Here is a 56,526-nt window from a genome sequence, read left to right as displayed (position 1 = left end):
GTCATCGGCGGCGGCTTCACGGGCATCGAAGCGGCGGCGACGTTGCGCGAGCTCGGCCTGGCGGTCACGCTCGTCGAGCAATCCGAGCGACTACTGCCGCAACTGCATTCCGCACGGCTGTCGGATCATTTCGGCGGTTTGTGCGCGTCGCGCGGCATCGACGTTCGCACCGGAGCAACGGTCGAACGCTTCGAAGGAGAGGAAGCGGTCGAGGCGGCCGTGCTTGCCGACGGTCGCGTCATCGCATGCGATCTCGTCGTCGTGGCCATCGGCGTCGAGCCGAATTGCGGGTTTCTGGCGGGCAGCGGTATCGCGACGGCCGACGGCGTGCTCGTCGACGAATGCCTGCAGTCTTCCGACCCGGATATCCATGCGGCCGGCGATGTGGCGCGATTCCGCGATCCCGTATTCTGCGCGCAACGGCGCGTCGAGCACTGGGACAATGCGGTGCGTCAGGGACGCCTGGCGGCCCGAAACATGCGTGGCGCGCGGCTGCCTTATCACGATGTGTCGATTTTCTACGGGAGCGTGTTCGACGTGCCGTACAACTTCCTCGGCGATGCTTCCGATGCGACCGAAATCGTCGAGCAAGGCAATTTTCCGCAACGCCCGTACTCGCTGCTCTACCTGCGGCATCATGTCCCGCGCGCGATGTTCTCGATCGGCGTGCCAGCGGACGAAATGACCGCTGCCGAGGAAGCGATCCGCCACCGGCTCAACCTCGGCGCACACCTCGCGGCCGCGGCGCACACCGACTTGCGGCTCCGCGAACTGCCCGCGCAGACTGTTTTGATCCTGCAGGGCGGCGGTGCGCTCGGCGCGTTCGAGAGCGGGGCGATCGCCGCGTTGGAAGCGAAGCGCGTCCGGCCGGATATCGTATCGGCCGTGTCGATCGGCGCGTTCAACGGTGCGATAGCCGCCAGCCATCCGGGGCATGCGGCCGAAGCGCTCGATGCGTTCTGGCGCGAACTGTCGATCCGGATTCCGGCGGGCATTCAATCGCCCGCCTATATGGAACGCGCGATGCTCGCCTGGCATATTGCGCTGTTCGGCGTGCCGAATTTCCTGCGGCCGCACTGGTGGCCGGACGGGATTGGCCCGCATGGCGCGGCGCCGTGGTGGACGAGTTGCTACGACACGCAACCGATGCTCGCGCTGTTGCGCCGCCATGTCGATTTCGACATGCTGGCGACCAGCCCGACGCGCCTGCTGCTCGGCGCGGTGGACGTCGAAAGCGGAGAACGGCGCATCTTCGACAGCTATGTAGACCGCCTGACGCCCGAGCACCTGCTCGCCAGCGGCAGCCTGCCGCCTGCGATGCCGTGGACGCGTATCGATGGCCGCGCGTACTGGGACGGCGGAATCATCAGCAATTCGCCGCTCGACCTTGTGATCGAGCGTTGCGGGCGCATCACCGGGCGCGTGTTCGTCGTCGACCTGTTTTCAGGATCGCGGCCGCTGCCGTCCAACTTGCTTGAAGTCATGCTGCGGCGCGACGAGATCGTCTATGCGGACCGGGTGCGCAACGATCTGCGATTCGAGGAAAGCGCAAACGATTTCCGGGATCTTGTCGAGCGTATCACCAGCCGGCTCAATCCGGCTACGGCGGCCAGCGTGCGCCAATTGCCGGAATACATCCGGCTGATGGGAAACCGCGCGCCGGTGCAGATCTTCCGCATCGCGCTCGACCGTACCACCGCGGTCAGGGAGACTTTCGCGCGCGACTTCGATTTCTCGGCCGCATCGATTTCGTCCCTGCGCGAACGCGGCCATGCCGCGACGCTCAGCGTGCTGGCACACGATGCGCCGAAATCATGCGGTGCCGGAGTACGTGCGCCTCGTCGAGGTCGGACCGTCCCTTGAGTGCTGCCCACTCCGCGGCCGGATTGAAGTCGCCGATCGCGCGGCCCATCGCCCGCATGCAGGCTGATTGCCCCCCCTGAGCGCGATGTCGGACATTTGCTGGGTCACCGACAGTACGCGTGGCGCACCGCATGCGCGAATTTGCGCACGGTCACGTGTGCGAACATCGGATTCAGCAGCGTAGCGGCTGCGAGGAGCGGCTGGGCAATTGGCAGCGAGCCGATCTCAAAGTCGCTCGAGCAATGTGAGGATTTCATCGGTCCGGCGTAGCAGCGTCTTGTTCTGTTCGGCCGTCTCCCTGACGGCATGCAGCCTTGCGCGCCAGTATGCGGGATCGCTTACCGACGTCTTTTTGTGGAAGTAGGCCCGGGTCTGTTCAAGCAGACGAATGGATCCTTCGATATGGGTCAGCTCGAGTTCGACTTCGCAGTACCGGTTCATGCACGACTCCCTCTCGAGCTGGACGGTTCATGTTGGCTTTCCTGCACCGAGCGCACATTGATTTCACTCAATCCATCGCATGCTGTCCGCTTTCGTAAGACGACATTTCGATTCGTACTACAGATTTTATTGGTGATGGCACACGAGCCCGCTCGCCAGCAGGGTCACCCGATCGACATGACACGGTTCCGACCTGAGCTTCCATCGGTTCTTGCGAAGGCGCTTCGTCTGAAGATTTGGCGCATCTTGAACACCTTCGATCGATTGCTCACCTGCATCAAGAACGACTGGCCGACAAGCGCGAACATTCAGTGTTCTGCGTGTCGGTCGAGACCGACATCGACACGGTTTTGTCCCGTTTGCGTCTTCACGTTAACGATGCGGATCACATCATGCCTCGATTATCAAGGATACGGTCAATCACCCGATCATTTCCTGCTCGGAATCCGTCGCGCCCGATTGCGAACGGCCGGTCGATACGAATGCGGACAGGCTGCTGAGCCCCCATGAAATCGCGATCATGATGGTTCTCGCGAGCGAGCCGCGGTGCCGACCGGGCGACCCTGCCGATCTTCACTGCCTGGCCGAGCGCGGTCTCGTTCGGCTGGATACGACGTCGATAGCGGACGCGTACGCCAGCCTGTCGACACACGGACGCCGGATCGTCCTGCGCCTCATCGAACCGGGCCGGACGGATCAAACCGCACCGGGGCCGTAACGGCCGCGCGTCGGGCGACGCCGGTCGCGACATGTAGCGCGCGCTCGCATGGGCTTTCGCACTGACCTGCATCAATTCTTGCCGGCGGTACTGCGCCTACCGTTGTTTTACCGGATGCGAAAAGGAGCCGACGATCATGATTCGCTGAGCGAATGGCAGCTTGTGTTCGATGCCGCCTGGCCGGTGCCGGGTGTGCGCGAAGTCGCCGATCAACTGTCGGGTGCCTGATGGGTTCGGAGCAGGACAGACGTTGATCGACGGTCAAGGATGCCCGAACCGCGGTGACGATTCGCGTCACCCGGGACAACCAGGAGATGCCATGAATGCTGCGATGCTCTGCACTCGCGATGTCGCCACGTGTTTCGCAACGATCACGGTCGTCGAGGCAGCCGAACGGATGCGCGATGCGCACGCTGGCGATCTGGTCGTGGTGCATGAACGGGAGGGGCGCCTTCTGCCGGTCGGCATGGTGACCGACCGCGACATCGTGCTCGCCGCGGTGCGCCCGGACGCGGAGGCGGGCGCGCTATTCGTCGGGGACATCATGTCGGAACCCGTCGCGATCGCAAGCGGTGACGAAGATGTCTGGCTGCTCGCAAAGCGTATGCGGCAGCATGGCATACGCAGGCTTCCGGTCGTCGGCGACGACGGCCAACTGGTCGGCATCGTCACGCTCGACGATCCGTTGCGTGCTGCCGCGGCGTTGCTCGACGAGTTGCGTCTCGTCGCGGCACGTCAGCCGTATTTCGAGGAGAAGCAGCGTGGGTAGCGCGCCCCGGCACGCTTTCCGCTTTCCGATGCCGCGCCGCTGGCTTGCCGGCATCGGTCTTTGCGTACTGCTGTCGAGTGCCGCTACGTGGATCGGCGCGATTTACGACCACCCGATCAGCACGGCAATCGTTGACGGAATGAATACGGCGGAATGCGCGGCTGTGGGACAACTGCGGGCAGGATCATTGCTGACTTCACCGATACCCGAGCACGACGTGTGCATGCCGCTTTTCGTTTATCGCACGTCGTATGCCGATGCAGCGAGCAACGTGACGTCTTATCGCGCATGGATACTGGAGCAGCGCGTCGCCGAATTCTGGCGACTGATCGGATACGTGTTGCTGCTATCTGCAGCAATCTCGGCCGTCGTCGCGGTCTCGATGCTGATCGTCCGGCGGCTGAGGTGATGGAGCGTGAAGGGCGGGGCATGGGCGCGGGGAAACCGTCAGGTCGGCACGCGGCAATGAACGGAGAATGGCGATGGCGCTCTCGGGCGAGCTTCATGACGCAGACTGGACCGTTGCGATCGAGACGATCGCCGTCGAGACAGGGGGCTACCAATGCCGCATCCATGTGACGGTCCGGTCGCCGGACAGTACGTGCGAACGCGAGTTTCCCCACCACAGGGTGTTCGCGACCGAGCGCGAAGCGGCGCTGGAGGGCTTGCGAAGCGGCATGACATGGATCGAAATGAGGAAATCTCAGACGTTCACGGTCTGACGGGCCGCTCGGCGGCGGTCGCCCGTCACCCGTCAGCGCACGATATGCGGATAGAGCCGCGCGCTCACGGCTAACCAGTAACACGAGCGCACCGGCGAGCACGAACGGCAGGGATTTTCGTCGCTTTGCGGATTGACCTCGGTCAAGGGGGCTTGGCGTAAGTGCCGCTTGGCCCCCATGATCTCGCGCAATTCCTGCACCGGACGGCGATCTATGCTGAATTGTGCAGGCATGGCCGCCCGCAATGGGGCGGTGTGCCGGCATCCCGCGCGGGGGCGGCTGAACGACGGCCGCACGATCGCGCACGGGCGACATGAAAGGATGCATGATGGCCAGATCCTTGCCCGACACGGGTGGTGATGACGTGCTGCTCGCGGATTTGTACGAACTGACGATGATGCAGGCCGGCTTCGATGCGGGAATGAACGACGTGGCCAGCTTCGAATTTTTCGTGCGTGCGCTGCCGCGGTCGCGCGGTTTCCTGATGGCGGCGGGGCTGGAACCCGTGCTCGACTATCTGGAGGGGGTGCGCTTCGGTGCGCGTGGCATCGAGCGGCTGGCCGCAACAGGGCGCTTTCGCGCGAATTTCCTGGCATCGCTCGCCGACTTTCGCTTCACCGGCACGGTCGACGCGATGCCGGAAGGCACGGTGTTCTTCGCCGACGAACCGATTCTGCGCATCACGGCGCCGCTTCGAGAGGCGCAGTTCGTCGAAAGCCGCGTGATGAACCTGCTCCACTACGCGACGCTGGTCGCCAGCAAGGCTGCGCGCGCCACACTCGTCGCGCATGGCAGATTGCTCGTCGACTTCGGCCTGCGGCGCGCGCATGGCGCGGAAGCGGCCATGCTGGCCGCGCGATCCAGCTATCTGGCGGGATTCTCCGGGACGGCGACACTACTCGCCGGCTTGCGCTACGGCGTTCCCACTTACGGCACGATGGCGCATTCGTTCGTCCAGGTGCATGACGACGAATCGCTGGCATTCGAGCACTTTGCGAGATCCCAGCCGGATAACGCGTTGCTGCTGATCGACACGTACGATACCGCGCACGCGGCGCACAAGGTGGTCGAACTTGCGCGCCGGCTGGCGCCCGAGCGCCTGCGCATCAAGGGCGTGCGGATCGATAGCGGCGACCTGGCTACCCATGCGCGCAGCGTTCGGACGATTCTCGACCAGGGCGGGCTGACCGACGCGACCATCTTCGCGAGCGGCGATCTCGACGAATACCGGCTGCAGGATCTCGTTCGCCAGCATGCACCGATCGACGGCTTCGGGATCGGCACGCGGATGAGCACGTCGGTGGACGCACCGTATCTCGACTGCGCGTACAAGCTCGTCGCGTATGCGGGCGCGCCGCGCCGCAAGCGCTCGGAAGGCAAGATGACCCTGCCCGGTCGCAAGCAGGTGTTCCGGCGGTACGAACCGGACGGTCGGATCGCGGCCGATTGCCTCGCGCTGGACGGCGAGCGTCTCGATGGCGAGCCGCTGCTGCAGCCGGCGATGATCGAGGGCGTGCGGCTCCCTGCCCCGTCGTTCGAAGAGAGCCGCCTGCATGCGATGCGCGAGCTAGGGACGCTGCCCCACCACGCTCGCATGCTGGAGCCGGGCGCGCCCCTCGACGTCGGGATATCGCCGGCGCTGGCAGCACTCGTTGAACGGATGGAGCAAGTGTGGTCGGCGCAGTCGGGGCAGAGGGTAGCATGATCGACGCGGATACCGCGAGGCTACGCGCGATTGCCTTGAAGGAGAAGGTCGCGCAGCTACGAGAGCCCGCGGCGTGGCCGGACTGCACGCGATCGGTGACGGCAATCGAGACGCACATGTCCTGGGTGTTCCTCACCGACCACCACGCGTGGAAGCTCAAGAAACCGGTGCGTGCGCCGCAGCTCGATTTCCGCTCGCTTGCCGCGCGTCGGCGCTTTTGCCACGAGGAAGTGCGCCTGAACCGTCGGCTTGCGGCGGACGTCTATCTCGACGCCGTCCCGCTCGCGATCGATCCCGAAGGGCGCATGCACCCGGATGGCGCTGGCGAGGTCGTCGACTGGCTGGTCAAGATGAGGCGACTGCCAGTCGAGCGGATGCTCGACTGGGCGCTGCTGCACCGGAGCGCGACGTGCGACGATGCGCGCCGCATCGGGGCGCGACTGGGCGCGTTCCACCGGTCGCTCGGCCCCGCGCGGATCGCGGCCACGTCATACCGGACCGCGTTGCTCGGCACGATCGATTGCAATGAGCGCGCCTTGTGCAAGCCGATGTTCGATCAGCCTACCGACGTCGTGCGGTCGATCTGCGCATTGCAGCGTGCGCTACTCGAAGGCGAGGCCGCGCGCTTCGACGCGCGCGTGCGGCAGGGGCGCATCGTGGAAGGGCATGGCGACCTACGGCCCGAGCATGTCTCGATCGACCCACCGTTCGCGATCATCGATTGCCTCGAATTTTCCGAACGGCTGCGCACACAGGATACTGCCGACGAGATCGGTTTTCTCACGCTGGAGTGCGAGCGGCTCAGCGCGCCCGACTTCGCGCTGACGCTGCTGGACGCGTACCGCGTGGCCAGCGGCGACGACATCGACGACGCGCTCGTGCATTTCTATCAGAGCTGCCGGGCGATGACGCGCGCGCGGCTCGCCGTATGGCATCTGCGCGAGAAGGCATTCCGCGCAACTCCGGTATGGCGCGATCGCGCTCGTACCTATGTCGCGCTCGCGCACCGGCATGTCGTCGGCTGCGAGCGCATATGGATGGCGGCACGTGTCAGTGCAACAGTAGGTCAGTGAGCGAGCCGCCGCTATGGATACGTGCAATCGACTCGGCAAACAGCGAGGCGCTGTCGAGGACCGTGAGCTTGTCCCTGAGCGCGCCCGGCGGCACGCGCCACGGCGGTATGGTGTCGGTCACCGCGACGGCGTCGAGTGCGTCGCCGCCGAGCAGTTCGGCGGCATCGTCGAAGAACATCCCGTGCGTGGCGACTGCATAGACAGATTGCGCGCCCAGCGCGCGGCAGTCTGCGGCGGTGTGGGCGAGCGTCGTGCCGGAGCCAATCAGGTCGTCGACGATCACGGCGCACCGGCCCGCGACGTCGCCGCTGCGCAGCTTGCCTGCGAATGCCGCATTGACCGGCCGCCCGAGCCGCGTCGCGAGCCTCGCGCGGAAATCCTCCGCACGGTGCACGCCGCCTGCGTCCGGAGACACGACAACGACAGGCCGATCGCCCGCCTGCGCGGCAAACCAGTCGACCAGCAGGCCGTTGGCTTCGAGGTGTTCGGTCTGGCAGCGGAACGTGTTCTGGTACGCGGCGACGTTGTGCACGTCGATCGTGACGACGCGATCGACGACGACGGCTTCGAGCACCGCCGCCACGTAGCGTGTGGACACCGGATCGCGCGGCTGCGACCGGCGATCCTGCGCGAATAGCACAGGTAAGGCATGACTGCGCACACGCGCGCGGCGGACGCATCCTCGAGCGCGCCGATGAAGAGCAGCAGTCTGCACAGTTTGTCGGTGACGGAGTTGCCCAGTTCGCCGTGTAGCGATTGCACGACATAGACGTCGTGTGCGCGCACGCTGACGAGGGGGCGCGTCTTGTGCTCCCAATCCTCGAACGCCCGTACTTCGTGCGGCGTGAGCACGACGCCGAGATGTGCCGCGATCCGCTCGCCGAACGGCTGGCTGGTCGAGAACGCAAAGAGGCTGAGGGAATTGTGTGTCATGGCTGGGAGTCCTCGATCCAGGTGAAGTCCGGAAGCGACAACCGATGAGACGCTTCGACGCATACGGTTCGCCATGCCGGCTGAGTCGATCCTCGTGACCGGACCGAAACGCGACATCGCGTGTCCTGCCGCGTGAACGTGTTGCGGCATCGGCTTCAGTGCGGCGGCGGGGCAACGGCGGGGTCGTCATCGACGGTGTCCGGCACGGCGGCAAGGTCGGCGAGCCAGGCTTGCGCGCTCGCGTCGCTCGGCGCGCGGTAGTCGCCACGCGGCGACAGCGAGCCCCCGAGCCGACCTTCGGTCCGTTCGGCAGGCAACTGCGCTTGAACTGCATGTCTTCGAAAAAGCGCGTCACGAACACCTCGAGCCAGTGCCGGATCTCGCCGATCGAGTATGCGTGCCGCTTTTCGGCGGGCACGTCGGGCCACGCGCCGCGCGCGGCGTCGTGCCACGCATTCCAAGCGAGATACGCGACTTTCGACGGCCGGTATCCGAACCGCAGCAGGTAATAGAGATTGAAGTCCTGAAGCTCGAACGGGCCGACCGCCGCTTCCGATTGTTGCGCCGGTTCGGCGTAGGCGTCGCCCGGAATCAGTTCCGGGCTGATCGCCGTCTCGAGCACGTCGTGGAGCACTGGTCCGGCCGCGCCCGCGAACGGCCCCTGTTCGGCAGCCCAGCGCACGAGGTAGCGCACGAGCGTCTTCGGAATGCTCGCGTTGACTGCGTAGTGGGACATCTGGTCGCCGACGCCGTACGTGCACCAGCCGAGTGCAAGCTCGCTCAGGTCGCCGGTGCCGACCACGAGCGCTGCATGCTGGTTTGCGAGCCGGAACAGGTAGTCGGTGCGCATCCCCGCTTGGACGTTTTCGAAGGTGACGTCGTAGCGCGCCTCGCCGTGCGAAAACGGGTGGTCGAGATCGCGGAGCATCTGCATGCAGGCGGGCCGGATGTCCAGATCGATGTGCCGGCAGCCGAGCGCGTCGATCAGCCGGACCGCCTGGCCCGACGTGCGTTCGCTGGTCGCGAAGCCCGGCAGCGTGCAGGCGAACACGTGATCGCGCGGCAAATGAAGTGCGTCCGTTGCACGCGCGCAGGTCAGCAGCGCGAGCGCCGAATCGAGCCCGCCCGATACGCCGACCACCAGCTGCTCGACGCCGGCCGCCTTCATGCGCGTCACGAGCCCCTGCACCTGGATCGCGCTGATTTCCTCGCAACGGTCGTGACGCAGTGCCGGATCGGCCGGGACGTACGGAAACCGCTCGCAGACGCGCGCAAGCGGCAGCGAGCCGCTGTCGTCGAGCTCGGCGCGGACGGGGATTGTGCGGAATGCCGCGCACGCGTCCCGGTGCCGCAACGCCGCCTGCGCGAAGCTCGTCTGCCGCATCCGTTCGCTGGCGAGACGCTCGAGATCAATATCGGCGAATACGAGCTGCGGCGCTTGCGCGAAGCGGCGCGCCTCGGCAAGCAGCATGCCGTTCTCGAACAGCATGCCGTGGCCGTCCCACGCGAGGTCGGTGGTCGATTCGCCCGCGCCGGCGCAACTGTACGCATAGGCGGCCAGGCAGCGGGCCGACTGGTTGCCGGCGAGCGCACGCCGGTATTCCGCCTTCGCCACGGTCGCGTTCGATGCGGAAAGATTGACCAGCACCGTTGCACCCGCGAGGGCGGCGTACGAAGACGGCGGCACCGGCACCCAAAGGTCCTCGCAAATCTCGACGTGGAACGTCAGCAACGGCTGGGCACTGACCTGGAACAGCAGGCGGCTTCCGCATGGAATGCCGGCCTGCATCGGAAGATCGACCGTCTCCTGCGCAAGCGCGTCCCCGGACACGAACTGCCGGGTCTCGTAAAACTCCCGGTAATTTGGCAGATAGGTCTTCGGCACGATCCCGCAGATCCGGCCCCGATGCACGACCACCCCGCAGTTGTAGAGTGTCGTGCCGAACCGCAGCGGCACTCCGACGAATGCGATCGGCGCGAGCTCGCCCGACGCGGCCACCACGTCGCCCAGCGCGGCGACGCAGGCGTCAAGCAGCGCCTGCTGCTGGAACAGGTCGTCGCAGGTATAGGCCGACAGGCCGAGTTCCGGGCAGACGACGGCCAACGCGTGCTCTCGCGCAGCGTCGCGAATTGCGTCGATCGTGCGGGCCGCGTTGAAGGCCGGGTCCGCGACGCGCACGGGCGGCACCGCGACGGCAATCCGGACAAAGCCATGCCGATATGGATTGAAGAAGCGTTGCGCCGATGTGTCGCCGGGCACCGGGTGCCGGGAGCGGGCGGGTGTCGTCATGGCTGGTTCCGGATGTCGCGCCATGTGTCGGCGTGCGGGGTGGCGTGGACGGCGGCGGCACGATCGGCGTGAGGCCTGTCGGACGGGCCGGCGCTTCAACTCCGAATCTAGAAACGAAGAGGTGACGATGCGTTGACGGACGTCAAATACACGCTAATAGGCGGCGCTTGACGCGTGTCAAGGGGCCCGCCCCGGGCGCCCCGCGAAGATGAATCGCCGCAATCGGCGAGGGGCGCGTCGTGGAGCGTCATGAGCAAGTGTTGCGGGGAGGGCGGTCGGCGCTACCCGCGCCGGGCTGGCGGGACGTCGTCGCGACACGCCAGGGGCCGGGCCGACGATCGCGCATCAGTCCGCCATCTCGCTGTCGCCTGCGGCGTAGTTCTGACCGATGGTGGCGTGGGCAGACCGGTTTCGCTACGGCGACGCGGTCGTGCAGGTTGCGCCGCGTAGCTAGATGCTCGAACTGTTCCCGCATTCATCATGGACCGCGTCCCGTCCGCGCGGCGCTGCATCGGGCGACACGCGCGCGGTTGACGACCGGCGCGCTCGCATAGATGGCTGCCGCAACGGCCTGCCCGTCGAGGCGGCCGTTCTTCACCGGAGCGGATACTCGCACCCGATGCATTGACGTGCGTCAACGCCTGCCGGGCGGCCACGCCTAACCTGATCGCGAGGCACTACGTGTCAAGCAACTCGCGCGCTTCGTTGCCGTATGGTGCATGCGCGCCACTCGCGGCCATCGGAACAGGAGTAAAGCATGCAAATCGGAAGAATCAGCACGCAGCCCGTCGAATCCTGTACGGTCGATTGCAGTGCACTTCAACTGGCCGACCGCATGCGCCACGCGCACGTTGGCGACGTCGTCGTGATCGAATATCGTAACGGCGAGCCTGTGCCGATCGGCTTGGTCACGGACCGCGATCTCGTCGTCGAAGTGATGGCGCGCGGTGAAGACCCCGACCAGGTCACGGCCGGCCAGATCATGTCGCGCGGCCTGATCGTCGTATCGGAGACAGATGAGATTAGCGTCGCGCTCGAGGAGATGCGCCGCTCGGGCATCCGCCGACTGCCGGTCATCGACGATGCGGGTCGGCTCGCCGGCATTGTCACGCTTGATGACATCGTCGAATATCTGGCGGCGCTGCTCGGAGGAATCGTGGAAGTCGGCAAGCTTCAACAGATCGAGGAACAACGTTTTCGCGCATAGCGGATGATGCCGCCACCGCGCTTCGGGAGCCCGATCGTGACGAACCCGTTCCTCGACCGCGCTGACGCTGGGCGGCAGCTCGCGCAAGCGTTGTACGCGTATGCGGGTCGCGCCGACGTCGTCGTGCTGGCGCTGCCGCGCGGCGGGGTGCCGGTTGCGTATCAGGTCGCCCGCGCGCTGCGTGCGCCGCTCGACGTGCTCGTCGTGCGCAAGCTCGGTGTGCCCGTCAACCCCGAACTCGCGATGGGCGCGATCGCCAGCGGCCACATGGTCTACCTGCAGCGTTCGGTGATCCGGGAGATGTGCGTGACCGAGGCGCAGCTTGCGGACGTGATCGCGCACGAGACCGCCGAGCTGAAGCGCCGTGAAGCGCTTTACCGCGGCGCGTGGCCGCCGGTTCCCGTCAAAGGGCGCACGGTCATTGTCGTCGATGATGGCATCGCGACCGGCGCATCGATGCGCGTCGCGTTGCAGGCACTGCGCGAACGCCGCCCGGCCTGTGTGGTGGTGGCAGCGCCGGTTGCCCCGGCCGGTGTCGAACGCGAGTTCGACGATCTGATCGACAGATTCGTCGCCGTGTTGCATCCCGTGTCGTTTTTCGGCATCAGCCAGTTCTACGTGAACTTCGAGCAGACCGAAGACGACGAGGTGCGCAGGCTACTCGACGAGGCGCGCAGCACTCCGGAGGGCGGCGTCAGCCCGCCGTGACGCGGGATCGCGGTCGGGCTGCGTGCCGTCTTGGCCCATCGGCTTTAGCCGATGCGAAAGGGGCCTGCAGCCCCGGATGCACGTCAATGCGCCAGCGCTTGTCCATGAACGGGCCGTAATGACCGCACCCGTCGACGTCGAGGCGCTGCCGATCGGCCGGCGCAAGGCGGATGCACATCTCCAGCGCGGCGTGCTTCTGTCCGGCCCCGTCACGGCGTCGCGTGAGCCCTCGACGGTCGGCAGAGCATGGCCACGCAGCGCAGCCGGCTCGACGAGAGTGCGCTTCAGCGCAATTTTTTGTAATAATTTCGAAAGCTGCTTGAGGCAGGTTGGTACGACTCTATTACGCACGCCATACGCCGCCACGTTTGACTCGCGTCAATTGCGACGTGACGTTTGTGGCCGGTCAGGGTGGGGAGTTGCCGCGCACGGCGCATGCCACTGCGTGTGAAGCTGGCATTCGCCGCCCCGTGCGACGGTTGCTAGGACCGCGGTAATCGTGTACCCGCGTCGACAAGATAGTGGACGACATCGTCGAGCGTGACCAGACGACCGTAATCGCGCTCCGGGATCTCGACCTTGAGTCGTGTATAGAGCCCCGTCAGAAAATTAAGCCAGTCCATCGAATCGAGATCGACCTGGCTGCGCAGCGGGCGATCCGCACGCAGCGCCGATACGTCGATTTCCGGTGCGATGGATGTGAGCGTCGCCAGTACGACGGAAAGGATGTCCGTTTCGTTCATCGATTCAACTCCCCGGGATGCTGCAGCAACTCGCCCAGTTCGACGAGGAACAGCGCTCCGCGATGGCCGTCGGATACACGGTGATCGGCCGACACGCTGGCGGTCGTCAGCGGCATGATGCCGAGCGCACCATCTTCGGCCCACGGCCGTTCGGCGATCCGCCCGAACCCCACGAGCGCGACCTGGGGCGGATAGATGACGCCGAACACCTCGGTGGCGCCTCGATCGCCGAGATTTGTGACGGTAATCGTCGATTCCGACAGTTCCGAGCTACGCAACGAGCCTGTGCGGCATCGTTGTGTCAGGTCGAGCAGTTCGCGCATCAGTTGGGTCAGAGGCTTGGTGCCGACATCGAGCAGCGCGGGCGCGACCAGACCGCCCTGGCGCAACGAGATCGCAACGCCCAGATGCACGTTGCGGGCTGGTTCGAAGACGCCCCGGCGATAGAAACCGTTGAGTTCGGGAAACCGTGCGAGCGTAACGGCGACGGCCTTGAGCAGGAGCGCAGCGGGAAGCAGCCGGTCGGTAATGGAACGCTTCGCGTTCTCGTCCGCGAGCCAGGCCAATGCCTTTCCCAACGGGATCGTCTCGGACACGTAATAGTGCGGAATTTCGCGCTTCGATCGCTCCATCGCGGCGGCGATCACCCGTCTCATCTCGGCAACGCGTTCGCCGGGTGCGCCGGCCGAGACCGGACCCGCCGCCGCGGCAATCGTCCGCTCGACATCCGCAAGCGTCACTGCGCCCTCCGGGCCGGTACCCGGGATACCGCCGGGATCGATCCCGAATTGTTGCGCCCGTTTGCGCGCGGCCGGCGAGATCTTGCGGCGCGACGCGCATGCTGCGGCCGCGGCAGGCCTCGCCGCCCGGCGCGCATGCCTCACGGCCGGCGGCGCTTCGCCGGGTTCGAGCAGCGTGGCCATCGGCTCGCCTACCGGAATTTTTTCGCCCGGTTCGACGAGCAGTTCGTCGACCGTTCCATCGTGCCAGCTCTCGACGTCCACGGCCGCCTTGCTCGTGTCGACGATCGCGACCACCTGGCCCTTCCTGACCACGTCGCCAGGTTTGACCAGCCATTCCAGGAGCGTTCCCTCGTCCATGTCCGCCCCCATGGAAGGCAGTGTGAATTCGATCATGCCCTCTCTCCCAGAGTGCATCAGCAATCACGAGAACAATTGTTTCACCGTGGCGACGATCTTGTCGACTTGGGGTAACGCCGCGTCTTCCAGATGGCGGGCGTAGGGAATCGGGACATCCTCGGCACATACACGTGCCGGCGGCGCGTCGAGCTCGTAGAACGCCTGCTCGACGATGCGCGCCATGATCTCGGCCGCGACGCTCGCACTGCGCCAGCATTCGTCGACGACGACCACCCGCCGGCACTTCGTCGCCGATGCGATGATCGTCGCGTCGTCGAGCGGCCGTAGCACGCGCAGGTCGGTCACTTCGGCCGAGATGCCGTCGCCGGCGAGCGCATCGGCAGCCTGGAGCGCCTTCGGCAGCGAGCCGCCGTACGCGAATATCGCGACGTCGTTGCCCTCGCGGCAGACCTTCGCAGTGCGAATGTCGACGCCGTCGACCTCCGTCAGCTCGCCTTCCATGTTGTAGAGCCCGGCGTGCTCGAAAATTAGCACAGGGTCGGGGTCGGCCAATGCAGGCTTCAGCATGTGGCGGGCGTCTTCGATGGTGGCCGGGGCGAGTACCTTGATGCCAGGAATGCCTGCGTACCAGCCTTCGAAACTGTGCGAGTGCTGCGCGGCGACCTGGCGCCCGGCGCCCGTAGCCATGCGGACGACCAGCGGCACCGAGAATTGTCCGCCGGACATATGGTGGTAGAGCGCGGCGGTATTGACGATCTGGTCGAGGGCAAGCAGGCTGAAGTTCACCGTCATGATCTCGACGATCGGCCGCATGCCACCCAGCGCGGCGCCGATGCCCGCGCCGGTGAAAGCGAGCTCCGACAACGGTGTGTCGCGGATGCGCTCGGCCCCGAATGCATCGAGCAATCCGGCCGACACTGCATAGCTGCCGCCATAGCGCCCGACGTCCTCGCCCATCAGAAAGACGCGGGAATCGTTCAACAGTGCGTCGTGCAGGGCCTCGCGCAGCGCGTCGCGATAACTGAGCCGCCGACTCATCGCGGGCCCCCCGTCGTCGTATAGACGTCGTTCAGGAGGTCGGCGGCCGGTTCCCAGGCGCCGGCTTCGGCGAACGCGACCGCACGGTCGACTTCGGCACTTACGCCGGCATCGAGTGCGATGAACGCGTCTTCCGTCAGCTTGCCTTCGGCCTTGAGGCGCGCGGTGAACGTGTGGATCGGACCGCGTGTTCTCCATGCGTCGACTTCGGCCTTGTCCCGGTAGAGTTCGGCGTCATACATCGAATGCGCGCGAAAACGATAGGTGCGAAGTTCCAGGAACATCGGCCCCGCGCCGCGCCTCACGTATTCGACCGCGTCCTTCCCTGCTTCGTACACGGCCACGACGTCCATGCCGTCCGCCGAGCTCGCCCGCATGTCGTACGCGGCGGCCTTCCTGCACAGGTCGGTCTGCGATTCGCTGCGCTCGATGGCCGTGCCCATCGCGTACAGATTGTTCTCGCAGCAGAACAGCACCGGCAGCTTCCAGAGGGCCGCGAGATTCATCGATTCGTGAAATGCGCCTTCGGCAACGGCTCCGTCGCCGAAGAAACAGGCCGTGACGCGCTGGCTGGCCTGCATCTTCTCGGCAAGCGCGAGCCCGACTGCCAGCGGCAAGCCGCCGCCTACAATCGCGTTTCCGCCGAACAGCCGCGTGTTCCGGTCGAACAGGTGCATCGAGCCGCCTCGACCGCGCGCGCAGCCGTCGCGCTTGCCATACATTTCGCTCATCAGCACACCCATCTCCATGCCGCGCACGAGTGCATGCGCGTGTTCCCGATAGGTCGCGACGATGTTGTCGTCGGGCGTCAGCGCATGCAGTGCGCCGATGCCGGTGGCTTCCTCGCCGATATACAAATGAAGGAAGCCCCGTATTTTTCCCGCGCCGTACAACTCGGCACATTTCTCTTCGAGGCGGCGCACGCGCAGCATGTCGCGCAACAGCGCGAGCGCGAAATCTGCAGGGTAGGGAACCGGGCCGGAGGGCGGGGGTGGGGGCGCATGGTCCAGGGGTGTCATGAGCCGCTCTCCAGTGTCGACGTGTCGCCTTCCGACAACCCCAGTTCGCGGGCTTTCAGCAGGCGGCGCATGATCTTGCCGCTGCGCGTGTGCGGGAGCTGCTCGACGAACGCGATCTCCTTGGGTGCGACGGCCGCGCCGAGGCGCTTTCGCGCGTGGGCGAGGAGTGCCATCCGGAGCGCTTCGTCGGCGCGCTGCCCCTGGTTCAGCGCGACGAATGCCTTGACCGATTCGCCCACCACCGGGTCCGGCTTGCCGATCACCGCCGCCTCCGCAACCGCCGGATGCGCCATCAGCACGCTTTCCACCTCGAACGGGCCGATCAAGTGACCGGCCGACTTGATGACGTCGTCGGCGCGCCCAACGAACCAGTAATAGCCGTCCGCATCGCGCCGCGCCAGATCGCCCGTCAGATACCACTCGCCGGAAAAGCACTTCCGATAGCGCGCGTCTTCGTTCAGATAGCCGCGGAACATGGATGGCCAGCCGCGTCTGAGCGCGAGTTCGCCTTCGACGTCCGGTCCGTCCAGGAATTGCACGCCGCCGTTCGCGTCGCGATTCACGATCGCCGCATCCACGCCCGGCAGCGGCCTTCCCATCGAACCAGGCTTGATGTCGAATGCGGGTGTGTTAGCGATCATGATTCCGCCGGTTTCCGTCTGCCACCAATTGTCGTGGATCGGCAGTCCCAGCGCGTTCTTTCCCCACCAGACGGCTTCCGCGTTCAACGGCTCGCCGACGCTGGCGACGAAGCGCAGGTTCGGGAACGCGTGCCGCCTTGCGATCTCGACGCCGGCCCGCATCAGCATGCGAACGGCGGTCGGGGCCGTGTACCAGACGGATACGCGCTCGTCCTCGAGCAGGCCATACCAGCGCTCGGCATCGAATTCCTCGCGGTCGACGATCGAGGTGACGCCATGCAGCAGCGGCGCGATGATCCCGTACGACGTGCCCGTGACCCAGCCGGGGTCGGCGGTGCACCAGTACGTGTCGTCGTCATGCAGATCGAGCGCATAGCGTCCGGTGATCCAGTGCGTGACCGCTGCCGCATGTACGTGTATCGCGCCCTTCGGCGTGCCTGTGGTGCCGCTCGTGAAATGCAGCAGGGCCATGTCCTCCGGCGAAGTCGCTTCATAGCGACACGTATCCGTCGCGCGGGCCATCAGCGACGCCAGGTCGTGGGTGCCGGCAATGGTGGTCGTGGTACCGGGCTCGTCCGCGACGAGCAGAACGTGCTTGAGATCCGGCATGCGTTCGCGCCATGACGCGATCTTGCGCTCGAAGAGCGTGTCGGTCGTGAGCAGCACCGTCCCCGCGCCGAGATTGACTCGCGTCACGATCGGCTCCGGCCCGAACGCGGAAAAGAGCGGCGAGACGACCGTGCCGTTCTTGAGTGCACCGAGCATGCCGACATACATTTCGGGGATCCGTCCGGCGACGATGAAGAGACGGTCGCCCTTGCCGACGCCCAGGCTGCGCAGCACGTTGCAGAAACGGTTGGTGAGCGTCGCGAGCTCGGCATAGCTGACGGCGCGGCGCGCGGCATTGCGGCTGAGAAAGCGCAGGGCGATCTTGTCGCGGCGAGGGCCGGCGCAATGACGGTCGACCGCCAGCCAGCCGATGTTCATGCCGCCGGCAGGTTCGACGGCGAGTTCCCGGGCGACGGATGCCCACGAGAAGTGGCGCCGCTCGTCATCGTAGTCGAGAAGATTCGGCGCGACGCGCAAGTCGGCGGGTGTTTTGGCGATGATCGCAGGGACGTTCATATAGACATCTGGCGGTCGGTCAGACGGTTTCAATTTAAGTAACCACCACCGATCTTCCCTTGACATGCGTCAATGCCGGGTCGTTGCGCAAGCCATGCACGGCGCGTTCGATACCATTGAATGAATCGCCGCGGCATCGGTCGTCGGCCATCAGATTTCGGGAAGATACGCGGCGGTGGCCGGCAGGGCCGCATGCGTGTCTTCGGGCGCCGGCGTGGTCGCAACGACGATCGGCGCGCAAAGCGGCCGCTGTAACGCCGCCTCTGTCTTGGAATGGACATTCGCGCCCCGATCGCGTCACCCGCCCCCGATTTTCCTCCCGCAAACCGTCAGTTGACTCAAGTCAATCGGTCATATGAGCCGACATCTAACCTGATGCTAGCCAGTCGTAACGCTTTGCCCCGGTATCCGATGCGTCGGCAAGCATTGCGAGGCTTGCTTCGCATCTAGAAGACGCACGCGGCTCGTCGCGATACGTGCCAAGTGTGTCCGCCGCCGAGGCAACGTCGCGGCATCCGCTGTATACAAAGTTTTTACGCTTTCGCGAGAGCCCTTACCGCAAAGTTTACTGTGGTCTACATACGCTGGATCTAGTGGAAGTCCAACCGGAGGCACGCTCATGGATCTCCTTTACCTGATCGGCATCGGCGCCTTTGCCGGCCTGATCGCCACGATGGTTGCCGGTTGCGACAAACTCCGCCGCGTAAAGGGAGGCCGGCCATGATCCCGTGGATGATGTGGCTCGCTGGAGCATCGACGTTCATTCTCTTCGCCTATCTCCTTTATGCGCTGCTGCGCGCGGAGGATCTCGAATGAACCTCAACAATCTGTTCCAGACCGCACTCTACATTGTCATTTTGACTGCGCTCGCACTGCCGCTCGGCCGTTACATCGCGAACGTGCTCGATGGCTCGTCCGTCGTCGTCCGGCGTATCGGCCGCCCTGTCGAATCGTTGCTGTTCAGGCTCGCGGGTGTCGATCCCAGCGCCGAGATGTCATGGAAACAATATGCGCTCGCGGTGCTCGTCTTCAACGCGCTCGGCGTGCTCGTCGTCTATGGCGTGCTGCGCTTGCAGCAATGGTTGCCGGGCAATCCGCAGGGATTCGGTCCGATGACGCCCGATGCCGCATTCAACACGGCAGTCAGCTTCGTGACCAACACCAACTGGCAGGATTACACGCCTGAGCAGGCCGTCAGTTACTTGACGCAAATGACGGGCCTGACCGTACAGAACTTCTTTTCCGCCGCGACCGGCATTGCAGTCGTGATCGCGCTGATCCGGGGTTTCGCGCGTCATTCGGCGAAGACGATCGGCAATTTCTGGGTGGACCTGACACGCATCACGCTGTATATCCTGATGCCGATCGCGACCGTCGTCGCGCTGGTGCTCGTGAGTCAGGGTGCGATTCAGAACTACCTTGCTTATGTCGACGTCCCGACGCTGCAGGTCACGACCTATCAGGTGCCGAAAACGGATGCACAGGGTAACCCGGTGAAGGATGCGAAGGGCAACCCGGTGATGGTCGAGCAGAAGGCCGACAAGCAGACGATCGCGATGGGACCGGCGGCCTCGCAGGAAGCGATCAAGATGCTCGGCACCAACGGCGGCGGTTTCTTCAATGCGAACTCTGCGCATCCGTATGAGAACCCGACACCGTTTGCCAACTTCGTGCAAATGATCGCGATGTTGGTGATCCCCGCCGCGCTATGCATCGTCTTCGGCAGGGTGGTCGGTGACGCTCGCCAGGGCTATGCGATCCTCGCGGCGATGACGATTGCGTTCGCGGTCGCCTGCTGGGGCGAGATTTCCGCCGAGCAGGCCGGCAACCCCGTGTTCACGACGCTGCTCGTCGATCAGAGTGCGACTGCCAGCCAGGACGGCGGCAACATGGAGGGCAAGGAAACGCGCTTCGGTATCGCGCAGTCGGGGATCTTCACCGTCGCGACGACTTCCGCCTCCTGTGGCGCGGTCAACAACATGCATGACTCATTGACGCCGATGGGCGGACTCGTGCCGCTGTTGCTTATCGAGTTGGGCGAAGTGATCTACGGTGGCGTCGGCTCCGGCCTGTACGGGATGCTCGTGTTCGCGCTGCTCGCGGTGTTCGTCGCCGGGCTGATGATCGGGCGCACCCCAGAATACGTGGGCAAGAAGATCGAGTCGTATGAGATGAAGATGGTGTCGATTGCGGTTCTGCTGACGCCCCTTCTCGTGCTAGTCGGCGCGTCGGTCGCGGTGCTGTCGGCGGCAGGCGTGGCGGGCATTGCGAACCCCGGGCCGCACGGCTTTTCGGAGATCCTGTACGCATACAGCTCCGCTGCGAATAACAACGGTAGCGCTTTCGCTGGTCTGTCAGTCAATACACCGTTCTACAACGTAACGCTTGCGATCGTCATGTGGCTCGGCCGGCTCGGCACGATCGTGCCAGTGCTCGCGATCGCGGGATCACTTGCAGATAAGAAGCGCCTTGCCGTAACGGCCGGTACGTTGCCGACCCACGGGCCGTTGTTTGTGGTGTTGCTGCTCGGGACCGTGGTGCTGGTTGGCGCGTTGACCTATGTGCCTGCACTGGCGCTCGGGCCGATGGTCGAGCACTTGATGATGATTGCAGGTCACTGATGTCCTTGATGGTGAGGCAAGCATGACTTCCCATACCGAACCTCCGATGCATCGTCCGGACAATCTTGGTCATACGCGTATTGCGGCACGGTCGATGTTCGATCCGTCCATCGTGCGGCCGGCGCTGATTGATTCATTCCGCAAGCTCGCGCCTCGCACGCAACTGCGTAATCCAGTGATGTTCTGCGTGTACGTCGGCAGCATCCTGACGACGATCCTCTGGTTTGCCGCGTTGCGCGGCGAGGCGGAGGCGCCTGCAGGCTTCATTGTCGCGATCGCGCTGTGGCTGTGGTTCACCGTGCTGTTCGCGAATTTCGCGGAGGCGCTCGCCGAAGGGCGCTCGAAGGCGCAAGCCGCGTCGCTGCGCGCGGCGCGTCACGATGTAATGGCGAAGAAACTGGAGGATGCACATCCGAAATCGCCGGTTCGCATCATGACGGCGAGCGACCTTCGTCGGGATGACATCGTTCTGGTCGAAACCGGAGACACGATCCCGGCTGACGGCGAGGTGATCGAAGGCGTCGCGTCGGTTGACGAGTCGGCGATCACGGGCGAATCCGCGCCGGTGATTCGCGAATCGGGCGGCGACTTTTCGTCGGTGACAGGCGGCACGCGCGTGCTGTCCGACTGGATCGTCGTCCGAGTCACGGCGAACCCCGGCGAAGCGTTCCTGGACCGGATGATCGCGATGGTCGAGGGCGCGAAGCGTCAGAAGACACCGAACGAGATTGCACTGACAATCCTGCTCGTCGCACTGACGATCGTACTGTTGCTGGCGACCGCAACATTGCTGCCGTTCTCGATCTTCTCCGTCGCGGCTGTGAAGGCTGGGCATGCCGTCACGATCACCGCGCTCGTTGCGCTGCTCGTGTGCCTGATCCCGACGACAATCGGTGGCCTGCTGTCGGCAATCGGTGTCGCCGGGATGAGCAGGATGATGCAGGCAAACGTGATTGCGACATCAGGCCGCGCGGTGGAGGCGGCCGGCGACGTCGATGTGCTGCTGCTCGACAAGACCGGCACGATTACGCTCGGCAACCGCCAGGCTTCCGCTTTCTTCCCGGTGATGAACGTGACTGAAGATGCTCTTGCCGATGCGGCACAACTGGCGTCGCTGTCTGACGAGACGCCGGAAGGTCGGAGCATTGTTGTCCTGGCGAAACAACGATTCAATATTCGCGAACGCGACATGGCTGCTCTTCATCCAACCTTTCTCGCGTTCAGTGCGCAATCCCGCATGAGTGGAGTTGATCTGCCGGATCGAGAAATTCGCAAGGGCGCGGCCGATGCGATCAAGCACCACGTCGAGTCGCGCGGTGGTCGCTTTCCGGCAGAAATGGACCAGATCGTCAATGACATTGCGAGACGCGGCAGCACTCCGCTCGTTGTGTCGGAACTGCACAACGGCCTCGCGCGCGTGCTCGGGGCGATCGAGCTGAAGGACATTGTGAAAGGCAACATCAAGGAACGCTTTGCCGAGCTTCGCAAGATGGGCATCAAGACCATCATGGTGACCGGCGATAATCGCCTGACTGCGGCGACGATTGCCGCGGAGGCCGGCGTTGACGACTTTCTTGCCGAAGCGACGCCCGAGACGAAACTGACGACGATTCGGACGCATCAGGCCGAGGGGCGACTGGTCGCGATGACTGGCGACGGCACGAACGACGCACCCGCACTCGCACAAGCCGACGTCGCGGTGGCGATGAACACCGGCACACAGGCAGCGAAGGAAGCGGGCAACATGGTCGACCTCGATTCGAATCCGACCAAGCTGATCGAGGTGGTCGAGATCGGCAAGCAGATGTTGATGACGCGAGGCTCGCTGACGACCTTCTCGATCGCCAACGACGTCGCGAAGTATTTCGCGATCATTCCGGCGGCCTTCGCGACGACATACCCGCAGTTGCGGGTGCTCGACGTGATGCACCTGACGTCGCCGTCTTCGGCGATTTTGTCGGCCGTCATTTTCAATGCGCTGATCATCGTTGCGCTGATTCCGCTCGCGCTCAAGGGCGTGAAGTATCGTCCGCTCGGCGCGGCGGCGCTGCTGCGCCGTAACTTGTTGGTCTATGGGTTGGGCGGGATCCTGTTGCCGTTTCCGTTCATCAAGCTGATCGACATGACCCTGAGTGCATTTGGCTGGGCATGACTGTAGAGGTTCATCGTGAAAACAGTGCTTCGTCCCGTGCTTGCGTTGTTTATCGCCTTGACCGTGATCACTGGCGGGATCTATCCGCTGATCGTGACCGCGATCGGTCAAGCCGTATTTCCGTGGCAGGCTAATGGGAGTCTGCTGATGAAGGGTGGTAAGGCCATCGGTTCGGCGGTGATCGGGCAGCAATTCGATGCGCCGCATTATTTCTGGGGACGGCTATCTGCCACGTCGCCGAATCCCTACAACGCGCAGGGGTCCGGCGGATCGAACCTCGGCCCGACGAATCCTGCACTTGCGGATGAGGTGAAAGGCCGCATCGACGCGCTGAAAGCCGCCGGCACCGACCTGTCGAAGCCCGTGCCAGTCGATCTCGTGACGTCGTCTGGCAGTGGCCTCGATCCGGAGATCACCCCGGCTGCTGCGGCTTACCAAGCAGAGCGGGTCGCCAAAGCGCGCGGTCTGGCCGTCGAGCAGGTGAACCAACTGATCGCCGCAAACACGTCTGGGCGCCAGCTCGGTGTCTTGGGTCAAGCTCGTGTCAACGTACTCAGGCTGAACCTCGCACTCGACGAGATGAAGCCGATGCATTGATGACCCAGCAACCGCCGCGGAGCACACTTGAATGTAACTCGCGGGGGCGACATCCTGTAGGCAACCCACAGCCATTCTGTCTCACGCCCATGACGCGACGTGAGCAGCGCCGTCGCTCACGTATGGTGTATGGGGCCGCTCGCCCCGGCTGCCGCTGCGGCAGACATTACATCATGTTGCCGCGCCGGACTGGGCCGGTACGACGACATAGCGGCGAGCACTGCGGATGTGCGTCGTCGTCCGCCTGCATGAAACGATCGATTCGGTAAAAATGCGCAGCCCCAATACCACTGTTGTGCTCATCGACGACGATGCATGCATCCGCCATTTTGTGCGCGCGTCACTCACGGACGATGGCATGGCTGTCTTCGAAGCCGCTACGGGTATGCAAGGATTGTCGGAGGCCGCGACCCGGCGCCCCGATTTGCTGATCGTCGACGTTCGCTTGCCGGACATCGATGGCGTAGATTTGATTCGGGAGATTCGTCGCTGGTCCACCTCGCCACTGATTGTTCTGTCGTCCATGGACCGGGAAGCGGATAAAGTTGCTGCGTTGAATGCCGGCGCTGACGACTTTCTCACTAAGCCGTTTGGACTGCCCGAGTTGATGGCACGTATCCATGCCCACTTGCGAAGGCAGGCGCGGGACAGCGCTACCGGGGCTACGACGATTTGTGTTGGCAGCATCGCGGTGGACCTTGGCGAGAGAAAAGCGACACGCGAAGGCCGGCCGGTTCATTTGAGCCGAATCGAATATCGTCTACTGGCTGAACTTGCTCGGCATGCAAATCAATTGATGACGCACGACGAGTTGCTTCGGGCGGTGTGGGGGCCGGCGCATACCAGGGATCAGCACTATTTGCGAGTTTATGTTGGGCATTTGCGGCAAAAGCTGGAACGTGACCCAACTCATCCCGAACACATCATAACGGAGGCCGGTACGGGATATCGTCTCGTCGGAACGCGTTAGGCACGTAGCGCGTTGCAGCCCTTCGCACGGTGAATCACTCGATCCACTTTGGGCACGAGTTGAAGATATGGTCACCCCCTCGCGAGTGATCCAATCTTTGTGTGACGCGCCGAGTGAGATTTTCAATAAGCCGGCGGCTACTTCATTGGAGTGCCTGATGAATCGTTAAACATATTGCGTGACACGCCTAACGTAACCTCGGACGCCCCCGCTGTAGCGAGTCAACGCCGCTTCCACCTCGCCGTCAGCCTCATCGATATAGCCGCGAAAGATTGCGGACCCAATGCGAATGTTCATTGCCGGATCAGACCAATCGCTGACCGATCTACACGGCGTCAGACACTGATACATGAAAATGCTACCGGAACGTCATGATGATGTCGATCAATTCTGGCGTGGCCGCGCCGGTGATGGCCCTGCCGGCGATCACGACGGGTGGCGCCGTTTGCGCATGAGCGTCGTGGATAGTCTCGGCCGCTGAAACCGCTAGCCATCTGCATCGGGAAGTAGTAGATGGGGCACAGTGTGCGGACGTCCACCCTGTAGCGAAACCCGCTTCCGTTGGCATCAAGCATTGAATGTCAGGAATCACTCGCTGAAACCGCTCGATCTGGGCCGAATGCGAGATCCGCTCCCGGTCGGCAAGCACCTTCAGCCGCGTGCTCGAGTCTGGCCCGGGGGACAGGCCGGGACGCCTGGTCAAGGCAGCATGCTGCACATGATAGGCGGCGGCCACGTACGTGAGCGTCATCCACGGGCGCACGCTGCTCGTTTGCGGCGCGCCTGCGTCATAGGCCGGACGTATCACCCCGGAAGGAGTGGTAGCTGCGAAGCCCGTAGCGCTCGGCTCCGGGCACTGCATTCATATAAACGACGATGGCAAGCAATCGCGTCCAGTGTCGACGTTTTCAATGCGCCTCATGACCATCGGCGCTACTTTCCGGCTGGATTGCTGCATGAGTCCGATCGCGCAGCCAGTCGGAAAAGGGAGGGGCGCCACGTTTCGCGATCGGACTCCCGATAAGTGAGTCTCCGCGACGCGGTTGCAGGCCCGATCGGTGCGCGCGCCGCATAGCAGGGCCAGATGCCGGGGCATGAGGGCCGTATCACGCGCGCGCGTCGAGCGTGGCGTAAAACGTGCTCCGTCACTGCACCGGCATGTGTGACCTGGCGCTGCCAGCAAGCGCGCGTTCCCGTAACTTGCCGCTGCCGAGACCGCTTGAATGCGCAGAAACATGGCGCTTAATTAAAGAATGGTCGAAGTCACCCGACGAACATTGATCTGGATTAACCACGAAGCACTTGCGCAGTTTCGATTCGGTCGACAGGCGTCGCTTCGACGTTGACCCATGTCAATTGACGCGACAGGTGAACGCAAGACCATGAACGGCGGGCGGAGTCCATTCACCTGATTCGAGCCGGGCGATCACTGCACGCGCGCCGCAGTCGTGCTCGGCGCAGCCGCGCCGGAGCCACGCCGCTCGCGAACAACGCGTACAAGCTGCCGCTGTTCGAAGCGCTGGTCCTGCGCGCGGTGCTCGCCGGAGCGGCGCGCTGAGCGGAACACCCGGATAGGCGGAATTGCGCGGCGACCGACACTGGGGGCGATCATGACGACACGACGCGAAGCGGGTACCCGGATACTGGCCGCAACGGCACTGGTATTCGCGCCCGCACGCACTGGTGCAGACGTGCGACGTGCGGTGACGTTGCCTGCTCCGAAGGCCGACAACTCGGCGTCGCTCTCCGCCGCGCTGAGAATGCGGCGTTCGACACGCGAATACTCGGATCGCCCATTGTCGGAAACGCTGCTTTCCGATCTGCTATGGGCCGCGTATGGCGTCAACCGGCCGAGCGGCGATCGGACCGCGCCGTACTGGCGCCATCTGATGGTGCTGGATATTTACGTCGCGAAAGCGGATGGCGTATGGCTGTACGAGCCGAAGACTCACGCGCTGCTGCCGCATCTGCCGGCCGACCTCCGTGCGCAGACCGGACGGCAGGGCTTCGTTGCGACTGCCCCCGTCAACCTTGTCTATGTCGCTCATGGCGAGCGGATGATGGACGTCAGTGCCGAGGAGCGCCGGATGTACGCGTCGGTCGACACCGGCTTCATCGGGCAGAACGTGTATTTGTTCTGTGCGGCATCGGGGCTTGCTACGGTGTTCCGGGCCTCGATCGATTATGCGCGTCTCGAGCACGCATTGAACTTGCCGGACACGCGATTCGTGACCTTTGCCCAGACGGTCGGCTAGCCGGCCGACAATGCGCGACGGACGTCGGGTATCGGCCAGGCCGGCGCTGCGGCGCAACAGCGTCCGTGAGAGTCGGCAGGCGCCGATTGGTCTGCGAGCGCCGACGACATGCTACGGCGACTCAGAATGCGACCTGCAGCACGACGTCAAACGCAAGCACGAGCGCCGAGCAAACGACCCCGAACGTCAGGTTCGCAAGCCGATGCTCGACGTCCGGACGCCGGCCGGCCCAAGCGGTCACGAAAAACAGCCCGTCGAGAATCACCTGCAGCGCAAACACGATCAGCATCAGCGTGAACTCGTAACCAGCCTGCGGCAACTGCGCGAAATGCCAGCCATGCCGGCCAACCCAGTAGGCGACGCGATAGGCCTCGTAGCCGGCCAGCAGCAGCGGGAACAGATAGGACACAAAATAAGTCGGCACCGTTGCGTGCCGGAATTCGGGAAGGAAGTGATGTCCGGTCCGCATGATGGCCTCCGATCGACGAATGCGTGCATCGGGACGATGCCGTTCACGCATTCAGCGTAGGCCGCGCATGGCGGCTGCCGATTGACCCGCATCAACCGGACGCTGCGGCGCGGCGCGCGTCTTCTGCACGTCGCGTGCGGCTGCGGTACGGTTGCGCGGGGCGCGCCACCCGCCCATGCGAGGCTGATCTGGATCAAGCTCGCCCCGCTTCGGGCGACGTAGCGTGATTCCTGTCGACAGTCAGATCAGGTGGACGATCATGAAGACCGAGGGTGAACTTCGGAGGGGCGTGGAACAGGCGCTGGAATGGGACCTGTCTGTCGAAGCGGCGCTGGTTCGCCACGTGGCGGACGAGACGAGACAGGTGGAAGTTGGAGTCCACGACGGCTGCTTGACGTTAACGGGACGGGGTGGTTCGCTGCAGAAGCGCCAGCTCACATACGATGCCGCGTGGTTGGCGCAGCGCGTGTGCGAAGTGGTCAACCAGTTGACGGTCGTGTAGCCGTCGCGGAGTGCGCTCAGCAAGGTCCGGCTCAATGGGCTCCGTAATGAACCTCGACACCGCCATACCCCCCAACGTCGACGCCGCGCGCCTGTTGGCGCTCGTCGACGCGCTGTCGGCCGAACTGTACGGCACGCGCGATACGCCGCGTCGCGCGTCGCTCGACGCGCAATTCGACAGCGATCTGGGCTTCGACAGCCTGACGCGCGCCGAGTTGTTCGATCGCATTGAGCAGACACTCGGCGTGCGCCTGCCGGTCGACGTGTTCGCGTCCGCCGCGACGCCCGCGGACCTGCTGGATGCGCTGAACAGCAACCGAACGATCACAGCCTCCGACGCGGAGTACCCGGCCGCGCCACCGATCGCGGTGGAATGGCCGGTCCCGGCCGATTGCCGCACGCTGGTCGATGCGCTGCGCTGGCACGTCGAACGGCATCCTGAACGTACGCACATCGTGCTGCTCGCGGACGGCGAGACGGAGACGACCATCAGCTACGCGCGCCTGTATCGCGACGCGACGGCGCTTGCCGGCGGGCTGAGCGCGAAGGGCATCGGTCCACACGACACGGTCGCGCTGATGCTGCCGACTGGCCCGGATTATTTCGCGGCGTTCATCGCGATCCTGCTATGCGGCGCGGTGCCGGTGCCGATATATCCTCCGTTGCGGCCGGATCAGCTCGCCGAACACGTCGCACGCTACACGGCGATTTTCGCGAACGCCCAGGTCAAGGCGCTCGTTTCGTTCAACGAGGCTGCGCCGGCAGCGCGGCTCCTGAAGGCACGCGTCGCGTCGCTTGAGCACCTGCTCTTTCCTGCGCAGCTCGCAGATGCCGCGCTGCCGGCTCCGGCACTTGCAGCAAAGCCCGGTGATCTCGCACTGCTGCAATACACGTCGGGCAGCACCGGGGAGCCGAAGGGCGTCGAGCTCACGCATGCGAACCTGATAGCGAACATCCGCGCGATGGGCACACGAATGGAGGTGCGGCCGACCGACGTCGTCGTCAGTTGGCTGCCGCTCTATCACGACATGGGACTGATCGGCGCATGGCTCGCGCCGATGTACTTCGGCGTTCCGGTTGTCGTGATGCCGCCCCTCGCGTTCCTGGCTCGTCCGGAACTGTGGCTGAACGCGCTGGCGCGCTATCGCGGCACGATCTCCGCCGCGCCGAATTTCGCGTATGAGCGATGTGCACGCCATCTCGAGGTGGATTCGCTTGCGGATGTCGACCTGTCTGCGTGGCGACTGGCCTGTTGCGGCGCCGAGCCGGTCAATCCAAACACGATGCGCGCGTTTGTCGCGCGTTTCGCGCCGCTTGGCTTCGACGCGCGAGCACTGACACCTGTCTACGGGCTCGCCGAGAACACGCTCGGCGTGACGTTCCCGCCACCCGGGCGCGGGATGCGCGTCGATCGCGTGTCGCGCGCGGCACTGGGCGACACTGGGTGCGCCGTCCCCGCCTCGGATGACGGGGACGCGCTCGACGTGCCGAGCTGCGGGCAACCGCTCGCGGGCACGGCGCTGCGCATCGTTGACGAAGCCGGACGAGCGCTGCCAGAGCGCAGCACCGGACGCATCGAGTTTCGTGGCGACTCGGCTACGCGCGGCTACTACCGCAGTCCTGCGAAAACGGCCGGCATGTTCGACGGCGCATGGCTCGACAGCGGCGATCTCGGCTACCTGTCGGATGGCGAGCTATACGTGACCGGTCGTGTAAAGGACCTGATCATCCGCGCCGGCCGTCACTTTTTCCCGTACGAACTGGAGGCGGCGATCGCGCGTCTGCCCGACGTCGTGCCGGCGGGCGTCGCGGTATGCGGCGCGGCCGATCCCGCAACGGGAACCGAGCGACTCGTGATCCTCGTCGAATCGGGCGCGACCGATGAAACTGCGGCAGCGCGTCTGCGCAGCCGTGTCAATGACGCGACGACGGCGCTGTGGGGCGCACCTGCGGAGGAGGTCGGCATCGTCGCGCCGCACACGATCCTCAAGACGCCGAGCGGCAAGATACGCCATGAGGCGACGCTCGACCAATACCTGCAGCGCGGCGCACACGCGCCGCGCACGCCGGCGCCGGCAACCCAGTTTGCCGAACTGGCCGTGGGCAGCGTCGTGCCGGTCGTGCACCGCGCACTGCGGCGAGCGGCCCGGATTGCATGGGGCGTCTATTGCTGGCTGCTGGTCGCGCTGTTCGCGCCGGCTGTCTGGGCGTCCGTCGCGTGGCGGGACGACTGGAACGGCAACTGGCGGCGCACCGCGCGCGCGTGCCGGCTCTTCCTGCGGCTCGCGGGCCTTCGCGCGACGCTGCACGGCATGCCGGATGCGCTCGGCGAAGGCGCCGTGATTGTCGTCGCGAATCATGCGAGCTACGTCGACATCGTCGTGCTGTTCGCGCAACTGCCGCGGCCGGTCCGGTTCGTCGCGAAACGGGAGCTTGCATCGACACCGTTCGTCGGTCGCATGTTGCGCGCGCTCGGCACGTGCTTCGTCGAGCGGCGCGACTATCGCCGCAGTCTCGAGGACGAGGCTGCGCTCGTCGCGCGTGCGTCGGGCGACACGCTGCTGTTCTTTCCGGAAGGCACCTTCACGCAAACGGCGGGACTAGCACCGTTCCGGCTTGGCGCGTTCCGTGCCGCTTGCGTGAACGGCCGGCCCGTCGTACCGGTGGCATTGAACGGCACGCGCGCCGTGCTTCGCGACTGCGAATGGCTACCGCATCGACACGCGGTCGACGTGACCATCGGCGGGCCGCTTCAGCCGGACGGCGCCGACTTCCGGGCGATGGCGCGACTGCGCGATCGTGCGCGCGATGCGATTCTCGCGTCCTGTGGCGAAGCCGATCTCGGGGCTGCGGATACGGGATAGACAACATTCGCATCTAGCCGGCTGGATCATTCGCGACCAGCTTCGCGCAATCCGATGCGACGAGCGCGTCGAAAACGCCATGCACCGTCGATCGTAGGCTGCCGGTATCGGTCAGTCGTGCGGGCGCCCTGCCGCGGCCGGACGCAATATTGGGGGCATTCTCATGCCTCGACTTTTCCATCATCAGGAACCAGTGGCATTCGGCTTCATCACTGCCTCGGCTTTCACCTGCGCGGGCATCCTTATCGTGCACTAGCTTGTTCGACGACTTCGATCATGGTTTGCGCGTGTGGTCGGGCCGCCGTTCGGTGTTCGATATTGAACCGTTCTGGCGTCGCGGCCGAGAATGGGCGCCAAGCTCGTAGTCGACTTTGTCGAGACCGACAAGTCGTATGAAATCACCGCAGAATTGCCGGGGCTGAGCGAGAAGGAAATCGAGGTCAAGCTCGCGAACGGCCGGTTGTCGATCAGCGGCGAAAAGCAGGAAGAGACGGATGAGAGGCACAAGGGCTACTACGTGCACGAGCGCCGCTTCGGCGCGTTCGAGCGTTACTTCAGCGTGCCAGACGGTGTTGACAGTGACAAGATAGCAGCGTCGTTCGATAAGGGCATGCTGAAGGTGACGCTGCCGAAGACTCCCGAAGCCCGCAAGTCCGAGAAGAAGAGCGAGGTCAATGCAGGTTGACGCAACCCTGGCGGCATCGCCGAACGCGTCGCGACGCGTTCGGCGATGCCTCTTTTACACCCAGAACCTGCATGCGGCTACCGGACGATGCCTCGGAATTCGGACCTTTACCCGCCGACGATGCCCAACCTGCCGCCGTGGGTGCGCGACAAGGCGATCGAGATCGCGAACGCGCTGTCGATCGCCGTGCAGCGCGTGGTGCGTTCGGATGTCGGCGCCGCCGGCGTCATGTTCTCGCTCGATACGGAAACCGGCTTCGACAAGGCGGTGCTGATCAGCCCAGCGTGGGGGCTCGGCGAGAACGTGGTGCAGTGCACAGTCAACCCGGACGAATATGAAGTGTTCAAGCCGCTGCTCGCCGATCCGGCGTGCAGCCCCGTCATCGGCAAGACGCTCGGCGAAAAGGCGCGCAAGCTGGTCTATGCGCGCGACATGGACGCGCCGACCCGCAATTTGCCGACCTCGAAGGCCGAGCGCGCGACCTTTGTCCTCCCGGACTCCGACATCCTAACGCTCGCGCGCTGGGCCTGCGCGATTGAGACGCACTATGGCCAGCCGATGGACATCGAATGGGCAAAGGACGGCGTGAGCGGGGAACTGTTCGTCGTCCAGACCCGTCCCGAAACGGTGCAGTCCCGCCGCGAAGCCAGCGCCGTGAAGACCTACCGTCTCGGCCAGACCGGCCGGAAGCTCCTCGCCGGCGTGAGCGGCGGCGAGGTCATCGCGGTCGGCAGCGTCTGCGTGATCGACGATGATTGAGCGCGTCGCGTCCCAACGTGTCGGCTCGAGACCGCGTCGCGAGGCATGCCGGGACGGCGGCCAGTTTCGTTTCGTATCGATTGTCCGGCGGTTCCGAACCGTTGACCTCCGTCAACCCCCGCCTGCAAGGAGCGCCGATGATGGAAGCATATACGGACACCACCGGCGTATCGGTTCATCCAGCGAGGTCGGTATGTACAAGAACGTCATGGTCGTCGTAGGCGGCAGTCCTTCATCGAAGGTGGCGCTCGACGAAGGACTGAAGGTGGCCCGATAGTGCGGCGCCCGCCTGCTCATGGTGTTCGTCGTCGACAAATCGGTCTTGTTCGCCTATGGGGGACGATTGGATCCGGATGCGCGGCACGGCGTGGATCCACGGGCCGTATGCCATCTGTCAAGGTAACCATCATGCAGATCTCGTTTCCTTCCGAACAACCGACGTATTGCGGCATCGATCCCGCGCTGAGCTTTCCGGCGCTCGTCGAAGGACGCCGTGTGCGCTGCGCGATCACCGCGGAAGCGCTGGAAGATCACTTCCGTGCGGCGTCGCCTCGCGAGCAGGATCTCGTCGAAGCCTTCGCGCGTCATCGTTCCGCCATCGAACGTGCGGCGCGCTGCCTGCTCGAGGAAGTCGGGGGACGGCCGATCCTGCTTCACAGCGGCTATTTCCGGTTCTGCACGTGAGTGCCCGCCGCCCTTGACACGCATCAAGTGCGTGCCGGTGCGGACGCCTACGCTGGATTCCGCAAGATCACTCGTCCTTTGCGCGGCATGCGGTGTCGCGCCTCTGATATTCATCGCGGCCGCAGTCGTCGGGACGAAGGCGATAGCCACATGTCAATTACTGAAGGAGTGCGAACCATGAGCAAGATAACGCGTTATGATCCGTTTTCGATCGAACCTGTTTCCGACCTTTTCCAGGGGCTGTTCAGGCCGTTGCGAGGCATAACGCTGACGGACGAACCCGATCTCGCGTCGATGAAGATCGACGTGACGGAAAGCGACGACACCTATAAGGTCAACGCAGAACTGCCGGGCGTCGCAAAGGACGACATCGACGTCCAGGTGACGGGCCGGACCGTATCGATCAACGCAAAGATCGAACGCAACACCGAGCAGAAGGAAGGCGAGCGCGTGATCCGGCGCGAGCGCTACAGCGGCGCGATCAGCCGCTCGTTCTCGCTGCCCGGCGAGATCGACGACGCGAACGCGACGGCGACGTATCAGGATGGCGTGCTGTCCCTGACGCTGCCGAAGAAGGCGCCGGTCGGGCAGAAGAAGCTGCCGATCAGCTGATCGGCAAACGGGCGACGGGCAGTACACGGGTGCATGGTCCGAAGGGAGGAAACGGCGCGCGGAGCGATCCGCGCGCCGTTTCATTGAAGCAGCCACATGTGCGCTTACGCATGCGATGCCGCACCGCCGGCCCGATAGCCGACCGTCTGCGCAAGGATCGGCAGTTCGTCCTCGTTCAGTCGCAGTGCGTCGGCGAGCGCGCGGTGATTGATCCAGCCGGGCATGACCATGCCGAGGCTGGCCGCCGCGCAATACAGCGAGACGTTCTGCGCGATGGCGCCGGCAGCGATTGCCGAGAACACGTCGCGTTGTTGGGGCGGCATGTCGAGTATCGCAGACGTGCGCATGACGTAGACGAGATCGAGCGGCGCACGGCCGACGAAGTCCTGATAGCCCGTCAGGTCGCGCGCGTCGACCGCGTACTTCAGCACGAGCCGGTGCGCGGGTGCGTCGTAACGATAGACGCAGTACGGCAACGCGACGTAGATGTCGATTTCATTGGATGGGTGCGCGGACGGTGCCGTACGACCGCCGCTTGCCGGGCGGTTGATGCCGTCCGCGGCGCACAGCATCGCGCCGATGCGTCGCGGGTGGCAGCGGCGTGGCGGCGAATTCGCGAGAACTCATCCGGGCCGCGAGCACCGCCATCAGTGGCACGTCGTTGTCGAGCACCGGGCGCGGGAGATCGACGACGCCGGGCGATTCTCCTTGCGTCGGTGTCGGCAGTGTCGGAGGCGACGGCGAGTAGGCCAACAGTTATTGTTCGGTAATTCGAGTCTCCTTGGAGCGTGATTGCGCGTGCCGGGGACGTCGCGCATTGGCGATCTCACGATAAGGTAGCCGGGCCGCATCGGGTGGACCTTTGTCAAGCGGCGCAACGGACGGTCGCGCGGTGCCTCGCGAGGCATCCGTTGACCTGCATCAGCGATCCTCGGCCGAGCGTGTGCAAATCTGGCTGCGTGCGGCGGATAGGCGTGCCGCGGCTCACAGGAGAGCAGACGATGAAAACCGACAAGCAGTTGAAGCAGGACGTTCAGGATGAACTGGAGTCCGACCCGTCGATCGATGCGACACGCATCGGTGTCGAGGTGACCGACCGGATCGTGACGGTTTCGGGGCACCCGCCGAGCTATGCGGAGAAGCTGGCGATCGAGCGCGCGGCGAACCGCGTGGCCGGCGTCAAGGCGCTCGTCGTCGACATGACCGTGCATCTGCCGGACGACGACGTACGTACCGACGAGGACATCGCGAAAGCGGTGCGTTCGGTCCTGCACTGGACGGTCGGGCTGCATGACGACGCGGTGAAGGTGCAGGTCGAACGCGGCTGGATTACGCTGTCCGGGAAGGTCGACTGGGCGTACCAGAGCCACCTGGCCGTGCGCGCGATCTCGCAGATGCGCGGCGTGACGGGCGTGACCGACCACATCGCGGTACAAGGGACAGTCGGCGCGGACGACATCGGCGGCAACATCAAGCGCGCGATCATGCGTCACGCGGAGCGCGAGGCGAAGCACATCGCGATCGACGTGCACGACGGCACCGTGCGGCTGTCCGGCAAGGTCGGCTCGTTTTCCGAGCGCAAGGCCGTGCGCGGTGCCGCGTGGTCGGCGCGAGGCGTGCGCGCAGTCGTCGACGACCTGGTGGTCGAGTGAAGCCGGCAGGCGGCCGGCGAATACGCAGCACGCGGGGCGTCGGGAGGAAATTCCGATGACACTGTCGGGCGAACTGCACGATGCGGACTGGTCGGTCGCGATAGATACTGTCACGGCCGAACCGGGCGGCGTTTGTTGCAGGATCCACGTCACGCTCAAATCGCCAGATGGCGCACGCGAGCGGACGTTCGCGCACAGCAGAACCCATCCAACCGAGCGCGAAGCGGCGATCGACGGGCTGCGCGCCGGGATGACGTTGATCGATATGAAGAACACCTTTACGGTCTGAACCGGCAGGTGCCCCAGGGCGGGGCGCGTCAACGACGGCGTCGATCCGTCGCGGGATGCGGCGACCGACGCGTCCCGCCGGCCGTCTACCTCATCTCGTGCGGGACTCGGCGGCGCGGAGCACGCCTTCTTTCGCAGGCCGCGCATGCCGGTGCGGCTGCGGAACATGATGGGCAACGGCATCGGTCACGGTCGGAAAGAAACCGGCGGCGCCGAATACGTCGAACAGCCCGTAAGCGCGCGGGCGATTCGTCCGGAAAGGGGCCGGTTCATCGGGGCTTCATCCGGGGGAAATTCGGGTGAAAGGCAGGACGCGCTCCGGCAAACGCGCGTTCATCGGGATGCAGCCGGTATCGACAGACGTACGAGACGACGGTACGCGTGTGACCATGGCGTCAAATGCGGTGGCCGATGCCGTCGAGCGAGTTCCGCCGCCGCGTTACGGCACGCCACGCCCGGCGTCACGCGGCCTTGAACACCGACGACTGCAGCGCCTTGGCGATGCGGGCCAGCGTCGCGATCGATCCCGTCACGCTTTCGTACCGCTCGCGCCCTATCTGTCCGTCGAGTATCACGAGCATGCCGGCGTCGCGAGCGAGTGCTACGAGTGCCTGCGTGTCGAGTGCAGCCGCGTCGGATGGATCGTCCGGGTCGGTGCGGTAGGTACCGTGTGACATGATGTCCCTCCTCGTGCCTGCGATCGGTTGGTCGTGCAACCGTTCTCGGTGATGTCAGTATCGTTTTCGTCACGGGACGATTCAATCAGCCTTGCCCGAAGCTGCGGTAGGAATCGTGCAGAAGCCGTCGGCGGATTCCTACGCGGCGCGCCACTTCGAAGCAGCATCGCAGCGAGCCGGCACGGTTTCCGGACGCAGCGCGTATCGGCTTCCGATTGCGTGCCAGATTCGCGCGGCGGATTCGCAATAGGTGAACAGCTCAAGGTCGCGGCGGTCGATCATCCCTTCGTCCGCGAGAACCGCCAGGTCGACCGCACGGTGCCAGTACGCCTCGCCGACGAGGATGACCGGCAGCGGTGCGATCTTGCGCGTCTGCAGCAGCGTCAGCACCTCGAACAGCTCGTCGAACGTGCCGTAGCCGCCGGGGAAAAAGACGGTGACTTCGCGCGCGCGAGCAGTTGCAGCATGCGGATGGCGAAGTAGTGAAGCCGGAAGCAGAGATCGGGCGGGATGTACGGATTCGACGCCTGTTCCCGCGGCAGCTCGATATTGAAGCCGGCGCTGGGTGCGCCTCGCTCGTACGCGCCGCGGTTGCCGGCTTCCAGAATGCCGGGGCCGCCACCCGTCACGATCGCGGGCGGTGCGGCGCGCGTGCAGCGGTCTGCCGGAGCCGTGCGCGCGCTCAGCGAGCAGGCGATTCGCTTCGTCCAACCGCGCATTCGCGACGGTAGGTGCAACGGCTGCCGTAGATTACGACTGCATGCCCGATTCGTTCGAGCTGCCGGCGCTCTTCTGCCTTCCAGTAGTTGAGTTGCAGCCGGATGCCTCGCATGCTTGCGCGCTGCGGCAGCGCCGCATCTTTCATCGACGGGCGTGCAGCTCGAACGCTTGGCGACGTGCCGCGAGCGACGGGGGATGCGGAGGATACCGTTGTTGCCGGCGATGGCATCCGGCCGCGTGGCCGGCCGTTTGCTGCGCGCGTTCGCGATCGTTGCGCCGGGTGCAGTACGGTGGCGCGCGCTGTCTTGCGCAATGCCGCCAGGCACTAGTCTGGCCATGGTCGGCATGATGGGACGGGACGTTCGCCGCTCACTTAACACCCACTGCACGAGCTGAGGCGCGTCGTGCCGCGATCGATCGCCGACTTCATCGGCGTGTCGCCCCAGTGCATGCGGTCTGCCGACGCGCAGCTTGCGTTCCAGTTCCGACGAGTTCGGTCGGCTCGGCCGCGGCCGTCGGCGCGGCGGCCATGCCGGCCGTCACGGCCTCGCGCAGAAGGCGGCGCAACGCATGATGCTCATGTTCGTTTCCTGGTCGGGATCACATGAAGGAAATCACTTCGTCGAGCGGGCGACGCGGCGAATGCGGCGTGTGCGGGCCGCGCCCGACACGAAGCAGCAATTGCGGCTCGCCGCGCAGCCCGAGCATGTGGCGCAGATGGGCGCGCAGCCCGGCCGTCTCGATTGGCTGGTTCAGGTACGACGCGGTATAACCCGTGCGCGTCGCGACGAGCAGGATTCGCTCCAGTGCCTGGCCGGCGGCGAGCCACGCTTCGCGGTCGTCGCGCACGGTCGCGATGCATACGATCAATGGCGATGCGTCGACGAGCTGGTGATGCAGCGCGGCGAGTCCGTTGCCGAGATCGAAGGTCCGTACCGCCGTCGTCACGACCGGTGCCGCAAAATCGAGCAACGCCGGCACGCCGGCCGCGAATGCCGGCATGCCGTCCACGTGCCGGCGCGGATCGATCCAGCTCGCCAGTTCGCGCCGGAAGCGCGGGTCCGCGAACTGCTGGCGGTCGGCCTCCCCGACGAGCTCTGCGACGCGCGCGCGGTGTGCGATCGAGTTGACGCACGCGACATCGGCGCCTTCCGCGACGCCGGCCGCGATCAGCTCCTGCTGGATGTCCTCGGGCACGGGGCTCGATTCGAACGGTGCGCGTGTCGTGACGCGCTCCGAAATCGCATTGAACAGTGGGCCGAGGGACGCATCCGAATAGCCGTCGTTGCAGATCCGGACGAGCGCAAGGAGATCGGGGTCGACTTCGGACGGAAACGTGCTGATCGTGTGCGCGAGCTGGGCATGATTGAGCGCGACACGCAGATTGAGCAGCGCGGCCCCGCAACTGATGATCAGCTCGCGATCGAACGGATCGACCACGGGCAACGCGCGAACGCGGTCTGCGCAGACCGAGATCGTGGTGCCGTTGACCAGGAAACGCCACGGCTGCGAATTGTGGCTGGACGGAGCCAGCACCGCGTAGCCCAGCAGCGACCTCAGGTGATGGTCGGGATGGGCGCTTGCGGCAAGCGGAGGAACGGATATCATTCGACCATCTCCAGATCGCCGCGTGGGCGGCGTCATACCGCTTCATCATGTTAGCAACCGTCCGGCGCCCGTTGACTTATATCAAGCGCCCGTTACCGGGCGCTGCGCGCACGATGCGCGACGTCCAACCCTGGAAGCGAAGCGCGCGAAAGCGCGCGCGCGGGGAGGCGAACATGTTTGCGGTGATGTTTGACTGGGCGGACGTGCCCTACCAGAACGCCGCGAAGCCGCCGTACAGCGATTCGCGCGCGCAGTTGCTGGGGTTGCGTTCGATGCGCCGAGCCTGCTACCGCCCGAGGCCGGGCGGCACGGCCTCGCGTGGAGCGTCCAGCAGATCAAACACGGCGCGGCGCCATGGCTGCGCAGCGAGGATTTCATCGACGCGATGACGCTGATCGTTCCGGCCGGGACAACGCTCGCCGCGTTCGTCGAAACGATTGAGGCCGCCGGCGGGACCGTCTACGGCTCGCTCGGCTGGGCCGAACTGCCGCCGTGGCAGCGGCCCGACGTCGTCGCCCAGACGGGCTGAATTGGGCCGAATGCCGGGCGCGACGCGCTCGTCAGCCGGCTTCGCCCCAGCCACCGCCCAGCGCGACGTAGAACGCGACCGTGTCCTGCAGACGCTGTGCGACCGTCTGCAGCCACGCAATCCGCGCCTGATGATATTGCACGTCGGCGACCAGCAACTGGACGTAGCCGGCGATCCCCGCGTCGTAGCCGGCCTGCGTGAGCTTCAGCGCATCGCGGGCCGCGGCCATCGCGCGCGCCTGCGCATCGAGCGCTGTCGCGTCGTTCGCGAGCGCGCGCAACGTATCGGCCACCTGCGAGAACGCCGACAGGACGACCTGCCGATAGGTCGCATCGGCTTCGGCGTACGCATCCTGCGCGGCACGCCGCTGGTTCAGCAGCGTGCCGCCATGAAACAGCGGCGCGGTGAGTCCGGTGCCGACACTCCATGCGCGGCCAGCTGGTGCGAACAGCTTGCCGGCGACGATGCTGTCGAACCTGCCCGACGCGGACAGCGTGAGGTTCGGGTAGAGCGCGGCCGTCGCGACGCCGACCTGCGCGCTGGCCACGTGCAGCTGGGCTTCCGCCTGCAGGATGTCGGGACGGCGGCGCACCAGCGACGACGGCGCCGTATCGGGCAGGCTGGCGGGCAGTTCGATCCCGTCGAGCGATAGGTCCGGCGTCTGCCAGTCGACCGGATAGCGGCCTGCCAGCAGCGCAAGCAGGTCGTCGGCCTGCGCGCGCTTCTGGTCGAGCGCGGGCAGCGTCGCTTCGAGCGACGCTCGCTGCGATTCCAGCGTCAGCACCGCGACGTAGGCCGCCGCGCCGGCCGTCACCTGTGCGCGCGTCAGGCGCATCTGCTCGTCGAGCAGCGCGATCATTTCGCGTGTGACCGCGGCTTCGTCACGATAGGCGGCGCGCGCGACCATCGTATTGACGACGTTGGCGGTCAGCATCAGGTACGCGCCGGCCAGCGCCTGGCGCTGCGAATCGACGCCGGCCGCGAGCGCCTCGATCTGGCGCCGTTCGCCGCCCCACAGGTCGAGCGTATAGCTGACCGTCGCCGACAGCGTGAACAGGTTGAAGACCGACGCCGGCACCGTCTGGCCAGTGCGCAGCGGCGTGGCGCGCTCACGCGACGCGCCGGCCTGCGTGTCCACCTGCGGGAAAAAGACACCCTGGCCAGCCCGCAGCGCGTGCTCGCTGCGCCGCAGCGTCGCTTCCGCGAGATCGAGCGTCGGGCTGCCGGTCAGCGCTTCGTCGACGGTCAGGTCGATCGCGCGGCTACCGAAGCGCGTCCACCAGTCGCGCGGGAGAGCCGCGTCCGCCGACAATGCCTGCGTGCGGCCGCCGCCGGTCCACGGGCCGGTTATCGCGCCCGGCCCGTCAGGCGGCACGAAGCGCGCGACGCGCGGCGCGGGCGGCGGGACAAAGTTCGGCCCGACCGTGCATCCCGCGAACAGCACGGCGACGATCACCGCACCGGTTCGGCGGCGTGGCGCATGCGCCAGACGGGGCGAGTTATTTGGCTGCGACGTAGACATCGACGATCTGCCCGGGAAACAGCCGCACATTCCTGTTCGGCACGATACGGAAAATGACTGGCAGCACGCGCACGTCGACGCGCTCAGTGCGCTGGTCCGACAATTCGATCTTCGGCGTGACGTACGGCTGCACGCGCACGAACTGGAGATCGGCCTCAACCGACGTGCCGCGCACGAACATGTGCGCCTTCAACGCATGCAAGTCGGGTAGCTGATGGATCAGGATTTCGTCGATGTAGCAGCGCACCTGCAGCCGGTCGACTGGCGTGCCGAGCACCGCAACCGGCGTGCTGCCCCGCGTATAGGTGTCAAAGAGCCCCTGCGAGGTCAGGTACGACCCGACGGCCGCGTTCATTGCCAGGACCGTGCCGTCCGCAGGCGCGCGCAGCGTGTATCGGGCGAGCAGGGCGGCCGCCGCATCCGCCGCGCGTCGCAGCGCGACGGCCTGCGCTTCCTGGTTGAGCACGTCGTAGCGCCACGCGCCGGCTTTCGTCAGACGATACTGCCGCGTCACGACATCCAGGTTGGCCGCCGCGACGCGCACCGCGTTCGCGGCGGTGTCGAGCGCGTCGCGGCTGACGGCTTTCGGATCGATGTCGTACGCGTGCCGCTGCTTGTCGTACTGGTCCTGTGCGAGCTTCAGGCTCGCCTGCGCGGCCGCCGTCTGCGCACTGGCCACGTCGAGCACCTCGCGGCGCGGCTGAGCCTTCAGCTCGTCGAGCAGCGCGGTGGCCGCATCGGCCTGTGCCGCGAGCTGGGCGGCGGTCGCGCGCTGCACCGAATCGTCGATCGTCAGCAGCGCGTCGCCGGCCTTGACCGGATCGCCGTCGTGTACGAGGATGCGTGTCACCGCACCCGACACGTCCGGATAGACGTTCACGTTCGCGCCGGCCGGCTGTTCGCTCTCGACGATGCCGTTCGCATAGACGCCGCGCGCGTACGGATTGGCGGCCGGCTTGAACACCGGCGGCTGCGGCGGCTCCTGGCGGCTGTACACCCACGCGGCAACGAGGCTTGCCAGGAAGCCGAGGAGTGCCGCCGCGAACACGAGCCTGTGCTTCATCGCGCACCTCCGCGCACGATGCCGCTCAGCTTGCCGTCTTCCATCCTCAGGATGCGATCCGCATACTCGAAGATCCGCGCATCGTGCGTGACGATCACGATGCAGCGCGTGTCGCTCAGCACCTGGTGCTTGACGAAGTCGATGATCATGCGGCCCGTGTCGCCGTCGAGCGACGCGGTCGGTTCGTCGAGGATCAGCAGGTCGGGCTGGCTGACGATCGCGCGCGCGATCGCGACGCGCTGCTGTTCGCCGCCGGACAGCTTGACGGGCGGCAGTTGCGCGCGATTCGCGAGTCCGACGACGTCCAAGTACGTATGCGCTTCCTTGATGGCGTCATCCCACGGCCGGCGCTTCAGGATCAGCGGGATCGCGACGTTCTCCGCCGTCGTGAGCCTCGGAAACAGGTGATAGTCCTGGAACACGAAGCCGATCCGGTTCAGCCGGAAATCGGCGATCGCATTGTTCGGCTGCGCCCACAGGTCGACGCCGTCGATCGACACCAAGCCGTCGTCCGGTCGCAGGATGCCGGAGATCACGCTGAGCAGCGTCGTTTTGCCGCTGCCGGACGGCCCGACGATCAGCAGCATCTCGCCGAAATTCGCCTGGATCGAAACGTCGCGCAGCGCCTGCGTGCGCGCGTCGCCTTCGCCGAACCATTTGCTGACGCCGCGCGCGTCGATCGCGATGCCGGCCATCGTTAGCCCCGGAAAATGTCGAACGGCTCGATGCGCAGCACGCGGCGCACGCCGAGATAGCTCGAGATCGTCGCGATCACCACCACCATCCCGAACGCGATCGACAGGTTGCCGTACGTAATGAGCGCCGCATAGTCGGGGATCCGCAGTTTCGCGAGCGTGATCATCAGCACGCACAGCCCGACGCCGATGCCGTAGCCGGTCAGCGCGGTGAACGTCGCCTGGAACAGGATCATCGCGACGAGCTCGCGACTCTTCGCGCCGATCGCCTTCAGTGCACCGAACTTGTCCAGGTTCTCGAGGATGAACGCATAGAACGTCTGGCCGGAAATCGACAGGCCGATAATGAAGCTGATGATCGTCATCAGCATGATGTTGGTGCCGAGCCCCGTCTCGTACTTGTAGAAGCGCGCGATCTGCGCGATGAATTCGTCTCGCGTATACGCGAGGTAGCCGAGCGAGCGGACGACCGCCTTGATGTGAGCGATGTCCGCATCCGACTTCGGCTCGACGAGGATGTAAGAGGTCGTGAAGCGTGGCGACGGAATGTAGCGGATCGCGCGTGCGTACGTGGTGTAGAGCGTTGGCGTGCCGAACAGGCCGCTCGCGGCGACCTTCGCGATGCCGACGATCACGCCGCGGTGATCGTTCAGCTCGAAATCGGTGCCGATGATCGGGTTCTCGAGCTTGGCAAACTCGGGGTCCTGGATCGCGATGAAGCCGTTCTCCGCGTAGATGTCCTCGATGCGGCCCTGCAGCATCGTCGGGCGGCCGAGCAGGCTCGCGTCGTCGAGGCCGATAACCGTCACGGCCTGATAGGTGCCGGAGCGCAGCTTGACGAGCGCGACGCCGGAATAGAGCGGAACCGCATACTTGACGCCGTCGATGCTCCGCACGGCGTCGAGCACGTAACCGGGCATCCCGATGCTGTTCGCGATCGTCTTTACGGCCGGGTCCATCACCCAGACCTTCGCGCCGATATTGATGACGGACGCCGACGACTTGTTCAGGATCCCGGCGAACAGCGACGTCATCTCGATCATCAGCAGCACCGAGAACGTGATGCCGACGGTCAGCGCGGTGAATTTCGCGCTGTCGTTGACGAGCAGCTTGAACGCGAGTTTCAGGATGCCATTCATGATGGAGAGCGCAACGGTGCCGCGCGTGTCACGAGCGCTTGCCCGGACCGAGGTTCAGCAGCACGACGAACACGAGGATGCTCGAGATCAGCGTGGCGATCGAGGGCCGGAACACTTGCTCGTCGAACAGCATCCCGTGCACGCTGCTCGACCAGCGACGCAATCGCGATAGACACGCTGAGCGTCGCCAGAACGATTCGGTACTGTTTGCGGATCATGATGGTCTCCCGGGGCGGGCGCTTCGCAACGTCTGCCACCATGGTCGCGTCGCTCGCCGTTGCAGCGTTGATCTGTATCAACGGACAAAATCGGCTCGCACCGCAAGCGGCATGCGTCGCGCAAGCCCGCCGTTGATTGATCCTCGTCAAGCCGCTGGCGCCGCTGTGCGCGATGCTGGCTGCAGTGCGGTGCGCATCCGGTCGCAGGCTTCGCGATCGGCGCCGGCCGACGGGAAACCGACATGAAGTCAGACGCAGCACTCAAGCAGGACGTCGAGCAGGCGCTGTTCTGGAATCCGGCGATCGACGCGCGCCGGATCGACGTTGACGTCCGCGACCGGATCGTCACGTTGCGCGGCACGGTAGGCAGCCGGGCGCAGAAGCTCGAGGCGTAGAAATCGGAGCTGCATGTCGCCGATGTGCGCGCGCTGGTGCTCGAGCTGAACGTCGCCCCGCCGGAGAACGGGTGCGCGGATCGCGAACTGGCGATCGCGATCACGTTCGCGCTCGGCTGGCAGGAAGCATTGCGCGATCACAAGATTCGCGTCGAGGTTGACCATGCGTTCCAGAGCCGCGCGGCGGATGCCGTGGTGAGCCGGATGATCGGCGTCGTCGGCGTGGCGAACCGTATCCGGGCGCGTACGGACCACACGGTGCCCGACATCGGCGCGCGGGTCGCCGAAGTGCTGGCGCGCCGCGCGCAGCGTGAATCTGCGGGAATTTCGATCGAAGCGGCCGACTGCATCGTCACGTTGACGGGCACGGTCGCGTTGCTCGGTGAGAGGGGGCGGGAGGTCGTCGACCGGCTGACCGTTGCCTGACCGGCTTGCCCGCGCTGTCTACTACCAGGAGAAGCAGCCATGAACCGTTCGCATACCGGCCCCGGCCGAAACTACGTGCGCCGGGACAAGCGCATGCAGCCGCATACGAAGGACAGTTACCGCGAACCGAGGCGGCCCACGGGCAACAGGATCTGCGAAGGCTGCGGCGCCGTCTGCGACGAGGGCCGCTGGACCTGGTACGCGACCCCGCTCGACCGGCGGCAGCTCGAATGCCCGGCCTGCAAGCGCATGCGGGAAAACGTGCCGGCGGGCGAGCTAGTGTTGCACGGCGCGTACCTGCGCGCGCACCGGTCGACTATTCTCGAGCTACTCGAGCATCAGGCCGATCTGGAGACGAGAGAGCACGCGCTCGAACGCATCATGGAAATCGAGAAGTCTGCCGATGCGCTCGTCGTCCATACGACGGGCGTGCATATGGTGCGACGGCTGGGCGAAGCGTTGCTGCATGCGCATCACGGCGAGCTGGCGCTCAACTATCGCGACGGCGAGGACGTGCTGCGCGCGCAGTGGAAGCGCGACGATGCGTGAGAGGACGGTTGCCTGCCGGGTAGCCTCGATTCCATGAAAAAGTTATTCGACTACTTCGGGCTGCTGATCCCGATCGCGTTCGCTGTGCTGGTCGCGATCCAGTTGCTGATGCATCAGCCGGCTTCCACGTCGATTTCGTACAGCGACTTTCACCGACTGGTCGACGCGCGGCTCGTGGACGATTTGGAAATCGGCCAGTCGTCGATCTCGGGCACGCTGCGCATGCCGGAAGCCGGCGACGCACTGCCCGCTTCCGACGCGGCTTCCGTCAAGAGGGCCGGACCGCCGTGGCGCTTCTCGACGAACCGGGTGACCGACGACGGACTGGTTACGTCGCTGACGACTGCCGAGATTCGCTATCGTGGCGCGGCGGATACGGGCTGGATCGGGACGCTCGCGACGTGGATCGTCCCGTTGATCGGTTTCGCCGTGATCTGGAGCTTCATGATGCGCAGGCCGGGCGGGATAAGGGATCTGGGCGGCATGGGTAAAAGCCAGGCCCGCGTGTATGTGCAGCAGGAAACCGGCATCACGTTCGACGACATCGCGGGCATTGACGAGGCGAAGGCCGAGTTGCAGCAGATCGTCGCATTCTTGCGCAACCCGGAACGCTATCAGCGGCTCGGTGGCAAGATTCCGAAGGGCGTGCTGATCGTCGGCGCGCCGGGCACCGGCAAGACGCTGCTCGCGCGTGCGGTGGCCGGCGAGGCGGCGGTGCCGTTCTTCTCGATCAGCGGCTCGGCATTCGTCGAGATGTTCGTCGGCGTCGGCGCGGCCCGCGTGCGCGACCTGTTCGAGCAGGCGCAGCAGAAGGCGCCGTGCATCGTGTTCATCGACGAACTCGATGCGCTCGGCAAGGCGCGCGGTGTCGGCCTGATGTCGGGCAACGACGAGCGCGAGCAGACGCTGAACCAGCTGCTCGTCGAAATGGACGGCTTCCAGGCCAATTCGGGCGTCATCATCATGGCTGCGACCAACCGGCCGGAGATCCTGGATCCCGCGCTGCTGCGCCCCGGACGTTTCGACCGGCACATCGCGATCGACCGGCCGGACCTGAACGGACGCAAGCAGATTCTGGCCGTGCATACGAAGCGCGTGAAGCTTGCCCCCGAAGTCGATCTGGCCGAGCTGGCATCGCGCACGCCGGGATTTGTCGGTGCCGATCTCGCGAATGTCGTCAACGAGGCCGCGCTGCATGCGGCCGAACTCGGCAAACCGTCGATCGGGATGGCCGACTTCGACGAGGCGATCGATCGCGCGATGACGGGCATGGAGCGCAAGAGCCGCGTGATGAACGAGCAGGAGAAGCGCACCATCGCGTATCACGAATCGGGCCACGCGCTCGTCGCGCAAAGCCGCGCGCACTGCGATCCGGTGAAGAAGCTGTCGATCATCCCGCGCGGCATCGCGGCACTCGGCTATACGCAGCAGGTGCCGACCGAGGATCGCTACGTGCTGCGCAGGAGCGAATTGCTCGACCGGCTCGACGTATTGCTCGGCGGGCGGGTGGCCGAGGAAATCGTGTTTGGCGACGTGTCGACCGGCGCACAGAACGATCTCGAGCGGGCGACCGCGCTCGCCCGGCACATGGTCATGCAGTACGGGATGAGCGACAAGATCGGCCTGGCGACGTTCGACGACGCAGCATCGAAGGGCGGAGCGCCCGGCGTGTGGACGCCGGGCGACGGCCGTTGCAGCGAACACACGGCGCAACTGATCGACGAGGAGGTGCGTGCGCTGCTTGAGGGCGCGCATGCGCGGGTCGCGGCGACTCTCGGCGAACACCGCGATGCGCTCGAACGGATTGCACGGTGCTTGCTGCAGCACGAGTCGATCGATCACGACATGCTGATGGCGCTCATCACGCCGCCGGACGAAGCCGAGGAGACGCCCCGGCCGGCGGAAGCTGACACGGAAACGATCACGGGCGCCTCCGCCTGAAGTCTGAAGTGCGAATGAACGATCGCCGGCGGTGCACCGGACGCCTGCCGCCGGCCATCGTCTCTGTCAGCAGCCGATGCAGACCGGGCCGTCGCGCTTGCGCACGGTGCGCACCATGCGACGCTGCGTCCAGCCGACGGCCGGCTCGATCCCGTTCGAACAGTTGTCGCAGAACGCGAGGCTCACGCTGCCGGCCGGTGGGAACGACAGCATATGGTTGTTGCGCAGCCCGTGTCGCGCGATCGCGTGGTGCACCTTCAGCGGCAGGAGCATGCGGTACGCGGGGCCGGTCAGATAGGCGGCCGGATCGTAGGCCGGGAGCACGCCGCGCTCGTCGGCAAGCGCGGCCGATGCGGCAAACGCATGTTCGCGCATCGTCAGCACGTGGGTCAACGAGCGCGAAGCGTTGCGCGCGGCCGCATGCATCGCCAGATGCGTGTCCCGTCTCTCCATCCCGAGCGTTGATCTCCATCAAGTGCCGCGATCCCTGCCAATCGAGAATGAGTGCGTCAGTGACGGGAAGGAGGTACGACATGAACGGATCGTCCCGCCAACTTTCGTCAGGCAGCCGCAGGAGAGCACGGAGCATTCGATAGTGGCGCCGCGATCGCATCCAGTCGAAGCGCGGCGGCACGTCAGGCACGCCAACGGCGGTTGGTCGATTCGCGGCGAGAAGCAGGAAGAGAATGAGGCACCGGGACTAACGCATCCGCGGGCGTAGCGTCGGTTCGTTCGAGTGCTACTTTCCGATGCCCGCCGGTGTCGACAGCAACGAGTTGCAGGCGTCGCTCCGGAAGGGCGTGTTGACGATCATGCTGCCGAAGTGGTCGGAAGCCCGCGAGGCCAGGACGAAGACCGAGGTCCGGGCAGACTGACGCAGACGCGACGCGTGATCGCGCGGGCTATGCCCTGCGAAGCTATCGCGGGGGTACCCGTTGTGGACCGTGATGACGTCAGGGGCGATGGATGCAAACGCTGCGCATAGAGATTCCCGTCGACTATGTGACGCTTGACGGGATTCTGGAAATTCCCGATGACGCCGGCGCGGTTGTCGTGTTCGTGCATGGCAGCGGCGGCCGCCGCTTTAGTCCGCGCAATCGGCAGGTAGCGGCAGGTCTGCAGCGCGCAGGTTTCGCCACGCTGCTACCCACACTGCTGATCGTGGGCGAACTCGACACGGAAGTGATCAGGTGAATCAAAAGGCCGCCGGGCAACTGACGTGCGAGCATCGCATCGCAATCGTGGCGGGTGCGACACACCTGTTCGAGGAACCCCGCGCGCTCGACGAAGTGACGCGCCTTGCCGTTGGCTGGTTCGGGCGCTGGCTGAATATCCGGTCATCTTGAACGCAGAACCGTGTCGTGAATTGCATCCGCGCCGCTCTGCACTTTGCGCTTCCCGCATCGCGAGGATGGGGCATCTCGTTTAACCATGAATGGCATCTTTCGGAATCGTACCGATGCGGGCAGGCAGCTCGCCGCGGCACTTGAGCGCTATCGTGGCCGCAGCGATGTCGTGGTGCTGGCATTGCCGCGCGGAGGTGTGCCGGTTGGCTATGAGGTGGCGCGCGCCTTGCAGTGCCCGCTGGACGTGCTCGTCGTACGCAAGCTCGGGGCACCGCTCAATCCGGAGCTTGCGATCGGGGCAATCGCGACGGGCGACGCACTTTACCTCAACGAGTCCGCACTACGTCACATTCCCGTAACCGAGCAACAGCTTCTCGAGACCGTCGCACGCGAACGCATCGCCCTTCGACACCGGGAGTCGGCCTACCGCGGGCAGCAGCAGCCTGCCGCGGTCGAAGGAAAGTTCGTAATCGTCGTGGACGACGGCATGGCGACGGGGTCAACGATGCAAGCGGCCCTTGATGCACTGCGCAGTCGGCGCCCGAAGCGGATTGTCGTCGCGGTGCCCGTGTGCCCGGCCGGGGCGGAAACCCGTTTCGAGTTGATTGCAGATGAATTCATCTGCGTGCTGCTGCCGGCCAGATTCATGAGCATCAGCCAGTTCTACACCGACTTTTCGCAGACGAGCGACGAGGAGGTGCGACGCTGCTTCGCCGAGGTGCGGAACCGCCAACGTGGTGCCGTGGGCGGCGACGACGGAAGCATGCGTGCTGCTGCGCCGGGCGGCGGCACGCCTTGATCGGCGTTTCTGCCGGCATGTCGTGCGAACCGAAGCCCTACGCCTGTCCGCCGATCGGGCGTGCCACAACCGCATTTCGCATGGAGGAAATGCATCATGCAGCCACCGAAAACACCATTCCTTGCCGTTCGCGCGCTCGGTCAACGTATGAACGGGGACAGCACCGACTACGACGCACTTCTGGAAATGGCACGCGGCCGTGACCTGATTCTGCTCGGTGAGGCCACGCACGGCACGGCCGAATTCTACCGCATGCGCGGGGAAATCACCCTGCGGCTGATCGCCGAGCAAGGCTTCGACGCGGTCGCCATTGAAGGAGACTGGCCCGACGCGTGGCGAATCGATCGCTTTGTGCAAGGCGACGGCACCGACCACGCCTCGTCGGCGCTTGGCGATTTCGAGCGTTTCCCTGTCTGGATGTGGCGTAATCGGGAGGTACGAGACTTCATTGCTGCGCTGCGCGGAATCAACGTCATTCGGCCGCGGCAGAACCGAGTGGGCGTTTATGGCCTCGATCTTTACAGTCTCTACCGTTCCGCGGACGCGGTGATTCGCTACCTTGAAGATCTGGACCCGGCAGAGGCTGCGCTCGCGCGTGCGCGCTACGCAGCGCTTGACCATGTCCGGGAGCCGCAGGCCTATGGTTATGCGGCCGCGGTCGGAGCACGGCCTGCCGCTCAGGCCGGCGCGGTGCGACAGCTTCTGCAGTTGCGAGCTGACCAGTTCGACTATCTGTCGCGCGACGGTACCGACGTACTCGATGCGCAGTTCTTCGCGGAGCAGAATGCGCAGGTGGTTGTCAACGCCGAAGCGTACTATCGTGGCATGTTCGGAAGCCGGATGAATACGTGGAACCTGCGCGATGCCCACATGGCCGGCACGCTGTTCGCGCTGACCCGCTATCGCGTGCGCCGCGGCGGCAGCGGCAAGGTTGTCGTCTGGGCACACAATTCGCATCTCGGCGATGCGCGCGCAACGGAATCGCGGCGTCGCGGGGAGTGGAATCTCGGTCAGATCGTACGAGAAAATGCGCGAAATCGGGCGCTGCTGGTCGGATTCACGACGTACACCGGGCATGTTTCGGCGGCTTCTCGATGGGACGGCGAGGTCGAGCAGAAATGGGTGCGTCCTGCGCTACACGACAGCTGGGAACATCTGTTCCACACCACGGGTTACGATCGCTTCTTTCTGCCCATGCAGGGCGACAGTTCGCGCACGCTCGACGAACCCTTGCTGGAACGCGCGATCGGCGTGCTGTACCTGCCGCAGACGGAGCGGCAGAGCCACTATTTCGAAGCCGCGCTCGCGTCCCAGTTCGACGCGCTCTTTCACCTCGACGAGACCAGTGCGGTTGAGCCGCTCGAACCGTCGGCGGGGTGGCATAGTCGGGAGAGGAGCGCAGAGGCGTTTTAGCACGGATGTTGGCGACCTATGCGTCTCGTTGCGTCATGTGATCCGGAGGCCGCCGTGTAGTTGAGCCTGATTCGGATACGACCGGTTCGATCTTCGGGTAAGGGTGCCATACCGCTCACCACGCGCAGCAAGGATCAGAAACGTGGCGATTCACAACTCCGATTGCGCCGCCGTCTTCTCCGAGATCGCGGACCCGCTCGCCATCCAGGGCACCAATCCCTTTCGCATGCGTGCCTATCGCAATGCTGCGCGTACGGTAGCCGGCTACGGTCGCAATATCGCGACCATGGTTGCGCATGGCGATGACCTGGATGCGATCCCGACGATTGGGGTCAATCTTGCCGCGAAGCTGCGCGAGATCGTGTCGACGGGAACGTGCGAACTGCAACAACAGCTGCGCCGCGCGCTGTCACCCGCGATGCTCGAACTGCTCGAACTGCTCGACGTGCCGCGCCTTGGTCCCAAGCGCGTGAAGGCACTCCACGACGCGCTGCACGTCGAAACGCTCGAGCAGTTGAAGCGGGCCGCGGAAAGCGGGCAGGTACACGAGATTCCGGGTTTTGGCCCCAAGACTCTTGACCGAAATCAACGCTCAAGCCCCATCGAAGCCGATGATGGTACCGAAACCGGTCGTCGCCCAAGCGCACGGCCCATTATCCCGCGAGGTTCGCATGTACACGAAGATCATGGTTGCCCTCGACGGTAGCGATCCGTCGAAGCGCGTGTTCGAGGAAGGATTGAAGCTGGCGAAGCTTTGCGGCGCTCACTTGTTCGCGGTGTACGTCGTCGACAAATCGGTTCTGTTTACTTACGCGGGCCGAATCGATCCCAACGAGCTGATCGACGAGCTCCGACGTGACGGCACGGCGGTGCTGCGTGAGGCCGAGCACGCCATCGCACGCGCGGCGGTAAGCGGTGAGGCGGAACTGATCGAAAGCGAGGGCATCGGCGAGGATGTCGCGCAACGCCTGCAGCGCTATGTCGACGAGCATGCAATCGATCTGGCTGTGATCGGCACCCACGGACGCCGCGGTATCAGACGCCTGGTCATCGGCAGCGTCGCGGAGCGCTTCGTGCGTACATCGCATTGCCCGGTTCTGCTGGTATGCGGCGACGACGCGTCAGGCGCGGCCGCGAAAATGACGTAGGACGTATCCACGTCGCGAGTCCTGCCCCCGGAACTCGAACGCTCCAATTGCCGGCGCTGCGCGCGGATTGCCCCGGGCCAACGACCGTAACGTGTCGTGCGCTGCTTGCTCGCGGATGGGCGGCCGGCCCGTCGCCCCTGAGCGTTGATCTCCATCAACAACCACGGCCCCGGCCAACCGAGAATGAGTGCGTCACTGATGCGAAGGAGGTGCGAGATGAATGATTCATCTACCAAACTGCCGGTCAAGAAGCCAGAGGAGAGCGCGGAGCGCTCGCTGATGGCGCCGTACTGGCATCCTATCGAAGCGCTGCGGCACGAGATGGACCGGCTCTTCGACGATTTCAATCGCCGCGCGGGCATGGCGTCGGCGAGGCACTCCGTCTTTGGACTGGAGCCTTTCCGGCACCGCGACCGCGAACTGGTGGCCGAGCCCGCGGTCGACTTCGCGGAGACCGACAAGTCATACGAAATCACCGCCGAACTGCCGGGGCTCAACGAGAAGGATATCGAAGTCAAGCTCGCGAACGGTGGCTTATCGATTCGCGGCGAGAAGCAGGAAGAGAAGGAGGAGCAGCACAAGGACTACTACGTCCACGAGCGTCGCTTCGGTTCGTTCGAGCGCAACTTCCAGATGCCCGATGGTGTTGACAGAAACAAGATCGAGGCATCGTTCCAGAAGGGCGTGCTGACGGTCACGCTGCCGAAGACGTTGGAAGCTCGCAAGGCCGAGAAGAAGATCGAAGTCAGGGTGAAATGATACAGCTCGGCACGCATCCGTCGGTGCATGTCGGCGGATGCCGAAGCCGATGAATTCCGTTTTGTTTTGCGCTGCCCGATCACGGCCGGGGGTTGCCCCCATCACGCTAACAGCGCATGTGCGCTTGAACCTGTAGATCACGATCGGACGCTTGAATTCAGGCGGTGCATGCACGCCCGCGGCTCACGTGCAGAAAGGAGGGCGCATGAATTCCGAAAAGGTACTTGTCGTGTTCTATTCGCGAACCGGCACGACCCGCCGGGCCGCGTCCGCATTGGCGGCGATGCTCGACGCCGACGTCGAGGAAATCATTGTGACGCGCGGGCGCTTGGGCCCGTTTGGATATCTGCGCTCGCTCGTCGAGGCAGTCAACCGGAAACCAGCGGAAATCGTCGCGCCGAAGCGAGATCCGTCCGCATACGATCTCGTGGTGATCGGGTCCCCTGTCTGGGCGGGTTGCGTATCGTCGCCGGTGCGGGCTTATCTCGAAGCGAATTGGCGGCGCTTGCCTCACGTTGCATGCTTCTGCAGTTTCGCACAACGCAGTGCGGAATCGGCTTTGGCGCAAATGCGGATGCTCGCGCGAAAGTCGCCGCTGGCCGAATGCCACGTTACGCCACGCGAAACGCTACACGGCCAGGCCAGCACGATTCTGGCGGCGTTTGCCGAGCGGGCCGCACGCAAGCTGGCGGAGTCGGTCGCGTTGACCGCCACGCGCTGATGCATGCGTAAGCGCGGCCAAAAACGCTCGCTCATGCGACACGCACGCACGGTACCGCGATCGCGACGCGGATGAAACTGTGGCAATACGGATTGAGGAAGCGTCGCTCCGTCATGGTGCCGAGCGCTTCGGATCGGGAACGAGCTGGGCTCGTCATCGACGCCCTCGGGATGGCGCGATGCGCCGGGGTGCCCTTGATTTCCACGTATTTTTCCGATCAACCGCCTTTAGGCACAGTAAGGCTTTGCCTTGCGGCCCCAAACAAATATCTATATAAATCACAGCGATACTGTCTTCCCCTTGCTTGAATGTCGCTGGTCATTGTCGGCAGGTTGTTTCGGCCCGAAATTCCACCATCGCCAGCTGCTGTGCAAGTAGGCACGAAAGGCCTCCTTGTTAGGCTCGCTGACTGGATGATGCGATGGCGTTGTCGGCCACGGTACTCGGCAGGATCCGCTTCGCATAGAGCGCCACTGGGAAATTGAAGGTGCCGCGCAAGTTGATACCTTCCATATGAGTGGGAGCGATTCGACGCAACTGGCCCACTTCGATCGGTTGATCTCGACCAGCTTCGATATTTTCGAGGGCGCGTTGTGGCGTTGTTGCATTAATCCGGCTTGCCGACGTGACGTTTACGCGCCACAGGCCGAGCGATGCCTCTGTTAACAAATCGGGTTCATGCGTAGATTCTCGATCTTTGCGTGCGAGAACATGCGCAAGGACAAGGGCACGACGCAAGAGCCAAAGTCGAAGTACCGCGTCAGGAACTGGACGACGTACAACGCCGGCCTGATCAATCGAGGCAACATCACCATGTGGATTGACGATGATGTTCTTGCGAACGTGCCGGACACCGAGCCCACACGTGGCCGTCCGCGGCTGTACAGCGATGCAGTGGTTCAAGCATTGCTCGGCTTGAAGACAGGAATCCGGAAGCTCGAAGTTGGTGGACGGTCGCCCGCGGTGGCGCCGGCCGCCGAACTTCCGCTGCCGACCCACTTCAGCCCGTTGACCCAGCTCGACCACTATGGCGGCTTTCAACATACAACAGTTGCTCGTGCGACGTCAGCTTCGCCCGGCTATCGAACGCGCGCGCTTTTGATCCAACGCATCCTTCGTTTTGGCGCACCTCCCTACCCACTCATGCTGCTTCCGTTAATGCGAGGCAAGCCCTGTGAGATACTATATTGGAGGCCTTTGACGCTGTATCTATTGTCATGAAGAAAATGGAACATCTGTCTGAAACACTCGATATACAAACGATACGCGTTCCCGCAGGAACGATTGCATTGAGGGACGACAGAATTGGCCGTAGATGGTCTGTCGACCTACCGCATTTTTTGATCGGCCGCTATCCCGTCACTCAGGCGCAATATGCTGCGGCAACCGGACAATGGCCATCGTCATATGTCGCCGAGCAATGTCCAGTAGTCAACGTATCCTGGATTGATGCCGCCCAGTTCTGCAACATGCTTTCAAAGGCGGCCGGCCTTCTCGACTGTTATGAATTTCATGGCGATGGAACGGGGGCTTCTCTTGTCCCAGAAAGTAACGGCTATCGCCTGCCCACCGAAGCTGAATGGGAGTACGCTTGCCGCGCCGGAACAAATGGTCCGAGATACGGCAAACTCTCCGATATAGCCTGGTATAGAGAAAACTCGGGGGGCCAATCGCATGAGGTGGGTCAAAAGCGAGCAAATGACTGGGGGCTTTTCGACACGCTAGGAAATGTTTGGGAGTGGTGCGCCGATCTATACGACCCGGAAGTCTATGGTTCGTATCGCGTGTTTCGTGGCGGTGGTTGGGCTGATGCCGAACGAGGCTGCCTTGCTACGAATCGACGTCGTAGCCATCCGACATTTGCAATCGATGATCTTGGCTTTCGGGTTGCCCGATCGATTGACGCTCGTGATGGGTAATCGCGCGCACAACCGGCTTTGCCGACCAGCAGTGTTGGACAAATCTGGAGCTTGCCCGACAGCGGGCTGTTGAAGCACATCAGGTAGCGACGCGACCGAGGGAACATCCGCAATCTAGCTCATCTACCGAGGCTCTGATTGGAGGCGTCCGCTACCTTGAAGCTATGGGTGTTGATTTCCACCGCATCCCCGGTGGGTCAGTTCTGCGTGGACATCAACAGGCATGGCAATTAACGTCTCCGGAGCCAGCACGCGATATTCAGGCTAACTTGGAGCATGCGTTCGGCGGTCAATGTCGTATTGAGACGGGCGATAAGGCGGCCGATCGGGTCGCAAAGAAGCAACGATTGACCCCGGAGCAGGCCGGTGCCCATCCCGACGCGCCCCGCGCCCCGATCGCCCATGATGCGTTCTCAGCCAACGTCTCTGGACAGGGATTCGTACGCGACTGGTATTTGGAGGCAACAGGCATCAACGCGGTTGCCGCGCCGCAAATTGAATATTCGGCGTGGCCCATTACCTTGAGGGACTTCGATTCGGCTCGCGTTGGAAAGCTCGCTGAATCGGTGCCACTCGTCGCTGGGTTCGGTGTCCGGCCGAAAGGGCATCCCGAGCGCGCGAAGCTGGTGGGAACCATCGATCGCGCGTTCATCGAAAGCGACGCGCCGGTACCGAAGGATTTTGATTTTGCAGTCTGGAATGCGGCATGGCCAGATCAGCAGGTGGATGCGCTGCGAGGTGATGAACAGATCGAGCTGGTGAATTTGTGTGCGCCGACTACGCCGTGTTCCACGAAGGACGCCGCTGGCAATGTCACATTGACATTGAACCTGCCCGGACATCTTCCGTTTGCGTTGGTACGGTTCGAAAACGGGAGTATTGGTGAGTTGGAGGTGCGACTCGACACCGTGCTGATCGATCCCGAGCGGCGCGAAGTGTCGTGCGTGTGGAGGAGCAACGCTGGCCAAGCAACCCGGCGTACGAGCCCTCGAACTGCGCATGGTCGAGCGTGGCGACGTCGACGTGATGGCGTCCGCGACCTCGCACGGCGAGAGGGGGGCGCACGGCTAATCACCTCGGGGCTCGTAAGGACAGCGCGTTCAAGGCGGTTTCAACGGCGCCGTCCATCAACAAGACACCGGTCGGCAGCAGCACGCCCCCGTTGCCGTACCCAGTGACCGAGGATTTGTCGAGCAGCATGGGCACGGTACCGAACGTGCGCTTCAACGGCGATCCGGCCTACGTGCTCAGTCAGAGCACGCAGCCGAGCTGCAAAGGGGATGCCGCCGGATCCTGCAACGGTGTGAAGAGCGGGACCGTGAGTGGCGAGGTCAAGCCGGTGAAGGGCTCTAGAACGGTGCGGATCACGGGCAAGCCGGTCATTCGTGAAGGCGATCCGTGTACCCTCAATGGCGGGAATTGCCCGGGCATCTATGTGACACAGTCTGCCCCGAGCGCATCGATCGAGGGCGGCAAGCCGAGCGGCAGCAGCAACCCACCCGTCAAGCCGGAGACCCCCAAGGAAGAAGGCTGGTGGGGCGCGGCGAGTCCGTGGGTACACGGCGTGCTAGGCGTTGCGAGTTTTGTGCCAGGACTCTCCGTTGTGACTGGGGCGGTGGACGCGGGGATTTACGCGGCCGAAGGCGATATGGTCGAGGCCGGGCTATCCGCTGCGAGCATGATCCCAGGCGGGAAAGTGGTGACCACGGCAGGCAAGATCGCGAAAGGTGCTGTG

49 protein-coding genes and 13 pseudogenes (2 of these 62 running past the window's edge) are annotated in these 56,526 nt (G+C 64.6%); 41 read left to right on the top strand and 21 right to left on the bottom strand.

The genetic code is table 11. The features are described 5' to 3' along the window. Positions 1-1,863, top strand: partial view of an FAD-dependent oxidoreductase gene (locus DM992_RS39870; protein WP_111021752.1) — the 3' portion only. It extends 468 nt beyond the left edge of the window; the window shows 1,863 of its 2,331 coding nt (coding positions 469-2,331); its start codon lies beyond the left edge, outside the window; the stop codon is at positions 1,861-1,863. A gap of 225 nt (positions 1,864-2,088) precedes the next feature. On the opposite strand, the gene DM992_RS39865 is transcribed toward DM992_RS39870, so the two are convergent. Continuing rightward, positions 2,089-2,304: a hypothetical protein gene (locus tag DM992_RS39865; RefSeq protein WP_111021751.1), complete on the bottom strand. Its 216-nt coding sequence runs from the start codon at positions 2,302-2,304 to the stop codon at positions 2,089-2,091. 766 nt (positions 2,305-3,070) lie between these two features. Between DM992_RS39865 and DM992_RS42145 the strand changes: the two genes are divergently transcribed. The 6 genes from DM992_RS42145 to DM992_RS39835 all read left to right on the top strand — a co-directional run bounded on the left by DM992_RS42145 (position 3,071) and on the right by DM992_RS39835 (position 7,291). Continuing rightward, positions 3,071-3,250, top strand: a complete 180-nt coding sequence (locus DM992_RS42145) for a hypothetical protein (RefSeq protein WP_162631871.1) — start codon at positions 3,071-3,073, stop codon at positions 3,248-3,250. 91 nt (positions 3,251-3,341) lie between these two features. Next, on the top strand, positions 3,342-3,791 hold the full coding sequence (locus DM992_RS39855; RefSeq protein WP_111021749.1) for a CBS domain-containing protein: 450 nt from the start codon (positions 3,342-3,344) through the stop codon (positions 3,789-3,791). Further along, the gene (locus tag DM992_RS39850) at positions 3,784-4,200 is read left to right on the top strand and encodes a hypothetical protein (protein ID WP_239511583.1); all 417 of its coding nucleotides are present in this window, start codon (positions 3,784-3,786) and stop codon (positions 4,198-4,200) included. Before DM992_RS39855 ends, DM992_RS39850 begins: the two co-directional genes overlap by 8 nt. Before the next feature lie 73 nt (positions 4,201-4,273). Next, on the top strand, positions 4,274-4,513 hold the full coding sequence (locus DM992_RS39845; RefSeq protein ID WP_111020317.1) for a hypothetical protein: 240 nt from the start codon (positions 4,274-4,276) through the stop codon (positions 4,511-4,513). 328 nt (positions 4,514-4,841) lie between these two features. After that, positions 4,842-6,218: a nicotinate phosphoribosyltransferase gene (locus DM992_RS39840; protein ID WP_111021748.1), complete on the top strand. Its 1,377-nt coding sequence runs from the start codon at positions 4,842-4,844 to the stop codon at positions 6,216-6,218. Continuing rightward, a complete protein-coding gene (locus tag DM992_RS39835) occupies positions 6,215-7,291 on the top strand; it encodes a hypothetical protein (protein ID WP_105393398.1) in 1,077 nt (358 codons plus the stop codon). The genes DM992_RS39840 and DM992_RS39835 overlap by 4 nt, the downstream gene beginning before the upstream one ends. Here DM992_RS39835 and prs read toward each other — a convergent pair. Further along, positions 7,269-8,224: pseudogene (gene prs, locus DM992_RS39830) on the bottom strand (ribose-phosphate diphosphokinase). The gene DM992_RS39835 and the pseudogene prs sit on opposite strands and share 23 nt — an antisense overlap. 155 nt (positions 8,225-8,379) lie before the next feature. Then, a pseudogene (locus DM992_RS39825) lies at positions 8,380-10,514 on the bottom strand (NAD(+) synthase). Between the two features lie 757 nt (positions 10,515-11,271). Here DM992_RS39825 and DM992_RS39820 point away from each other — a divergent pair. Together DM992_RS39820 and DM992_RS39815 are read left to right on the top strand one after the other, a co-directional pair. After that, positions 11,272-11,721: a CBS domain-containing protein gene (locus DM992_RS39820; protein WP_111021747.1), complete on the top strand. Its 450-nt coding sequence runs from the start codon at positions 11,272-11,274 to the stop codon at positions 11,719-11,721. Positions 11,722-11,727: 6 nt separating this feature from the next. Continuing rightward, a complete protein-coding gene (locus DM992_RS39815; RefSeq protein ID WP_204356237.1) occupies positions 11,728-12,429 on the top strand; it encodes a phosphoribosyltransferase family protein in 702 nt (233 codons plus the stop codon). Here the strand turns inward: DM992_RS39815 and DM992_RS39810 are convergent. The 6 genes and pseudogenes from DM992_RS39810 to acsA all read right to left on the bottom strand — a co-directional run. Next, positions 12,416-12,702, bottom strand: a pseudogene (locus tag DM992_RS39810) (polyhydroxyalkanoate depolymerase); the annotation flags it as partial. The gene DM992_RS39815 and the pseudogene DM992_RS39810 overlap by 14 nt on opposite strands. Positions 12,703-12,911: 209 nt before the next feature. Continuing rightward, complete coding sequence (locus tag DM992_RS39805; protein WP_105393395.1) at positions 12,912-13,172, bottom strand: phosphopantetheine-binding protein; 261 nt, start codon at positions 13,170-13,172, stop codon at positions 12,912-12,914. Beyond that, positions 13,169-14,308, bottom strand: coding sequence for a dihydrolipoamide acetyltransferase family protein (locus tag DM992_RS39800; RefSeq protein WP_105393394.1), 1,140 nt, complete (start codon positions 14,306-14,308; stop codon positions 13,169-13,171). Before DM992_RS39800 ends, DM992_RS39805 begins: the two co-directional genes overlap by 4 nt. Before the next feature lie 27 nt (positions 14,309-14,335). Next, a complete protein-coding gene (locus DM992_RS39795; RefSeq protein WP_111021746.1) occupies positions 14,336-15,310 on the bottom strand; it encodes an alpha-ketoacid dehydrogenase subunit beta in 975 nt (324 codons plus the stop codon). Beyond that, positions 15,307-16,329 (bottom strand): pyruvate dehydrogenase (acetyl-transferring) E1 component subunit alpha, encoded by a 1,023-nt coding sequence (pdhA, locus tag DM992_RS39790; RefSeq protein WP_111021745.1) that lies wholly within the window; start codon positions 16,327-16,329, stop codon positions 15,307-15,309. The genes DM992_RS39795 and pdhA overlap by 4 nt, the downstream gene beginning before the upstream one ends. After that, positions 16,326-18,095 carry an acetate--CoA ligase gene (gene acsA, locus DM992_RS39785; RefSeq protein ID WP_111021744.1) on the bottom strand — a complete coding sequence of 590 codons (1,770 nt, stop codon included), beginning with the start codon at positions 18,093-18,095 and terminating at the stop codon, positions 16,326-16,328. The genes pdhA and acsA overlap by 4 nt, the downstream gene beginning before the upstream one ends. A gap of 619 nt (positions 18,096-18,714) precedes the next feature. On the opposite strand from acsA, the gene DM992_RS42545 reads away from it, so the two are divergent. From DM992_RS42545 to DM992_RS39750, 7 genes are all read left to right on the top strand, one after another. Then, positions 18,715-18,819, top strand: a complete 105-nt coding sequence (locus DM992_RS42545; RefSeq protein WP_193394959.1) for a potassium ABC transporter ATPase — start codon at positions 18,715-18,717, stop codon at positions 18,817-18,819. After that, positions 18,819-18,911 carry a K(+)-transporting ATPase subunit F gene (gene kdpF, locus DM992_RS39780; RefSeq protein WP_063597840.1) on the top strand — a complete coding sequence of 31 codons (93 nt, stop codon included), beginning with the start codon at positions 18,819-18,821 and terminating at the stop codon, positions 18,909-18,911. Before DM992_RS42545 ends, kdpF begins: the two co-directional genes overlap by 1 nt. Then, the gene (gene kdpA / locus DM992_RS39775) at positions 18,908-20,716 is read left to right on the top strand and encodes a potassium-transporting ATPase subunit KdpA (RefSeq protein WP_111021743.1); all 1,809 of its coding nucleotides are present in this window, start codon (positions 18,908-18,910) and stop codon (positions 20,714-20,716) included. The genes kdpF and kdpA overlap by 4 nt, the downstream gene beginning before the upstream one ends. Before the next feature lie 46 nt (positions 20,717-20,762). Continuing rightward, the gene (gene kdpB, locus DM992_RS39770) at positions 20,763-22,868 is read left to right on the top strand and encodes a potassium-transporting ATPase subunit KdpB (protein ID WP_275427588.1); all 2,106 of its coding nucleotides are present in this window, start codon (positions 20,763-20,765) and stop codon (positions 22,866-22,868) included. Between the two features lie 15 nt (positions 22,869-22,883). Beyond that, positions 22,884-23,465 (top strand): potassium-transporting ATPase subunit KdpC, encoded by a 582-nt coding sequence (kdpC, locus tag DM992_RS39765; RefSeq protein WP_111021741.1) that lies wholly within the window; start codon positions 22,884-22,886, stop codon positions 23,463-23,465. Between the two features lie 271 nt (positions 23,466-23,736). After that, on the top strand, positions 23,737-24,435 hold the full coding sequence (locus DM992_RS39760) for a response regulator (RefSeq protein ID WP_111021740.1): 699 nt from the start codon (positions 23,737-23,739) through the stop codon (positions 24,433-24,435). Between the two features lie 1,610 nt (positions 24,436-26,045). Further along, the gene (locus DM992_RS39750) at positions 26,046-26,690 is read left to right on the top strand and encodes a nitroreductase family protein (RefSeq protein ID WP_111021738.1); all 645 of its coding nucleotides are present in this window, start codon (positions 26,046-26,048) and stop codon (positions 26,688-26,690) included. Positions 26,691-26,811: 121 nt separating this feature from the next. On the opposite strand, the gene DM992_RS39745 is transcribed toward DM992_RS39750, so the two are convergent. Beyond that, complete coding sequence (locus DM992_RS39745; protein WP_111021737.1) at positions 26,812-27,159, bottom strand: hypothetical protein; 348 nt, start codon at positions 27,157-27,159, stop codon at positions 26,812-26,814. A gap of 259 nt (positions 27,160-27,418) precedes the next feature. Here DM992_RS39745 and DM992_RS39740 point away from each other — a divergent pair, with 259 nt between their 5' ends. From DM992_RS39740 to DM992_RS39710, 7 genes and pseudogenes are all read left to right on the top strand, one after another. Beyond that, positions 27,419-27,661 (top strand): BON domain-containing protein, encoded by a 243-nt coding sequence (locus DM992_RS39740; RefSeq protein ID WP_162631870.1) that lies wholly within the window; start codon positions 27,419-27,421, stop codon positions 27,659-27,661. 46 nt (positions 27,662-27,707) lie between these two features. Further along, complete coding sequence (locus DM992_RS39735) at positions 27,708-30,524, top strand: AMP-binding protein (protein ID WP_111021735.1); 2,817 nt, start codon at positions 27,708-27,710, stop codon at positions 30,522-30,524. A 257-nt stretch (positions 30,525-30,781) separates the two neighbouring features. Further along, positions 30,782-31,209: pseudogene (locus tag DM992_RS39730) on the top strand (Hsp20/alpha crystallin family protein); the annotation flags it as partial. 171 nt (positions 31,210-31,380) lie between these two features. After that, positions 31,381-31,959, top strand: a pseudogene (locus tag DM992_RS39725) (PEP/pyruvate-binding domain-containing protein); the annotation flags it as partial. A 202-nt stretch (positions 31,960-32,161) separates the two neighbouring features. Then, positions 32,162-32,326, top strand: a pseudogene (locus DM992_RS43305) (universal stress protein); the annotation flags it as partial. A gap of 50 nt (positions 32,327-32,376) precedes the next feature. After that, positions 32,377-32,652: a DUF1488 domain-containing protein gene (locus DM992_RS39715; protein WP_111021734.1), complete on the top strand. Its 276-nt coding sequence runs from the start codon at positions 32,377-32,379 to the stop codon at positions 32,650-32,652. A 177-nt stretch (positions 32,653-32,829) separates the two neighbouring features. After that, positions 32,830-33,264 carry an Hsp20/alpha crystallin family protein gene (locus tag DM992_RS39710; protein ID WP_111021733.1) on the top strand — a complete coding sequence of 145 codons (435 nt, stop codon included), beginning with the start codon at positions 32,830-32,832 and terminating at the stop codon, positions 33,262-33,264. A 104-nt stretch (positions 33,265-33,368) separates the two neighbouring features. On the opposite strand, the pseudogene DM992_RS39705 reads toward DM992_RS39710, so the two are convergent. Beyond that, positions 33,369-34,017 (bottom strand): annotated as a pseudogene (locus DM992_RS39705) (nitroreductase family protein). Between the two features lie 248 nt (positions 34,018-34,265). Between DM992_RS39705 and DM992_RS39700 the strand changes: the two are divergent. Together DM992_RS39700 and DM992_RS39695 are read left to right on the top strand one after the other, a co-directional pair. Beyond that, positions 34,266-34,916: a BON domain-containing protein gene (locus DM992_RS39700; RefSeq protein ID WP_111021732.1), complete on the top strand. Its 651-nt coding sequence runs from the start codon at positions 34,266-34,268 to the stop codon at positions 34,914-34,916. 55 nt (positions 34,917-34,971) lie between these two features. Beyond that, on the top strand, positions 34,972-35,205 hold the full coding sequence (locus DM992_RS39695; protein WP_105393388.1) for a hypothetical protein: 234 nt from the start codon (positions 34,972-34,974) through the stop codon (positions 35,203-35,205). Between the two features lie 460 nt (positions 35,206-35,665). Here DM992_RS39695 and DM992_RS39690 read toward each other — a convergent pair whose 3' ends face one another. The 3 genes and pseudogenes from DM992_RS39690 to DM992_RS39680 form a co-directional block, all read right to left on the bottom strand. Continuing rightward, complete coding sequence (locus DM992_RS39690) at positions 35,666-35,881, bottom strand: hypothetical protein (RefSeq protein ID WP_111021731.1); 216 nt, start codon at positions 35,879-35,881, stop codon at positions 35,666-35,668. A 138-nt stretch (positions 35,882-36,019) separates the two neighbouring features. After that, positions 36,020-36,830 (bottom strand): annotated as a pseudogene (locus DM992_RS39685) (LOG family protein). A 371-nt stretch (positions 36,831-37,201) separates the two neighbouring features. Next, positions 37,202-38,209 (bottom strand): nitroreductase family protein, encoded by a 1,008-nt coding sequence (locus DM992_RS39680; protein WP_105393386.1) that lies wholly within the window; start codon positions 38,207-38,209, stop codon positions 37,202-37,204. Between the two features lie 385 nt (positions 38,210-38,594). Here DM992_RS39680 and DM992_RS43300 point away from each other — a divergent pair, with 385 nt between their 5' ends. Continuing rightward, entirely contained in the window at positions 38,595-38,738 is a 144-nt protein-coding gene (locus DM992_RS43300; protein ID WP_239511580.1) for a hypothetical protein, read from the top strand. 31 nt (positions 38,739-38,769) lie between these two features. Here DM992_RS43300 and DM992_RS39670 read toward each other — a convergent pair whose 3' ends face one another. Genes DM992_RS39670 through DM992_RS39655 form a run of 4 tightly spaced genes read right to left on the bottom strand, consistent with a single transcriptional unit; the run spans position 38,770 to position 43,157 of the window. Next, a complete protein-coding gene (locus DM992_RS39670) occupies positions 38,770-40,260 on the bottom strand; it encodes an efflux transporter outer membrane subunit (protein ID WP_105393385.1) in 1,491 nt (496 codons plus the stop codon). Then, positions 40,238-41,323 carry a biotin/lipoyl-binding protein gene (locus DM992_RS39665; RefSeq protein ID WP_105393384.1) on the bottom strand — a complete coding sequence of 362 codons (1,086 nt, stop codon included), beginning with the start codon at positions 41,321-41,323 and terminating at the stop codon, positions 40,238-40,240. Before DM992_RS39665 ends, DM992_RS39670 begins: the two co-directional genes overlap by 23 nt. Beyond that, entirely contained in the window at positions 41,320-42,018 is a 699-nt protein-coding gene (locus tag DM992_RS39660; RefSeq protein WP_111021730.1) for an ABC transporter ATP-binding protein, read from the bottom strand. The genes DM992_RS39665 and DM992_RS39660 overlap by 4 nt, the downstream gene beginning before the upstream one ends. A 2-nt stretch (positions 42,019-42,020) precedes the next feature. Then, positions 42,021-43,157: an ABC transporter permease gene (locus DM992_RS39655; protein WP_111021729.1), complete on the bottom strand. Its 1,137-nt coding sequence runs from the start codon at positions 43,155-43,157 to the stop codon at positions 42,021-42,023. 460 nt (positions 43,158-43,617) lie between these two features. Here DM992_RS39655 and DM992_RS43295 point away from each other — a divergent pair, with 460 nt between their 5' ends. The 4 genes from DM992_RS43295 to ftsH are packed head-to-tail and all read left to right on the top strand — an operon-like array spanning position 43,618 to position 46,686. Then, positions 43,618-43,770 carry a BON domain-containing protein gene (locus DM992_RS43295; RefSeq protein WP_239511579.1) on the top strand — a complete coding sequence of 51 codons (153 nt, stop codon included), beginning with the start codon at positions 43,618-43,620 and terminating at the stop codon, positions 43,768-43,770. 24 nt (positions 43,771-43,794) lie between these two features. Beyond that, entirely contained in the window at positions 43,795-44,196 is a 402-nt protein-coding gene (locus DM992_RS39645; protein ID WP_239511578.1) for a BON domain-containing protein, read from the top strand. A gap of 39 nt (positions 44,197-44,235) precedes the next feature. Next, complete coding sequence (locus tag DM992_RS39640; protein WP_111021728.1) at positions 44,236-44,745, top strand: BCAM0308 family protein; 510 nt, start codon at positions 44,236-44,238, stop codon at positions 44,743-44,745. A 33-nt stretch (positions 44,746-44,778) separates the two neighbouring features. Continuing rightward, complete coding sequence (gene ftsH / locus DM992_RS39635) at positions 44,779-46,686, top strand: ATP-dependent zinc metalloprotease FtsH (protein WP_111021727.1); 1,908 nt, start codon at positions 44,779-44,781, stop codon at positions 46,684-46,686. A gap of 105 nt (positions 46,687-46,791) precedes the next feature. Here the strand turns inward: ftsH and DM992_RS39630 are convergent. Continuing rightward, a pseudogene (locus tag DM992_RS39630) lies at positions 46,792-47,088 on the bottom strand (ribonucleotide reductase-like protein); the annotation flags it as partial. A 564-nt stretch (positions 47,089-47,652) separates the two neighbouring features. Between DM992_RS39630 and DM992_RS39620 the strand changes: the two are divergent. The 7 genes and pseudogenes from DM992_RS39620 to DM992_RS39590 all read left to right on the top strand — a co-directional run bounded on the left by DM992_RS39620 (position 47,653) and on the right by DM992_RS39590 (position 52,872). Beyond that, positions 47,653-48,032: pseudogene (locus DM992_RS39620) on the top strand (hypothetical protein). 85 nt (positions 48,033-48,117) lie between these two features. Beyond that, positions 48,118-48,831, top strand: a complete 714-nt coding sequence (locus DM992_RS39615) for a phosphoribosyltransferase (RefSeq protein ID WP_111021725.1) — start codon at positions 48,118-48,120, stop codon at positions 48,829-48,831. A gap of 96 nt (positions 48,832-48,927) precedes the next feature. Then, entirely contained in the window at positions 48,928-50,244 is a 1,317-nt protein-coding gene (locus tag DM992_RS39610) for an erythromycin esterase family protein (RefSeq protein WP_111021724.1), read from the top strand. 142 nt (positions 50,245-50,386) lie between these two features. Further along, positions 50,387-50,818 (top strand): annotated as a pseudogene (locus DM992_RS39605) (helix-hairpin-helix domain-containing protein); the annotation flags it as partial. 97 nt (positions 50,819-50,915) lie between these two features. Then, positions 50,916-51,392 carry a universal stress protein gene (locus DM992_RS39600; RefSeq protein WP_111021722.1) on the top strand — a complete coding sequence of 159 codons (477 nt, stop codon included), beginning with the start codon at positions 50,916-50,918 and terminating at the stop codon, positions 51,390-51,392. 216 nt (positions 51,393-51,608) lie between these two features. After that, complete coding sequence (locus DM992_RS39595; RefSeq protein ID WP_111021721.1) at positions 51,609-52,151, top strand: Hsp20/alpha crystallin family protein; 543 nt, start codon at positions 51,609-51,611, stop codon at positions 52,149-52,151. 283 nt (positions 52,152-52,434) lie between these two features. Next, complete coding sequence (locus DM992_RS39590; RefSeq protein WP_239511577.1) at positions 52,435-52,872, top strand: flavodoxin domain-containing protein; 438 nt, start codon at positions 52,435-52,437, stop codon at positions 52,870-52,872. A 31-nt stretch (positions 52,873-52,903) separates the two neighbouring features. Here DM992_RS39590 and DM992_RS42140 read toward each other — a convergent pair whose 3' ends face one another. Beyond that, the gene (locus DM992_RS42140) at positions 52,904-53,077 is read right to left on the bottom strand and encodes a hypothetical protein (RefSeq protein ID WP_162631869.1); all 174 of its coding nucleotides are present in this window, start codon (positions 53,075-53,077) and stop codon (positions 52,904-52,906) included. Between the two features lie 191 nt (positions 53,078-53,268). Continuing rightward, a pseudogene (locus tag DM992_RS39585) lies at positions 53,269-53,466 on the bottom strand (hypothetical protein); the annotation flags it as partial. Between the two features lie 117 nt (positions 53,467-53,583). Here DM992_RS39585 and DM992_RS39580 point away from each other — a divergent pair. From DM992_RS39580 to DM992_RS39565, 4 genes and pseudogenes are all read left to right on the top strand, one after another. After that, a pseudogene (locus DM992_RS39580) lies at positions 53,584-53,796 on the top strand (transposase); the annotation flags it as partial. A gap of 293 nt (positions 53,797-54,089) precedes the next feature. Continuing rightward, the gene (locus DM992_RS39575; RefSeq protein ID WP_111021719.1) at positions 54,090-54,791 is read left to right on the top strand and encodes an SUMF1/EgtB/PvdO family nonheme iron enzyme; all 702 of its coding nucleotides are present in this window, start codon (positions 54,090-54,092) and stop codon (positions 54,789-54,791) included. A 164-nt stretch (positions 54,792-54,955) separates the two neighbouring features. Next, positions 54,956-55,969: a DUF2169 domain-containing protein gene (locus tag DM992_RS39570; protein ID WP_111021718.1), complete on the top strand. Its 1,014-nt coding sequence runs from the start codon at positions 54,956-54,958 to the stop codon at positions 55,967-55,969. After that, positions 55,954-56,526: the start of a polymorphic toxin type 15 domain-containing protein gene (locus tag DM992_RS39565; protein WP_111021717.1), read on the top strand. The gene runs 714 nt beyond the window's last position; only the first 573 of its 1,287 coding nucleotides appear in the window; it begins with the start codon at positions 55,954-55,956; the stop codon falls past the right edge of the window. Before DM992_RS39570 ends, DM992_RS39565 begins: the two co-directional genes overlap by 16 nt.

The sequence above is a fragment of the Burkholderia sp. JP2-270 genome (genome assembly GCF_003233675.1).
Taxonomy (GTDB): Bacteria; Pseudomonadota; Gammaproteobacteria; order Burkholderiales; family Burkholderiaceae; genus Burkholderia; species Burkholderia pyrrocinia_C.
The sequence above is the reverse complement of the archived record's forward strand: the minus strand, read 5'-3'. Positions and strand labels throughout refer to the sequence as shown.

Excerpts from the sequence above, each read along its gene's own strand:
- DM992_RS39735 (WP_111021735.1), top strand. The coding sequence starts at position 27,708 with ATGAACCTCGACACCGCCATACCCCCCAACGTCGACGCCGCGCGCCTG.
- DM992_RS43300 (WP_239511580.1), top strand. The coding sequence starts at position 38,595 with ATGACGCTGATCGTTCCGGCCGGGACAACGCTCGCCGCGTTCGTCGAA.
- DM992_RS39805 (WP_105393395.1), bottom strand. The coding sequence starts at position 13,172 with ATGAACGAAACGGACATCCTTTCCGTCGTACTGGCGACGCTCACATCC.
- DM992_RS39680 (WP_105393386.1), bottom strand. The coding sequence starts at position 38,209 with ATGATATCCGTTCCTCCGCTTGCCGCAAGCGCCCATCCCGACCATCAC.
- DM992_RS39760 (WP_111021740.1), top strand. The coding sequence starts at position 23,737 with ATGCGCAGCCCCAATACCACTGTTGTGCTCATCGACGACGATGCATGC.
- DM992_RS39600 (WP_111021722.1), top strand. The coding sequence starts at position 50,916 with ATGTACACGAAGATCATGGTTGCCCTCGACGGTAGCGATCCGTCGAAG.
- DM992_RS39590 (WP_239511577.1), top strand. The coding sequence starts at position 52,435 with ATGCTCGACGCCGACGTCGAGGAAATCATTGTGACGCGCGGGCGCTTG.
- DM992_RS39800 (WP_105393394.1), bottom strand. The coding sequence starts at position 14,308 with ATGATCGAATTCACACTGCCTTCCATGGGGGCGGACATGGACGAGGGA.
- DM992_RS39695 (WP_105393388.1), top strand. The coding sequence starts at position 34,972 with ATGACACTGTCGGGCGAACTGCACGATGCGGACTGGTCGGTCGCGATA.
- DM992_RS39840 (WP_111021748.1), top strand. The coding sequence starts at position 4,842 with ATGGCCAGATCCTTGCCCGACACGGGTGGTGATGACGTGCTGCTCGCG.
- DM992_RS39660 (WP_111021730.1), bottom strand. The coding sequence starts at position 42,018 with ATGGCCGGCATCGCGATCGACGCGCGCGGCGTCAGCAAATGGTTCGGC.
- DM992_RS39700 (WP_111021732.1), top strand. The coding sequence starts at position 34,266 with ATGAAAACCGACAAGCAGTTGAAGCAGGACGTTCAGGATGAACTGGAG.
- DM992_RS39820 (WP_111021747.1), top strand. The coding sequence starts at position 11,272 with ATGCAAATCGGAAGAATCAGCACGCAGCCCGTCGAATCCTGTACGGTC.
- DM992_RS39795 (WP_111021746.1), bottom strand. The coding sequence starts at position 15,310 with ATGAGTCGGCGGCTCAGTTATCGCGACGCGCTGCGCGAGGCCCTGCAC.
- DM992_RS39690 (WP_111021731.1), bottom strand. The coding sequence starts at position 35,881 with ATGTCACACGGTACCTACCGCACCGACCCGGACGATCCATCCGACGCG.
- ftsH (WP_111021727.1), top strand. The coding sequence starts at position 44,779 with ATGAAAAAGTTATTCGACTACTTCGGGCTGCTGATCCCGATCGCGTTC.
- DM992_RS39710 (WP_111021733.1), top strand. The coding sequence starts at position 32,830 with ATGAGCAAGATAACGCGTTATGATCCGTTTTCGATCGAACCTGTTTCC.
- DM992_RS39610 (WP_111021724.1), top strand. The coding sequence starts at position 48,928 with ATGCAGCCACCGAAAACACCATTCCTTGCCGTTCGCGCGCTCGGTCAA.
- DM992_RS39655 (WP_111021729.1), bottom strand. The coding sequence starts at position 43,157 with ATGAATGGCATCCTGAAACTCGCGTTCAAGCTGCTCGTCAACGACAGC.
- kdpB (WP_275427588.1), top strand. The coding sequence starts at position 20,763 with ATGCATCGTCCGGACAATCTTGGTCATACGCGTATTGCGGCACGGTCG.
- DM992_RS39740 (WP_162631870.1), top strand. The coding sequence starts at position 27,419 with ATGAAGACCGAGGGTGAACTTCGGAGGGGCGTGGAACAGGCGCTGGAA.
- DM992_RS39570 (WP_111021718.1), top strand. The coding sequence starts at position 54,956 with ATGGGTGTTGATTTCCACCGCATCCCCGGTGGGTCAGTTCTGCGTGGA.
- pdhA (WP_111021745.1), bottom strand. The coding sequence starts at position 16,329 with ATGACACCCCTGGACCATGCGCCCCCACCCCCGCCCTCCGGCCCGGTT.
- DM992_RS42145 (WP_162631871.1), top strand. The coding sequence starts at position 3,071 with ATGGGCTTTCGCACTGACCTGCATCAATTCTTGCCGGCGGTACTGCGC.
- DM992_RS39745 (WP_111021737.1), bottom strand. The coding sequence starts at position 27,159 with ATGCGGACCGGACATCACTTCCTTCCCGAATTCCGGCACGCAACGGTG.
- DM992_RS39640 (WP_111021728.1), top strand. The coding sequence starts at position 44,236 with ATGAACCGTTCGCATACCGGCCCCGGCCGAAACTACGTGCGCCGGGAC.
- acsA (WP_111021744.1), bottom strand. The coding sequence starts at position 18,095 with ATGAACGTCCCTGCGATCATCGCCAAAACACCCGCCGACTTGCGCGTC.
- DM992_RS42545 (WP_193394959.1), top strand. The coding sequence starts at position 18,715 with ATGGATCTCCTTTACCTGATCGGCATCGGCGCCTTTGCCGGCCTGATC.
- DM992_RS39845 (WP_111020317.1), top strand. The coding sequence starts at position 4,274 with ATGGCGCTCTCGGGCGAGCTTCATGACGCAGACTGGACCGTTGCGATC.
- DM992_RS43295 (WP_239511579.1), top strand. The coding sequence starts at position 43,618 with ATGAAGTCAGACGCAGCACTCAAGCAGGACGTCGAGCAGGCGCTGTTC.
- DM992_RS39615 (WP_111021725.1), top strand. The coding sequence starts at position 48,118 with ATGAATGGCATCTTTCGGAATCGTACCGATGCGGGCAGGCAGCTCGCC.
- DM992_RS39855 (WP_111021749.1), top strand. The coding sequence starts at position 3,342 with ATGAATGCTGCGATGCTCTGCACTCGCGATGTCGCCACGTGTTTCGCA.
- kdpA (WP_111021743.1), top strand. The coding sequence starts at position 18,908 with ATGAACCTCAACAATCTGTTCCAGACCGCACTCTACATTGTCATTTTG.
- DM992_RS39815 (WP_204356237.1), top strand. The coding sequence starts at position 11,728 with ATGCCGCCACCGCGCTTCGGGAGCCCGATCGTGACGAACCCGTTCCTC.
- DM992_RS39665 (WP_105393384.1), bottom strand. The coding sequence starts at position 41,323 with ATGAAGCACAGGCTCGTGTTCGCGGCGGCACTCCTCGGCTTCCTGGCA.
- DM992_RS39865 (WP_111021751.1), bottom strand. The coding sequence starts at position 2,304 with ATGAACCGGTACTGCGAAGTCGAACTCGAGCTGACCCATATCGAAGGA.
- DM992_RS39750 (WP_111021738.1), top strand. The coding sequence starts at position 26,046 with ATGACGACACGACGCGAAGCGGGTACCCGGATACTGGCCGCAACGGCA.
- DM992_RS39835 (WP_105393398.1), top strand. The coding sequence starts at position 6,215 with ATGATCGACGCGGATACCGCGAGGCTACGCGCGATTGCCTTGAAGGAG.
- DM992_RS39670 (WP_105393385.1), bottom strand. The coding sequence starts at position 40,260 with ATGTCTACGTCGCAGCCAAATAACTCGCCCCGTCTGGCGCATGCGCCA.
- DM992_RS39575 (WP_111021719.1), top strand. The coding sequence starts at position 54,090 with ATGAAGAAAATGGAACATCTGTCTGAAACACTCGATATACAAACGATA.
- DM992_RS39595 (WP_111021721.1), top strand. The coding sequence starts at position 51,609 with ATGAATGATTCATCTACCAAACTGCCGGTCAAGAAGCCAGAGGAGAGC.
- DM992_RS39715 (WP_111021734.1), top strand. The coding sequence starts at position 32,377 with ATGCAGATCTCGTTTCCTTCCGAACAACCGACGTATTGCGGCATCGAT.